53 protein-coding genes (2 of these 53 cut by a window edge) are annotated in these 56,746 nt (G+C 66.3%); 27 read left to right on the forward strand and 26 right to left on the reverse strand.

Annotated features, from left to right (window positions below; translation table 11 throughout):
- From QK287_RS09470 to QK287_RS09480, 3 genes are all read left to right on the forward strand, one after another.
- Positions 1-390: the end of a M50 family metallopeptidase gene (locus tag QK287_RS09470; protein ID WP_282359926.1), read on the forward strand. The gene continues 411 nt to the left of window position 1, outside the view; the window shows 390 of its 801 coding nt (coding positions 412-801); its start codon lies beyond the left edge, outside the window; its stop codon occupies positions 388-390.
- Positions 387-1,451: a glutathione S-transferase C-terminal domain-containing protein gene (locus QK287_RS09475; RefSeq protein WP_226775865.1), complete on the forward strand. Its 1,065-nt coding sequence runs from the start codon at positions 387-389 to the stop codon at positions 1,449-1,451. Before QK287_RS09470 ends, QK287_RS09475 begins: the two co-directional genes overlap by 4 nt.
- Positions 1,452-1,568: 117 nt before the next feature.
- Entirely contained in the window at positions 1,569-2,699 is a 1,131-nt protein-coding gene (locus QK287_RS09480; protein WP_226775866.1) for an aromatic acid exporter family protein, read from the forward strand.
- Between the two features lie 77 nt (positions 2,700-2,776).
- Here the strand turns inward: QK287_RS09480 and QK287_RS09485 are convergent, their stop codons facing one another.
- The 3 genes from QK287_RS09485 to QK287_RS09495 are packed head-to-tail and all read right to left on the reverse strand — an operon-like array spanning position 2,777 to position 6,450.
- Entirely contained in the window at positions 2,777-3,691 is a 915-nt protein-coding gene (locus QK287_RS09485) for a MaoC/PaaZ C-terminal domain-containing protein (RefSeq protein ID WP_226775867.1), read from the reverse strand.
- Positions 3,688-5,028 (reverse strand): 3-oxoacyl-ACP reductase, encoded by a 1,341-nt coding sequence (locus QK287_RS09490; RefSeq protein WP_282359928.1) that lies wholly within the window; start codon positions 5,026-5,028, stop codon positions 3,688-3,690. The genes QK287_RS09485 and QK287_RS09490 overlap by 4 nt, the downstream gene beginning before the upstream one ends.
- 9 nt (positions 5,029-5,037) lie before the next feature.
- Positions 5,038-6,450, reverse strand: coding sequence for an acetyl-CoA C-acetyltransferase (locus QK287_RS09495; RefSeq protein WP_282359929.1), 1,413 nt, complete (start codon positions 6,448-6,450; stop codon positions 5,038-5,040).
- Positions 6,451-6,518: 68 nt separating this feature from the next.
- On the opposite strand from QK287_RS09495, the gene QK287_RS09500 reads away from it, so the two are divergent.
- Both QK287_RS09500 and QK287_RS09505 read left to right on the forward strand, forming a co-directional pair.
- Positions 6,519-7,265: a TetR/AcrR family transcriptional regulator gene (locus QK287_RS09500; protein WP_226775885.1), complete on the forward strand. Its 747-nt coding sequence runs from the start codon at positions 6,519-6,521 to the stop codon at positions 7,263-7,265.
- A gap of 83 nt (positions 7,266-7,348) precedes the next feature.
- Entirely contained in the window at positions 7,349-9,475 is a 2,127-nt protein-coding gene (locus QK287_RS09505) for an acyl-CoA dehydrogenase (RefSeq protein WP_282359930.1), read from the forward strand.
- A gap of 85 nt (positions 9,476-9,560) precedes the next feature.
- On the opposite strand, the gene glgA is transcribed toward QK287_RS09505, so the two are convergent.
- Complete coding sequence (gene glgA, locus QK287_RS09510; RefSeq protein WP_226775871.1) at positions 9,561-10,766, reverse strand: glycogen synthase; 1,206 nt, start codon at positions 10,764-10,766, stop codon at positions 9,561-9,563.
- A 95-nt stretch (positions 10,767-10,861) separates the two neighbouring features.
- On the opposite strand from glgA, the gene glgC reads away from it, so the two are divergent.
- From glgC to QK287_RS09525, 3 genes are all read left to right on the forward strand, one after another.
- On the forward strand, positions 10,862-12,277 hold the full coding sequence (gene glgC / locus QK287_RS09515; RefSeq protein WP_226775886.1) for a glucose-1-phosphate adenylyltransferase: 1,416 nt from the start codon (positions 10,862-10,864) through the stop codon (positions 12,275-12,277).
- A gap of 72 nt (positions 12,278-12,349) precedes the next feature.
- Complete coding sequence (locus QK287_RS09520) at positions 12,350-13,813, forward strand: SDR family oxidoreductase (protein WP_226775872.1); 1,464 nt, start codon at positions 12,350-12,352, stop codon at positions 13,811-13,813.
- 87 nt (positions 13,814-13,900) lie between these two features.
- A complete protein-coding gene (locus QK287_RS09525) occupies positions 13,901-14,371 on the forward strand; it encodes a pyridoxamine 5'-phosphate oxidase family protein (protein ID WP_226775873.1) in 471 nt (156 codons plus the stop codon).
- A gap of 38 nt (positions 14,372-14,409) precedes the next feature.
- Here QK287_RS09525 and QK287_RS09530 read toward each other — a convergent pair whose 3' ends face one another.
- Positions 14,410-14,862 carry a universal stress protein gene (locus QK287_RS09530; RefSeq protein WP_282359931.1) on the reverse strand — a complete coding sequence of 151 codons (453 nt, stop codon included), beginning with the start codon at positions 14,860-14,862 and terminating at the stop codon, positions 14,410-14,412.
- A gap of 290 nt (positions 14,863-15,152) precedes the next feature.
- Between QK287_RS09530 and QK287_RS09535 the strand changes: the two genes are divergently transcribed.
- Positions 15,153-15,881, forward strand: coding sequence for a response regulator transcription factor (locus tag QK287_RS09535; RefSeq protein ID WP_226775875.1), 729 nt, complete (start codon positions 15,153-15,155; stop codon positions 15,879-15,881).
- A 43-nt stretch (positions 15,882-15,924) separates the two neighbouring features.
- Here the strand turns inward: QK287_RS09535 and QK287_RS09540 are convergent, their stop codons facing one another.
- Positions 15,925-17,625, reverse strand: a complete 1,701-nt coding sequence (locus QK287_RS09540; RefSeq protein ID WP_253033580.1) for a GAF domain-containing sensor histidine kinase — start codon at positions 17,623-17,625, stop codon at positions 15,925-15,927.
- Between the two features lie 169 nt (positions 17,626-17,794).
- Between QK287_RS09540 and QK287_RS09545 the strand changes: the two genes are divergently transcribed.
- Positions 17,795-18,283 (forward strand): pyridoxamine 5'-phosphate oxidase family protein, encoded by a 489-nt coding sequence (locus QK287_RS09545; protein WP_226775876.1) that lies wholly within the window; start codon positions 17,795-17,797, stop codon positions 18,281-18,283.
- A 90-nt stretch (positions 18,284-18,373) separates the two neighbouring features.
- Here the strand turns inward: QK287_RS09545 and QK287_RS09550 are convergent, their stop codons facing one another.
- The 3 genes from QK287_RS09550 to QK287_RS09560 form a co-directional block, all read right to left on the reverse strand.
- A complete protein-coding gene (locus tag QK287_RS09550; RefSeq protein ID WP_282359932.1) occupies positions 18,374-19,225 on the reverse strand; it encodes a transglutaminase family protein in 852 nt (283 codons plus the stop codon).
- A complete protein-coding gene (locus tag QK287_RS09555) occupies positions 19,222-20,148 on the reverse strand; it encodes an alpha-E domain-containing protein (protein WP_226762129.1) in 927 nt (308 codons plus the stop codon). Before QK287_RS09555 ends, QK287_RS09550 begins: the two co-directional genes overlap by 4 nt.
- A gap of 75 nt (positions 20,149-20,223) precedes the next feature.
- Positions 20,224-21,780: a circularly permuted type 2 ATP-grasp protein gene (locus tag QK287_RS09560; RefSeq protein ID WP_253032779.1), complete on the reverse strand. Its 1,557-nt coding sequence runs from the start codon at positions 21,778-21,780 to the stop codon at positions 20,224-20,226.
- A 163-nt stretch (positions 21,781-21,943) separates the two neighbouring features.
- Here QK287_RS09560 and QK287_RS09565 point away from each other — a divergent pair, with 163 nt between their 5' ends.
- Positions 21,944-22,975 (forward strand): putative sulfate exporter family transporter, encoded by a 1,032-nt coding sequence (locus QK287_RS09565; RefSeq protein ID WP_282359933.1) that lies wholly within the window; start codon positions 21,944-21,946, stop codon positions 22,973-22,975.
- Positions 22,976-22,979: 4 nt separating this feature from the next.
- Positions 22,980-25,583 (forward strand): aminopeptidase N, encoded by a 2,604-nt coding sequence (gene pepN / locus QK287_RS09570; RefSeq protein WP_282359934.1) that lies wholly within the window; start codon positions 22,980-22,982, stop codon positions 25,581-25,583.
- A 68-nt stretch (positions 25,584-25,651) separates the two neighbouring features.
- Here pepN and QK287_RS09575 read toward each other — a convergent pair whose 3' ends face one another.
- From QK287_RS09575 to QK287_RS09595, 5 genes are all read right to left on the reverse strand, one after another.
- Positions 25,652-26,761, reverse strand: a complete 1,110-nt coding sequence (locus QK287_RS09575; protein ID WP_282359935.1) for a biotin/lipoate A/B protein ligase family protein — start codon at positions 26,759-26,761, stop codon at positions 25,652-25,654.
- A gap of 123 nt (positions 26,762-26,884) precedes the next feature.
- On the reverse strand, positions 26,885-27,142 hold the full coding sequence (locus tag QK287_RS09580; protein ID WP_024365679.1) for a type B 50S ribosomal protein L31: 258 nt from the start codon (positions 27,140-27,142) through the stop codon (positions 26,885-26,887).
- A gap of 136 nt (positions 27,143-27,278) precedes the next feature.
- Complete coding sequence (locus QK287_RS09585) at positions 27,279-28,088, reverse strand: RNA methyltransferase (RefSeq protein ID WP_282359936.1); 810 nt, start codon at positions 28,086-28,088, stop codon at positions 27,279-27,281.
- Between the two features lie 40 nt (positions 28,089-28,128).
- A complete protein-coding gene (locus tag QK287_RS09590; RefSeq protein WP_226774917.1) occupies positions 28,129-28,914 on the reverse strand; it encodes a sulfite exporter TauE/SafE family protein in 786 nt (261 codons plus the stop codon).
- Between the two features lie 18 nt (positions 28,915-28,932).
- The gene (locus QK287_RS09595) at positions 28,933-29,718 is read right to left on the reverse strand and encodes an ABC transporter ATP-binding protein (RefSeq protein ID WP_282359937.1); all 786 of its coding nucleotides are present in this window, start codon (positions 29,716-29,718) and stop codon (positions 28,933-28,935) included.
- A gap of 133 nt (positions 29,719-29,851) precedes the next feature.
- Between QK287_RS09595 and serB the strand changes: the two genes are divergently transcribed.
- On the forward strand, positions 29,852-30,748 hold the full coding sequence (serB, locus tag QK287_RS09600) for a phosphoserine phosphatase SerB (protein ID WP_282359938.1): 897 nt from the start codon (positions 29,852-29,854) through the stop codon (positions 30,746-30,748).
- A 72-nt stretch (positions 30,749-30,820) separates the two neighbouring features.
- On the opposite strand, the gene QK287_RS09605 is transcribed toward serB, so the two are convergent.
- Complete coding sequence (locus QK287_RS09605; protein ID WP_226774914.1) at positions 30,821-31,573, reverse strand: SDR family oxidoreductase; 753 nt, start codon at positions 31,571-31,573, stop codon at positions 30,821-30,823.
- A gap of 281 nt (positions 31,574-31,854) precedes the next feature.
- Positions 31,855-32,580, reverse strand: a complete 726-nt coding sequence (fabG, locus tag QK287_RS09610) for a 3-oxoacyl-ACP reductase FabG (RefSeq protein ID WP_226774913.1) — start codon at positions 32,578-32,580, stop codon at positions 31,855-31,857.
- Between the two features lie 151 nt (positions 32,581-32,731).
- On the opposite strand from fabG, the gene QK287_RS09615 reads away from it, so the two are divergent.
- From QK287_RS09615 to QK287_RS09630, 4 genes are read left to right on the forward strand one after another with little or no spacing between them, the layout of a single operon-like run.
- Positions 32,732-33,256: a DUF3099 domain-containing protein gene (locus tag QK287_RS09615; RefSeq protein WP_226774912.1), complete on the forward strand. Its 525-nt coding sequence runs from the start codon at positions 32,732-32,734 to the stop codon at positions 33,254-33,256.
- Positions 33,253-33,501 carry a hypothetical protein gene (locus QK287_RS09620; RefSeq protein WP_253032785.1) on the forward strand — a complete coding sequence of 83 codons (249 nt, stop codon included), beginning with the start codon at positions 33,253-33,255 and terminating at the stop codon, positions 33,499-33,501. The genes QK287_RS09615 and QK287_RS09620 overlap by 4 nt, the downstream gene beginning before the upstream one ends.
- A complete protein-coding gene (locus QK287_RS09625) occupies positions 33,502-34,371 on the forward strand; it encodes an SURF1 family protein (protein ID WP_226774910.1) in 870 nt (289 codons plus the stop codon).
- 3 nt (positions 34,372-34,374) lie between these two features.
- Positions 34,375-34,851: a YbaK/EbsC family protein gene (locus QK287_RS09630; RefSeq protein ID WP_226774909.1), complete on the forward strand. Its 477-nt coding sequence runs from the start codon at positions 34,375-34,377 to the stop codon at positions 34,849-34,851.
- A gap of 13 nt (positions 34,852-34,864) precedes the next feature.
- On the opposite strand, the gene QK287_RS09635 is transcribed toward QK287_RS09630, so the two are convergent.
- Entirely contained in the window at positions 34,865-36,463 is a 1,599-nt protein-coding gene (locus QK287_RS09635; protein WP_226774908.1) for an ABC-F family ATP-binding cassette domain-containing protein, read from the reverse strand.
- Positions 36,464-36,749: 286 nt separating this feature from the next.
- On the opposite strand from QK287_RS09635, the gene QK287_RS09640 reads away from it, so the two are divergent.
- Genes QK287_RS09640 through QK287_RS09650 form a run of 3 tightly spaced genes read left to right on the forward strand, consistent with a single transcriptional unit; the run spans position 36,750 to position 38,910 of the window.
- Positions 36,750-37,442 carry a biotin transporter BioY gene (locus QK287_RS09640; protein ID WP_226774907.1) on the forward strand — a complete coding sequence of 231 codons (693 nt, stop codon included), beginning with the start codon at positions 36,750-36,752 and terminating at the stop codon, positions 37,440-37,442.
- On the forward strand, positions 37,439-38,230 hold the full coding sequence (locus tag QK287_RS09645) for an ABC transporter ATP-binding protein (protein WP_226774906.1): 792 nt from the start codon (positions 37,439-37,441) through the stop codon (positions 38,228-38,230). Before QK287_RS09640 ends, QK287_RS09645 begins: the two co-directional genes overlap by 4 nt.
- The gene (locus tag QK287_RS09650; RefSeq protein ID WP_226774905.1) at positions 38,227-38,910 is read left to right on the forward strand and encodes an energy-coupling factor transporter transmembrane protein EcfT; all 684 of its coding nucleotides are present in this window, start codon (positions 38,227-38,229) and stop codon (positions 38,908-38,910) included. Before QK287_RS09645 ends, QK287_RS09650 begins: the two co-directional genes overlap by 4 nt.
- A gap of 139 nt (positions 38,911-39,049) precedes the next feature.
- On the opposite strand, the gene QK287_RS09655 is transcribed toward QK287_RS09650, so the two are convergent.
- Both QK287_RS09655 and QK287_RS09660 read right to left on the reverse strand, forming a co-directional pair.
- Positions 39,050-40,255, reverse strand: coding sequence for a thiolase family protein (locus QK287_RS09655; protein WP_282359939.1), 1,206 nt, complete (start codon positions 40,253-40,255; stop codon positions 39,050-39,052).
- Positions 40,248-41,654 carry an AMP-binding protein gene (locus QK287_RS09660; protein ID WP_226774903.1) on the reverse strand — a complete coding sequence of 469 codons (1,407 nt, stop codon included), beginning with the start codon at positions 41,652-41,654 and terminating at the stop codon, positions 40,248-40,250. The genes QK287_RS09655 and QK287_RS09660 overlap by 8 nt, the downstream gene beginning before the upstream one ends.
- Before the next feature lie 58 nt (positions 41,655-41,712).
- On the opposite strand from QK287_RS09660, the gene QK287_RS09665 reads away from it, so the two are divergent.
- Positions 41,713-42,603: a neutral zinc metallopeptidase gene (locus QK287_RS09665; protein WP_226774902.1), complete on the forward strand. Its 891-nt coding sequence runs from the start codon at positions 41,713-41,715 to the stop codon at positions 42,601-42,603.
- Between the two features lie 93 nt (positions 42,604-42,696).
- Here the strand turns inward: QK287_RS09665 and QK287_RS09670 are convergent, their stop codons facing one another.
- From QK287_RS09670 to QK287_RS09695, 6 genes are all read right to left on the reverse strand, one after another.
- Positions 42,697-43,029 (reverse strand): metal-sulfur cluster assembly factor, encoded by a 333-nt coding sequence (locus QK287_RS09670; RefSeq protein WP_226774901.1) that lies wholly within the window; start codon positions 43,027-43,029, stop codon positions 42,697-42,699.
- Positions 43,030-43,042: 13 nt separating this feature from the next.
- Positions 43,043-43,840 carry a Fe-S cluster assembly ATPase SufC gene (gene sufC, locus QK287_RS09675; RefSeq protein WP_226774900.1) on the reverse strand — a complete coding sequence of 266 codons (798 nt, stop codon included), beginning with the start codon at positions 43,838-43,840 and terminating at the stop codon, positions 43,043-43,045.
- Between the two features lie 87 nt (positions 43,841-43,927).
- A complete protein-coding gene (locus tag QK287_RS09680) occupies positions 43,928-44,287 on the reverse strand; it encodes a non-heme iron oxygenase ferredoxin subunit (protein ID WP_226774899.1) in 360 nt (119 codons plus the stop codon).
- A 31-nt stretch (positions 44,288-44,318) separates the two neighbouring features.
- The gene (gene sufD, locus QK287_RS09685) at positions 44,319-45,605 is read right to left on the reverse strand and encodes a Fe-S cluster assembly protein SufD (RefSeq protein WP_226774898.1); all 1,287 of its coding nucleotides are present in this window, start codon (positions 45,603-45,605) and stop codon (positions 44,319-44,321) included.
- Positions 45,605-47,068 (reverse strand): Fe-S cluster assembly protein SufB, encoded by a 1,464-nt coding sequence (sufB, locus tag QK287_RS09690; RefSeq protein ID WP_226774897.1) that lies wholly within the window; start codon positions 47,066-47,068, stop codon positions 45,605-45,607. Before sufB ends, sufD begins: the two co-directional genes overlap by 1 nt.
- Positions 47,068-47,925 (reverse strand): winged helix-turn-helix transcriptional regulator, encoded by an 858-nt coding sequence (locus tag QK287_RS09695; protein ID WP_226774896.1) that lies wholly within the window; start codon positions 47,923-47,925, stop codon positions 47,068-47,070. Before QK287_RS09695 ends, sufB begins: the two co-directional genes overlap by 1 nt.
- Before the next feature lie 156 nt (positions 47,926-48,081).
- Between QK287_RS09695 and QK287_RS09700 the strand changes: the two genes are divergently transcribed.
- The 3 genes from QK287_RS09700 to QK287_RS09710 are packed head-to-tail and all read left to right on the forward strand — an operon-like array spanning position 48,082 to position 50,823.
- Positions 48,082-49,050 (forward strand): ABC transporter ATP-binding protein, encoded by a 969-nt coding sequence (locus tag QK287_RS09700; protein WP_226774895.1) that lies wholly within the window; start codon positions 48,082-48,084, stop codon positions 49,048-49,050.
- Complete coding sequence (locus tag QK287_RS09705) at positions 49,047-49,871, forward strand: ABC transporter permease (RefSeq protein ID WP_282359940.1); 825 nt, start codon at positions 49,047-49,049, stop codon at positions 49,869-49,871. The genes QK287_RS09700 and QK287_RS09705 overlap by 4 nt, the downstream gene beginning before the upstream one ends.
- A gap of 7 nt (positions 49,872-49,878) precedes the next feature.
- The gene (locus QK287_RS09710) at positions 49,879-50,823 is read left to right on the forward strand and encodes a COX15/CtaA family protein (RefSeq protein WP_282359941.1); all 945 of its coding nucleotides are present in this window, start codon (positions 49,879-49,881) and stop codon (positions 50,821-50,823) included.
- 106 nt (positions 50,824-50,929) lie between these two features.
- On the opposite strand, the gene QK287_RS09715 is transcribed toward QK287_RS09710, so the two are convergent.
- Positions 50,930-51,892, reverse strand: a complete 963-nt coding sequence (locus QK287_RS09715) for a heme o synthase (protein WP_226774892.1) — start codon at positions 51,890-51,892, stop codon at positions 50,930-50,932.
- Positions 51,893-52,408: 516 nt separating this feature from the next.
- Between QK287_RS09715 and tkt the strand changes: the two genes are divergently transcribed.
- The 3 genes from tkt to QK287_RS09730 all read left to right on the forward strand — a co-directional run.
- Complete coding sequence (gene tkt, locus QK287_RS09720) at positions 52,409-54,526, forward strand: transketolase (protein WP_282359979.1); 2,118 nt, start codon at positions 52,409-52,411, stop codon at positions 54,524-54,526.
- Between the two features lie 66 nt (positions 54,527-54,592).
- Positions 54,593-55,723 carry a transaldolase gene (tal, locus tag QK287_RS09725; RefSeq protein ID WP_282359942.1) on the forward strand — a complete coding sequence of 377 codons (1,131 nt, stop codon included), beginning with the start codon at positions 54,593-54,595 and terminating at the stop codon, positions 55,721-55,723.
- A 4-nt stretch (positions 55,724-55,727) separates the two neighbouring features.
- Positions 55,728-56,746: the 5' portion of a glucose-6-phosphate isomerase gene (locus tag QK287_RS09730; protein WP_282359943.1), read on the forward strand. The gene runs 616 nt beyond the window's last position; the window shows 1,019 of its 1,635 coding nt (coding positions 1-1,019); it begins with the start codon at positions 55,728-55,730; the stop codon falls past the right edge of the window.

Consider the following 56,746-nt stretch of genomic DNA (forward strand, 5'->3'; position numbering starts at 1 on the left):
CTGTTCATCCGCAACGGGGTCGGACTGCTCATCACCGCGGCCGCTGTCCTTGCCGCCGTGCTGCTGGTGCTCTTCGTCCCGCCCGAATTCAACGGACACGTGGTGATCGTGCTCGGCCTGGCGCTGCTGGTCGCCGCCGTCCGCGACCTTGGGAAGCTGGCCAATGTGCACCTGCGGCACCGGGACCGGCTCGCATCCTCGGACGCGTACCTGCTGGCCCGGGCCACGCGTGTTCCTGCGGGGCTGTGGATCGTGCTCTTCGCCGCCGTCGTCGGGGCCGCCTGGTGGGTGGCCTGGCAGCCGATGTTACAGGTGTTCGACGTGCTGGGCGGGGCCATGCTGCCGGGCTCGGCCGGCTTCCCGGACTTGGGGCATAGGCTTGGACCATGAATATGAAGCATACTGATGACCCGGCATTCAGCACTAAGGGTGCCTACGTCACCGGCGGCGGGGAGTTCACCCGCGACACCAACTACATCGAGGACCGGATTACCCGCGACGGCGCCCCGGGCCTGAAGGGGGAGCCAGGCTGGCCGGTGGAACCCGGACGGTACCGGCTGATAGCGGCCCGAGCGTGCCCCTGGGCCAACCGTACCGTGATCGTGCGCCGGCTCCTGGGCCTTGAGGATGTCATCTCCCTCGGCCAGCCCGGACCAACCCATGACGCGCGCTCGTGGACTTTTGACCTTGACCCCGGCGGCAAGGATCCGGTCCTGGGCATGGAACGGATCCAGGAGGCGTACTTTCGCCGGTTTCCGGAGTACCCCCGGGGCATCACCGTCCCGGCGATTATCGACGTCGGCAGCGGCGAGGTGGTCACAAACGACTTCCCGCAAATCACCCTGGACTTCTCCACCGAGTGGGCCGGTTACCACCGCCCCGGTGCCCCCGAGCTGTACCCGCAGGCCCTCCGCGGCGAAATCGACGCGGTCAACAGGCGGGTCTTCACCGAGGTCAATAACGGCGTCTACCGCTGTGGCTTCGCCGGCTCCCAGCGGGCCTATGATGCTGCATACGACCGGCTCTGGACGGCGCTGGACTGGCTGGAGGAACGCTTGACGGGCCAGCGGTACCTCGTTGGAGACACCATCACCGAGGCCGACGTCCGGCTCTTCACAACACTGGCGCGGTTCGATGCCGTCTACCACGGGCATTTCAAGTGCAACCGGCAAAAACTCAGCGAGATGCCGGCGCTCTGGGGATATGCAAGGGACTTGTTCCAGACCCCCGGCTTTGGCGACACCACCGACTTCGTGCAGATCAAGCAGCACTACTACATCGTCCATGAGGACATCAACCCCACCGGGATCGTGCCGATGGGCCCCGCGCTGGGCAACTGGCTGAGCGCACACGGCCGCGAAGCCCTCGGCGGCCGGCCCTTCGGGGATGGAACACCTCCGGGCCCGGTCCGGGCAGGGGAAGAAGTGGCCCCCGGCCACGGGGCCGGCTGAGGGCGCGGGCTGCTGACGGGAGAGCAACGCTCCCGACAGCACCAGGGGTGAGCTGCTTGGCCGGCTCAGCGTTCTTCCAGTTGTAGCAGCAATACCACCGCCCTAGGGTGGGTTCTGATGACAACTACAGAAGAGGCCACCCAGGCCGGGCGCCCCTCGCTGTTCCGGCGGTCTTGGGGGGTAGTGGCCAGCAACGCTTCCGTTGTGCTGCTGTGGCCCCGATTGCAGCTGGCGGTAAAAGCCGGACTCGCCGCGGGCATTGCGTTCGCCATAGCTCCCCTGATGCCGGGCTCGGCCGCCAATTACCCCTATTACGCGCCGCTGGGAGCCCTGGTGGTGATGTATGAAAACGTTGCGGGCTCCATGCGGCAAGGTGTGCAGACGCTGGTGGGGCTTGCCATCGGCATTGGCTTGGCCTTTGTGCTGTTCCTGCGCGGCAGTCCCACGCCGCTGACAGTCGCTTTGGTGATGGCCCTCGGCGTTGTTTTGGCGGGGCTGCCGAAGCTCGGCGCTGGCCGGGACTGGATTCCGACGGCCGCGCTGCTTGTCCTGCTGGTCGGCGGCCACGACCCGGACCAGTTCTCCTTCGGGTATCTCCTCCAGATGGGAGCCGGGGTCAGCGTGGGCATCCTGGTGAACCTGCTGGTCTTCCCGCCGCTGCACTTCCGCGCCGCTGAGCTTAGTATTGCCGAACTCCGGCTGGCACTCGCCAGTCAGCTCAGCGACATGGCAAAGGCATTAAAGGAGAGTTGGCCGCCGGAGCACAAAGAGTGGTCCCGGCAGTCCGACACCCTTGAAGCGTCCGTCCGCTCCGTTCGGCTGGCCGTGGAGAAGGCCGATGCAAGCCGGCGCGCCAACCCGAGGCGCAGGCTCCATCCGCGGGATATCGAGCGGGACTACCGCAACCTGAGGGACCTGGAGCGGGTGACCTTCCACGTCCAGGACGTGACGCAGGTGCTCTCGGATGTCATTTGGGCCACGGACACGCCCTTTGTGGTGCCGGATGAATACGCAGCACCACTCGCCGACGCCATGTTTGCGGTCGGCGACGTGCTGCGCGCACTCCAGGAGGAGGAACCGGAACGCCAGTCGGAACTAAGTGAAGAAGCCGACGCCGCCGTCAAGTCCCTGACGGCGCGCCTCGGCGCCGAGGACGTGCAAACTGAGGGCCCCAGTGCCGTCGAATCGATCCTTTTGAGCCTGCACCGGATGCTGCGTGTGGCGAGGGCTTTCGCGAACCAGGCATAGCGTCCGGCATTCGCATCCCGCACGGCCGCCTTCGCCCCGGACCGGGGCGAAGGCGGCCGTCGCTGGTTGCCGCGGCGCTACGGCAGGGCAGCAACCGAGCCGCTGAAGTGTTTGCGTCCGGTACGCGGGTTCCAGGCGACGAAGTCGGAGCGCCGCCACGCCCCGTCATCGGTGTGGCCGGTCCCGATCTCAAGGGCCACGCGGGCCGGCAGGAAAACCGGCGCTTCAAACGAAACCTCCCAGCTGAATCCGTCGGCCTTCGCGGCGCCCACGTCCGCAAGCGCCCTCGACGCCAGATACATGCCGTGTGCTATCGACCGGCGCAGCCCCAGGGCCTTGGCCGAGAGGACGCTCAGGTGGATCGGGTTGAAGTCGCCGGACACGGCAGCGTACGCGCGTCCCGTGTCCACGCCCAGCTGCCATAGCGCGGTCGGATTCGGTGCCGCAAAAACGGCCGGAACCGGAGCGGCCGTGGGCTTGTCGATTCCCGGCAGGAACACCCCTTTCGCCAGGTACGTCGAAACACCTCGCCAGCTCACAGCGTCCTCCCCCGCGCTGCGCACCTCGGTGACGAGATCCAGCTGGGTCCCTGAGCGGTGCCCCCTCAGGTTCTCCGCCCAGGAACGGATGTCCAGGGCCTGGGTGAAACGCAACGGCCCGGATTGCACTACCCGGTTCTCCAGGTGGATCATCCCCAGCAGCGGCAGGGGAAAATCATCCCGGTTCATAACGCTCATTGCCAGCGGGAAGGACAGCGCGTGGACAAATCCGGCCGGCAGGATGTCGCTGGCGGTCTCACCGATCAGGTGCTGATAGGCCGTGAGGTTTTCCACCGCCGCCGTGACGCCGCGAACCTCGTGCTGTGTCTCGGGGAGTCCGGCGCCGGCATGGGTGCCCAACACCCGTCGTCGGGCAGCGGTGGCCGCAGCGTTGACGTACAGCTTGGACAGTGACGGCAACTCCCCCAGGATGAGCGGCCGTGATGGGTTCATGCCCCCACCAGGTTCTGCCCGCAGACGCGCAGTACCTCACCGGTTATGCCGCCGGCCGCGTCACTGGCCAGGAACGCGATAGCCTCGGCCACGTCGCCCGGCCGGCCGCCCTGTTGGAGCGAGTTGAGCCTGCGCGCGATCTCGCGGGTGGCAAACGGGATCCTGGCGGTCATCTCCGTTTCGATAAAACCAGGAGCAACGGCGTTGATGGAGCCGCCGTGCGTGCCGATCAGCGGGGCCGTCGCCCGGACCATTCCCATCACGCCACCCTTCGAGGCGGCGTAGTTGGTCTGGCCGCGGTTGCCGGCAATCCCGCTGGTGGACGCGACGGAGACAATCCGCGGTGCGCTCCGAAAGTGTTCGGAGGCGAGCAGTGCCGCATTGATCCGCAGCTGCGCGGCGATGTTGACCCCGATGACGGAGTTCCAGCGGCCCTGGTCCATGTTGGCCAGCAGCTTGTCCCGGGTGATGCCGGCGTTGTGGATAACAATGTCCAGCCGCCCGTGGCGTTCCACGGCGTGGTCAATAATGCGCTGACCGGCGTCCGCGCCGCTTATGTCCAGCTGCAGCGCCGTGCCGTGCACTTCGTTGGCGACTGCTGCGAGGTGATCCCCGGCCGCCGGGATATCAACGGCTACGACTGTGGCACCGTCACGGTGGAGGGTACGCGCAATCGCAGCGCCGATTCCGCGCGCGGCTCCGGTCACGACGGCGACCTTGCCCGCCAGCGGCTTCTCCGCGTCGGCCGGCAGTTGCCCTTCGGTGCTGCTCACGGTCAGAAACTGTCCGTCGATGAACGCCGAACGGCCGGAGAGGAAGAACCGGAGCGCGCCGAGGGCGCTGGGGCTGGTGGTCCGGGCGTCCCCGGACAGCAGGATCCCGTTGGCCGTTGCACCGGCACGGAGCTCCTTCGCAAGCGAGCGCAGGAGACCGTCGACGCCTTGGCGGGCCGCCGCGGCGGCGGGGTCCGCGTTGGCGGTCGCGGTGCGGGAAACGGTGATGACGCGCGAGTGAGCGGCCAGGTCCCGGAGCGAGGCGGCTGCCGTGAGGACCGGCTTCTCGAGGTCCTCCGGCCGGGTCAGCCCATCGAGGACCAGGATGATGGCGCCAAGCTTCTCCTTGGGAACCGCGTGACGGCGAACATCGAGATTCCAGGACAGCAGGATCGACGCGAGATCGTCTGCTCCGCTGCCGGTACCCTGGACCAGAACAGGGCCGCTCACGAACGGCTGCCCCGGTGTGTAGCGCCGCAGAACCACCGGCTGTGGCAGGCCAAGTTTGCGCGCGATGTCCCGGCCGAGCCCCCGGCTCACCAGTGCGGTGTATTTATCAGGCATGGGATCCCCCTAGTGAGATTCAAGAATAGCGACGACGCCCTGGCCGCCGGCGGCGCAGATGGAAATGAGTCCGCGGGCGGGACGGCCATTAACCGGGCCCCTGGCGTGGAGCATCTTCGCGAGCGTGGCGACGATTCGTCCGCCGGTGGCGGCGAACGGGTGGCCGGCGGCGAGGGAGGATCCGTTAACGTTGAGCTTGGACCGGTCAATGCTGCCGAAGGCGCCGTCCAGGCCCAGCCGGGTACGGCAGAATTCCTCGTCTTCCCACGCGGCCAGGGTGCTCAGTACGGTGCCGGCGAAAGCCTCATGGATCTCGAAGAAGTCAATGTCCGCAAGGCTTAGTCCGTTACGGGCCAGCAGGCGGGGAACGGCGAAGGCCGGCGCCATCAGGAGCCCGTCCTTGCCGTGCACAAAGTCGACGGCCGCCGCTTCGCCGTCGACGACGGTAGCCAGCTTGGGCAGGTCGTGGGCGTCGGCCCATTCCTCGGCGGCGAGCAGGACTGTCGAGGCGCCGTCAGTGAGCGGGGTGGAGTTGCCGGCCGTCATGGTTGCCGCTGTGCCAAGGTTTTTGCCGAAAACGGGTTTGAGCGTGGCCAGCTTCGCCAGGCTGGTGTCGGAGCGCAGATTCGAGTCGCGGGTAAGGCCGCGATACGGAGTGAGCAGGTCATCGAAGAAGCCCGCGTCGTAGGCAGCGGCCAGGTTGCGGTGGCTGTTAAAAGCCAGTTCGTCTTGCGCTTCCCGTGTGACCTTCCACTGCGCGGTGGTGAGCGCCTGGTGTTCGCCCATGGACAGGCCGGTGCGCGGTTCGCCGGTGCCGGGGGCGTCCGGGGTGAGATCCTTGGGCCGGAGCCGGCTCAGGACCTGCAGGCGCTGGGGCAGCGTCTTGGCACGATTGAGGTCAAGAAGCACTTCGCGCAGTCCCTCGCTGACGGCAATCGGAGCGTCAGAGGCGGAGTCGACGCCGCCGGCGATGGCCGAATCGATCTGGCCGAGCTTAATCTTGTTGGCCAGGCCGAGGACCGTTTCCAGTCCGGTGGCGCAGGCCTGCTGCACGTCATAGGCGGGGGTCTCTGCGGACAGTGCGGAGCCAAGCACGGCTTCACGGGTCAGATTGAAATCACGGGAGTGCTTGAGTACGGCTCCGGCAGCTACCTCACCGATGCGTTCGTCCTGGAGGCCGAACCGTGCGATCAGCCCGTCCAGCGCCGCCGTCAGCATGTCCTGGTTGGAGGACTTGGTGTACGCGCCACCGGTCCGGGCAAAGGGGATGCGGTTTCCGCCCACGATGACCGCCTTGCGGAGCTGCGGCGCCGCCGTGCGCGCGGCGGGGGCGGTGGCGATTCCCGCTGTGCCTCCTGCCGGCGCCGTGGCTGCGGGAGTCGGTTCCTGCGGTCCGGGTGTGGACTGTCCGTCGACGGTCATGGGCTGTCTCCTTTGATCAAAGCGGGTTACCGATACCCAGCGTACCTGATACGCTGGGTATCGTGAACATTCCCCAGCCTGATCTTCCCGGCGGCAGTACCTCCGGCACCCACGCCGCCGGCAGCGGCAGCGTGGATGGCCGGGCCTCGCGCTGGCAGCCGCATCGCGAGGAGCGGCGCCGGGAGCTGATCAAAGCTGCCCGCAAGGCAGTGCACAGGCTCGGCAGCGACGCTTCCATGGAGGACATTGCCGCCGCGGCCGGTACGTCGAAGTCAGTCTTCTACCGATACTTCGGGGACAAGGCAGGGTTGCAGCAGGCCGTCGGCGAAGTGGTTCTGAGCCAGATGCAGCGCCGCATCCAGGAAGCCGCGCAGGGAGCCCAGACGCCCCGCGAAGGACTGCTTGCGATGGTTTCCGCCTACCTCCAGATGGCGGAGACAAGCCCCGCCGTCTACACCTTCGTTACGCGCTACACCCCCGGCGAGGCGGATGCCGGGGGCGCCAGCATCCCCGCAGCCGGCGCCCTGGGCCACTTTTTTGCGGCCATTAGCGGCATGATCGCCCGGCCCATGCACAGCCACCTCGGCGACTCGACGGGGCGCGAAGCCGTACTCGGGTACTGGCCGACCGCCGCGATCGGCCTGGTCAGAAACGCCGGTGAGCAATGGCTTGCCAGCCCGGCTACGCCTGCCAAGCCCGGCCAGGAAGCGATGGCACGCCAGATCACCGACTGGCTGTGCCTGGGCATAGCCCCGGAGCTCCGCCCGGCCACCGCTGTGTCCGCGCCGGCCGGCGCGGCTCCGGCATCACCGTGAGCCGGCCGGCCCCAGTTCCAGTACCGACTTTTCCAGAATTCAAGTGTTAGAACCCAAGTGTCAGAACCAAAGAAGGAATCGACATGACCGAACTCGCCGACCGCCACGCGGTCCCTGCCACGCCCCGACCTGCTGCGGAGCGCAAGTCCGCCCGGCCGGCGAACTTAACCGGGATGGCGGCTCCCGTCGTCGATGTTGAACTGCTCGGCGAGCTGCTGCTGGGAAAGTGGGCCGACACCCGCCGGACCGCACGGGCGCTCGCAGGGCACCCCGAACTGCACAAGACGGAGGGGCTTACCCATACCGAACACCGCCGGCGTGTCTTCGGCCAGCTGAAGATCCTGGTGGAGAACGGCGCCGTACACCGTGCTTTCCCGGCGGCCGTCGGCGGCGCCGACGAGCACGGCGGCAACGTCGCCGGGTTCCAGGAACTTGTTATCGCGGACCCTTCGCTGCAGATCAAGGCCGGCGTCCAGTGGGGTCTGTTCGGCTCCGCCGTCAACCACCTCGGCACCGAGGAGCACCACAAGAAGTGGCTGCCCGGCATTATGAACCTTGACATCCCGGGCTGCTTCGCCATGACGGAGACCGGCCACGGATCGGACGTCGCCAGCATCGCCACCACAGCCACCTACGACCCGGACACCGCGGAATTTGTGGTCCACACGCCCTTCCGGGCCGCGTGGAAGGACTACATCGGGAATGCCGCCGTCGACGGACTCGCCGCCGTCGTCTTCGCCCAGCTGGTGACGCAGGGCGTCAACCACGGTGTGCACGCCTTCTACATGAACCTCCGGGATCCCGAAACCAGGGAATTCCTGCCCGGCATCGGGGGCGAGGACGACGGGGTCAAGGGTGGACTCAACGGCATTGACAACGGCAGGCTGCACTTCACGAGCGTCCGGATCCCGCGCACCCACCTGCTGAACCGCTACGGCAACGTTGATGACGATGGCAGCTACAGCTCGCCCATCGCCAGCCCGGGCCGCCGCTTCTTCACCATGCTTGGCACCCTGGTCCAGGGCCGGGTCTCCCTTGACGGTGCCGCCGTGACCGCGTCGAAGCTTGCCTTGAAAACGGCGATCCAGTACGCCACAGAACGCCGCCAGTTCAACGCTTCCTCGCCAACCGATGAGGAAGTACTGCTCGATTACCAGCGGCACCAGCGCCGGCTGTTCACCCGTCTGGCCACCACGTATGCCGCCGGTTTCGCCAGTGAGCAGCTGTTGCAGAAGTTCGACGACGTTTTCTCCGGCCGGGCCGACACTGACGAGGATCGCCAGGATCTGGAGACCCTCGCGGCGGCGCTTAAGCCGCTCAGCACCTGGCACGCCCTTGACACCCTGCAGGAATGCCGCGAAGCCTGCGGCGGGGCAGGTTTCCTGATCGAGAACCGCTTTGCCTCGCTGCGTGCGGACCTCGACGTCTACGCCACCTTCGAAGGCGATAACACGGTGTTGCTGCAGCTGGTCGCCAAGCGGCTGCTGGCCGACTATGCCAAGGAGTTCCGCACCGTGAACTTCGGTGTGCTCGCCCGCTATGTGGTGGGCCAGGCCACGGGGGCCGCCATCCACCGGACGGGCCTGCGCGGCGTCGCCCAGTTTATGGCTGATTCCGGGTCGGTTCAGAAGGCGGCCATCGCGATTAAGGACGAAGCCAGCCAGCGCGCACTGCTGACCGACCGGGTGCAAACCATGGTTGCCGAGGTGGGCGCGGCGCTCAAGGGCGCCAACAAGCTGCCCCAGCAGCAGGGCGCCGCCCTGTTCAACAGCCACCAGGACGAACTCATCGAAGCCGCCCAGGCGCACGCCGAGCTGCTGCAGTGGGAAGCCTTTACCGAGGCGCTTGGCACGGTCACGGACCCGGGAACCCGAAAGGTCCTGACCTGGCTGCGCGATCTCTTCGGCCTGGCCCTGATTGAAGACAACCTGTCCTGGTACCTGATGAACGGCAGGCTCTCCATGCAGCGCGCCCGGACCGTGGGCGGCTACATCAACCGCCTGCTGGTGAAGATCCGTCCGCATGCCCTGGACCTGGTCGATGCCTTCGGGTTCGGGCCGGAACACCTCCGCGCTGAGATCGCAACGGGCGCTGAGAAGGTCCGCCAGGATGAGGCCCGCGAGTACTTCCGCAGGCTGCGCGCCAACGGGGATGCCCCCGTGGACGAGAAGATCCTCTTGGCACGCAAGGGCCACGGGAAAAAGTCCTAAGGTCCCTGCCCGGTCCGGAACACCACAACGGCGCCGCCCCCGCAAGGGGGCGGCGCCGTTGTGGTGTGTGGCCGGATGCCTGCGGTCAGGAGTTCGTGGGGAGCACCGAGCGGTAGACCGCAAGAGTGGTTTCGGTGATGGATTCCCAAGAGAAGTGTTCTTCGGCGCGGCGCCGGCCGGCCTGGCCCATGGCGCGGGCCCGGGCGGGATCGGTGACAACTTCGGTCAGCGCGGCAGCGAATTCGGTGACAAATTTCTCCGGATCCAGCGGAGTGCCGGTCCCGTCCGTGACTTGCTCGATGTCCACCAGCAGTCCGGTCTCGCCGTGCTGTACCACCTCCGGGATTCCGCCGGTGGCACTGGCCACCACGGCGGCACCGCAAGCCATGGCCTCAAGGTTTACGATGCCAAGGGGCTCATAGATGGACGGGCAGGCAAAAGCAGTGGCGTGGCTGAGCACCTGGATCAGCTCGTTGCGCGGCAACATCCGCTCCACCAGGATCACACCGCTGCGCTGGGTCTGCAGCTGCGCGATCAGGCGGGAGGTCTCGGCGGCAAGCTCGGGGGTGTCTGCGGCACCAAGGCACAACACCAGCTGCACGTCGGCCGGCAGTTTGGCGGCCGCGCGAAGCAGGTAGGGCACGCCCTTCTGGCGGGTATTGCGGCCGACGAAGACTACGCTCGGCCGTGCCGGGTCAATCCCCAGGGCGCGGACGACGTCCTCTCCTTCGTCCCGGTTCCAGAGGCTCACATCGATGCCGTTGTGCACTACCTTGACCTTGGCGGGGTCCACCTCCGGGTAGCTGCGCAGAATGTCCTGGCGCATGCCCTCGGAGACTGCGATGATGGCGGCTGCGGCCTCGTAGGCAGTCTTTTCCACCCAGGAGGACACGGCGTAGCCGCCGCCAAGCTGCTCGGCCTTCCACGGGCGCAGCGGCTCCAAACTGTGGGCACTGAGCACGTGTGGAATGCCGTGCAGCAACGAGGCGATGTGCCCGGCCATGTTGGCATACCAGGTGTGTGAATGCACGATGTCGGCGCCGGCAATATCCGGCACAATCCGCAAATCCACTCCGAGGGTCTGCAGCGCAGCGTTCGCCGTGCCCAGATCCCCGGGCACGGCGTACGACGTGACGCTCGCGCCGTGATAGTCGGGTTCACGGGCCGCGCCGAAGGCGCGAACCTGCAGATCCACGTGCCGGGCCAGCACACGGCTGAGCTCGGCCACGTGGACCCCGGCGCCGCCATAGATTTCGGGCGGGAATTCTTTGGTCACAATGTCTATACGCACAAACTCCAAGGTAGTCGTTACGGTGGAACTGATCTAGTGTGAAGACGTTCGGGCGAGCCGGACTGTTTGTGGAAGTACAAAGGCGTTCAGGAGCGATCACTATGCCGAATAAGAAAGTTTTGGCCATTGTCCTTGCCGGTGGCGAGGGTAACCGGCTTATGCCATTGACGGCGGACCGGGCCAAACCCGGCGTGCCCTTTGCCGGGAGTTATCGCCTGATTGACTTTGCGTTATCCAACCTGGTCAATTCCCGCTATCTGCAGATCGTTGTGCTGACGCAGTACAAGTCGCACAGCCTGGACCGTCACATTTCCGAAACCTGGCGGATGTCCACCCAGCTGGGCAACTACATCGCCTCCGTCCCGGCGCAGCAGCGAGTGGGCAAAAGCTGGTTCCTCGGCAGCGCGAACGCCATCTACCAGTCGTTGAACCTCATTCAGGATGCCAATCCCGACATCGTCGTCGTCGTCGGTGCAGACCACGTATACCGGATGGACTTCGGGCAAATGGTCGACCAGCACGTCGCCAGCGGCGCCAAGGCCACAGTGGCCGCCGTACGACAGCCGCTGCACATGGCCGACCAGTTCGGTGTGATCGAAGTGGACCCGGATAATCCGGGGAAGATTGCCGCGTTCGTCGAGAAGCCCGCCACCACCCCGGGGCTCGCCGCCGACCCCACCCAGTTCCTCGCCTCCATGGGCAACTACGTGTTCAGCACCGACGCCCTGGTCGAGGCCCTGCACCTCGATGCCGAGCGACTTGATACCAAACACGACATGGGCGGGGACATCATTCCCTACTTCGTTGACCAGGGCGAAGCCGGCGTCTACGACTTCACCCTGAATGAGATCCCGGGCTCCACGGAACGCGACCGCACCTACTGGCGCGACGTGGGCACCATCGACTCGTTTTACGATGCGCACATGGACCTTATCTCTCCCGTTCCAGTATTCAACCTGTACAACTCCGAATGGCCGATCTACACGCGGCAAAGCATTTCCCCGCCGGCCAAGTTCGTCCGCGGCCAGAAAAACACTGTCGGCACAGCGATGGATTCCATCGTTGCCAGCGGCACCGTGATTTCCGGCGGCATCGTGGAGGGCTCAGTTCTCTCCAACGACGTCTACGTCGGCACCTCCAGCCGGGTCCTCGACTCGGTGCTGATGGATAAGGTCACCATTGGCTCCGGCGCAGTCGTCAAGCGCGCCATCATCGACAAAAACGTCAAGGTCCCGGCGGGTGCCGCGATCGGCCTCGACCACGATCTGGACCGGGCCCGCGGATTCAAAGTCACAGACTCCGGCATCACTGTCCTGTCGAAGGGCCAGCATGTTCCCGAACCCGGCGAAGCTGAACGCGCCCTGGCCGCCGCCAACCTGATCCTGGTGCCGAACGCAGTCAAGGCTGCCACGGAAAACTGGCCCGCGCTTCGTGAATCCGTGCACAAGGTAGCCGAAGTGCAGGCTGCCGCGGTGGGCGTGGCTGCTCCACAGCCGACCGAAGCCCACTGATCCGGCGCTGCTGCGCCGGGAGCCCGGTACCGGCGTCGGTCCGGGCTCCCGTCAGGCTGTAAAATTGGGGCAATGAGCTCTCCCGATGTGCCGTCCGATCTGACTCCCGAGGAAATCCGGGCCTGCCTAAAGGTCCTGAACAGCATCCACGTCTACGACGAGGAGCACCCGGACTACGTCTCGGTGCGCCGCGCCACCGGGAAGATGTTCAAGGCCGTGAAGCGGCACCGCCGGGTCAGTAAGCGGGACATGATCGCCGAAGCGGACCGTGCCGTGATCGCACAGACCGCTACGGCGGCCCCGGACCGGATCGACGACGAAACCCGCGGTAACAAACTCGCGCCCTCGGCCACCGGCGAGATTGCCGGGCACTTGATCAAATCCAGGCCCTGCTATATCTGCAAGCAGCATTACACCCAGGTGGATGCTTTCTACCACCAGCTGTGCCCTGATTGCGCCGCCTTCAGCCACAGTAAGCGGGACGCACGGACCGACCTGACCGGACGCGCAGCCCTGCTGACCGGCGGCCGGGCGAAGATTGGTATGTACATTGCGCTGCGGTTGCTCCGCGACGGCGCCCACACCACCATCACCACCCGTTTCCCCAAGGACGCTGCCCGCCGCTTTGCCGCGATGGAAGACAGCAGCGAATGGCTGCACCGGCTCAGGATCGTTGGGATTGACCTCCGCGACCCCTCCCAGGTGATGGCACTGACCGATTCGCTCGAGGCGGCGGGTCCGCTGGACATCATTATCAACAACGCAGCCCAAACCGTCCGGCGCTCCGGCAATGCCTATCAGCCGCTCGTCGACGCCGAGGATGAACCCCTCCCCGCGGCGCTCCAGGCGGCCAATGGCGGCCCGGAACTAGTCACCTTCGGCCACGCCCACGACAAGCACCCGCTGGCCCTCGCCAGCACCGTCCTGGAGCACCCGGTGCTGGCTGGAGACGCCATCACCTCGCTGGCGTTGTCCGCGGGTTCCGCATCCTTGGAGCGCATCGCTTCCGGCACCGCCATCGACGCCGGCGGCCTGGTCCCGGACCTGGCCAGTATCAACAGCTGGACCCAGGTGCTGGACGAGGTGGATCCCCTGGAAATGCTGGAGGTCCAGTTGTGCAACGTCACCGCGCCGTTCCTGCTGGTTAGCCGGCTTCGAGGGGCGATGAAACGCTCAACCGCCCGGCGGAAGTACATCGTCAATGTCAGTGCCATGGAGGGCCAGTTCGCCCGAGCCTACAAGGGCCCCGGCCACCCGCACACCAATATGGCCAAAGCGGCGCTGAACATGATGACACGGACCAGCGCCCAGGAGATGCTGGACGCGGACGGTATCCTGATGACCGCCGTCGATACCGGCTGGATCACCGATGAGCGCCCGCACTACACCAAGGTCCGCCTGATGGAGGAGGGTTTCCACGCTCCCCTGGATCTGGTCGACGGGGCCGCCCGGGTCTACGACCCGATTGTGGTGGGCGAGTCCGGCGAGGACCAGTTCGGCGTCTTCCTGAAGGACTACAAGCCTAGTCCGTGGTGAGCGCGGGCTGGTTTCACGCCGGTGCCGGGAGGGTCCGGGCCCTATGGCCCTAATGGGTTCCCGGCAGTGCCAGTAACGTTGGTGCACATGAATACAGAGACGACGCCCGCGCCCGAATTCGGGCTGTCCATTGACCAGTGCTGGGTCCTGCTGGACACGGAAGTGGTGGGGCGGATCGCCCTGATTGTGGATGGGCACCCGGAGATATTTCCGGTGAACTTTGCGCTGGACCGCCGCTCGATCGTCTTTCGCACCGCCGGTGGCACCAAACTCTGGGCGGCGATGACGGCGAAGCCGATCGCCTTTGAGATCGATGGCTACGACGCCCACGAACAGCAGGCGTGGAGTGTTGTTGCCCGCGGCGAGGCGCAGCTGATTGAGAGCCAAGAGGACAAGGACGCCGTCGACGCCCGCCTCCTTGAGCCGTGGCAGCCGGGCGACAAGGGCTACTATGTGCGGCTCTCCCCCAAGGCCTTGACGGGTCGCCGGTTCACCGTGAGGAACCCGGATCTGTGGAACACCCGCCTCTCTGATCCCCGCCGGGCCTCTTTCGAGTAGCTTTCGAGTAGCTGCCACCGGGCTGGAGCCTGCGGGCGCTACCTCGCAGCTTTGGGTTCCGGGGAATGGACCACCAGCACCGGGCAGTGGGCGTGTGCCACCAGGGCGGAGCTGACCGAACCGATGAGCAGTCCGCCGAAGCCGCCATGGCCCCGGCGCCCTACCACCAGCAGTTCGGCGCTCCGGCTGGCCTCAAGCAGGGTATGGCGGGGGTGGCCCTGGACGAGTCGGGTTTCGAGGTTGGCGGGGATGTCCGCCCCGAACGCCTTCTCCACGGCTTCCTGCAGGATTTCATCGGCGCGGACATCGAAGTCGTCGATGCCCATGGCGACATATCCGTCGTAGACCGGGGGGACGTCCCAGCAGGCCAGCGCCACAACCGTCGCGGAGAGCGCTGCGGCGAGGCTCTGGGCCTGGCGCAGGGCTTCAACCGATGCATCGGAACCGTCGACTCCCACCACAATGGTCCGGACTTTGGTGGCTTCGGTCATGGCAGATCCCTTCGGTATACAACTGGCACGTCCTGCCTACCATGACCTGCTGGCCGCAGCAGCGCCTAGGGCCAAAAGGCATGGGCAACACACGCCGGAACTGTCCCTGCGGGACCTAGGACCCTTGTCCGGTCCCGGGACACGGAGAAGAATGGCAGTCGTTGGGAACGGAACCGGCGGCCGGAGCGGACAATGGGGAGTCTGGGAATCCCGCGCCGGCATAATCGTCGGAGCGGGCCTCGGAGTATCCGCACCATACACGGCAGCATAAGCCGCCGGACAGGAGAATCATGATTGCCTGGGCAGACGCAGGTCTCACTGCAGCCGACGGGGCACCGGCCGTTATCCGGGTCTTTATCCTTGATGACCACGAACTCGTCCGGCGCGGGCTCCAGGAGCTCCTCGAGGGTGAGGGCTTCCTGGTGGTGGGCAGCTCGGGTTCCGCCGTCGAGGCGACCCGGCGCATTCCGGCCCTCCATCCTGACGTCTGCGTCCTGGACGCCCGTCTGCCGGACGGGACCGGAATTGAGGTCTGCCGCGACGTACGTTCGGTGGACCCGTCGCTGAACTGCATTATTCTGACGAGCTACGACGACGAGCAAGCACTGCGCGGAGCGGTTCTGGCGGGCGCGAGCGGCTATGTCCTAAAGGAGATCGGTGGCACTGACCTGATCGGGGCGCTGCGCCGGGCTGCTGCCGGCGAGTCCCTCTTCGCGGAGGGCGTCGCCGCCGGAATCGTGGACAGCTTGGTGGCGGCCGAAGATGTGGACCCCAGGACTGCCTCCCTGACGCCGCAGGAGCGGCGGGTACTGGAGCTGGTGGGCGGTGGGCTCACCAACCGCCAGATTGCAGCGGAGATGTTCCTCGCCGAGAAGACCGTCAAAAACTACGTTTCGTCACTGCTGGCCAAGCTGGGCTTTGAACGGCGGACGCAGGCTGCGGTGTTTATCGCGAGCCCCGCGTCGCCGGCACCGCAAGGAAGCCACGCGGAAGCACACCGACCCCACAGCGTCCGTTAGCCGGCGGGCCTCGAACCGCGATCACTGCCCGCGACGGCTACTGCTATAGCGGCACGGACCATTCAAGGCTGGTGCCGGCGTCCGGAGCGCTCGTGATGGTGCAGCTGCCGTCCAGCATCCGGGCACGGTCCTCAAGGTTGGCCAAACCCCGGCGTTTTCCGGGTTCGGTGAAGCCTGCTCCGTTGTCCGTGATGACCACTGTCACCCTGCCTTTGACGACACCTACCGACACGGAGATGGCGTCGGCGCCGGAATGCCGAAGTGCGTTGCTGAGGCCCTCCGACACCACAGCCACAACATTGTCCGCTTTATCAGGGGTGACGGCGTCCACCGGTCCGGTGATGGTCAGGCTGGGTGCGAACGGCATGGACTTCGCCGAGCTGCGTGCCACCCGGCGGATCCGTCCGCTCAGCAACTCGGTTTCGCTGCTGCTGCTCTTGAGCGAATAGATCGTGTCCCGCAGGCTGCGGATCGCTTCGTCAAGTTCGCCGGTGATGGTGCGGATCCGATCGGTCGCGAGTTCGTCCTTGGTAAAGCGGGTCAGGCTCTGGACGCTCAGTCCGGCCGCGAACAAGCGCTGGATCACCAGGTCGTGCAGGTCCCGGGCGATGCGTTCCCGGTCCGTGAATACCAGCAGTTCTTCCCGGAGCCGGTGCACGCGGGCCAGTTCGAGGGCGAGGGCAACGTGGGAGCCGAAGACGGCGCCCATCTCGATGTCGGTCCGGGCGTACTGCAAAGAATCCGTGTCCCGGACCAGGATCAGGAGTCCGTGATGGGCGCCCTGGGTGCTCAGCGCCACCGCCAGCAGCGGGCCGGTGATTCCGCCGTCGATCCCGCCGAACAGGGCGGAGGCGTCATCGAGTACAACAGGCTCGCCGCCGTCGAGGACACTTTCCAGCAAGGGCAAATCCAGTGTGAGCGACCGGCCGGAGAACTGCGCACTTTTCGCTCCTGCCACCCCGGCGACAAGATAGCCTCGGCCGCCGGCAGCGGGTGCCACCAGCATTGCGAGCTGCGAGCCGGACTCCTGGAGGGCCCGGCTTGCGATGGGGTCCAATCCGCCGAAGGTGTAGTCGCGGTCATTGCTGAGCATCAGCCCCGAGACGTCCATGCAGGCTTCCAGCCAGCGGGCCCGGCGCCGGGCGTCGTCGTAGAGCCGGGCATTCTCAATGGCAACCCCCGCGGCGGCCGCCAAAGCGACGGCGAGACCCTCGTCTTCTGCAGTGAAGTCGCTGCCGTCCTCCTTTTCGGTCAGATAGAGGTTGCCGAAAACGACGTCCCGGACCCGCACCGGGACGCCGAGGAAGGAGTTCATGGGCGGATGGTCCGCCGGGAATCCATAGGATTCAGGATGGCTGCGCAGGTCATGAAGGCGGAGCGGGCGGGGATCGGAAATCAGCAGGCCCAGGACCCCGTGCCCGGTAGGAAGGGGTCCGATCCGGTGGGCCAGTTCTTCGTCGATGCCGACAGTGATGAAGTGGCTGAGGGCCCGGTCATCGCCGATGACTCCCAGGGCCCCAAAGCGGGCCCGGAGCAAGCGGCAGGCGGACTGGACGACCCTTTCCAGGACGGCGTCCAGGCTGAGGTCCTCGGCAATAGCGACCACGGCCTCCAACAGGCCGGCCATCCGTTCCTGGGACTGGAGCAGTTCCTCTGCCCGGGAAACGAACCCCTTGAACGTGTCGTCAATCATGGGCTCTGGCTCGGCGGTGGTCTGGTCCGGACGGTTCCCTGCTGAATGCATGCTCATGGCCCCAATTCGATACAACGAACACAACTGTCGTCCGCGCTGGCGACGGTGATGCCAGACTACCCTGATGCTGGCGCATCGGCCCTCGGAGCCCAACGATGGAGCTTCGGATTGTGACCTTTTGCCCTATCGGCTGCCCAGTACCTGACGTAGGGTCGCTGACATGAGTACTGACCCGAAGCCGGAAAAAACCCAGCAGGCACATGAAGTTGAGAACCTGGACCACCACGAATGCTGGCGGCTGCTACGCGGCGTGACCGTTGGCAGGCTGGCCGTCTGGGTGGATGGCCATCCCGACATATTCCCGATTAATTACAAGGTGGACCACGGTACCCTGGTCTTCCGCACGGCTGACGGCACCAAGCTGCAGGCTGCCACCGGCGACACACCGGTGGCGGTGGAGGCAGATGGGGTGGACGCCGACAGCGGCATCGCGTGGAGCGTGGTGATCAAGGGCCAGGCGGCCCCGGTGCAGAACGTGGAGGAGGTTCTGGACACCGTGGGGCTGCTCCTGTTCCCCTGGCAAGCGGGCAAAAAGGAACACTTTGTCCGGATCACCCCTGACTCGGTGACCGGACGCCGGTTTAAAGTGGTTCCGCCCCTGACCTGGTGGACACCACTGGATGACGCCACCCGCTCCGGACTCGAATAGCCCCTCCCCAGGGATGCCCGTCGGCTGTGCTGACCCCGGGGCTACCGGAGCAGCCGCAACTGAGAGGGCAACCGGGTGGGGTGCCGGGAATCAGGCCAGCCGGGTGATTTCGACGCTGACATTGAGTGCTGAGCCTCCGCCGCCGGACAGGATGCCCTTAAGCGGTGCCACATCGCGGTAGTCACGGCCCCTCGCCACTGTGACATGGAGGTCGCCCGCCGGTTTGTGGTTGGTGGGGTCCCAACTGCGCCATTCACCGTCCCACCACTCCAGCCAAGCGTGCGACTGCCCGGCCACCGGCTCGCCGAGTTCCGCCGTCGAGCGCGGGTGGAGGTAACCGGACACGTAGCGGGCAGGGATCCCCCGGCTGCGCAGCGCGCCGATGGCAAGGTGCGCCAGGTCCTGGCAGACGCCCTGGCGCTGGCCCCAGGCTTCCTCGGCGTTTGTGGTGACTCCGGTGGTGCCCTTCATGTAGGTCATTTCCCCGCGCATCCAGCCAAAGACAGCCATCGCCGCCTCGTGCGGATTGCGGTCCCCCACCACGCCGGGGATGATCCCGAGCACTTCGGCGCCCGGGCCGGTGAGCTGGGACTGCGGAATCCAGTCGCTGAACTTGTTGAGCGTTTCCGCGGCGCCAAGAACCTTCCAGCCCACAATGTCCGCCTCCGCCGGGACCCGCTCCGCCCGGTGTACCTCCACGGTTGTGGTGGACAGGACCTCCAGGTGCTCGTGCGGCATCTGCATGTCAAAGGCGGTCACCCGGGTGCCCCAGTAGTCGCGGTAACTGCTCAGGGCCGCCTGTGACGGTGAAACCTTCAGCGAGGACTCCAGCACCACCTGTTGGGGGTCCGTCAGCGGGGTCATGCGGGCTTCGTTGTACGAGAGCGTAACGCGCTTGTTGTACTTGTACGCGGTCTTGTGGATGATGCTCAGCCGGGTCATGAAACTTCTCCCACCCAGGCCAGTTCGTCTGCCTGATTGAAGTACTTACGGGAAATGGCGTCCGAGGCCTGCGAGACGGCCTTCTGGACGCGCTCCATGTGCTCCGGAAGTTCGGACATCAGGTCGTCGGTCCGGTGGAACTCCAGGAACGTCCGGGCCTGCCCCACGATCCGGCGGGCGTCGTTGATAAAGCCAACGCGCTGGGCCGAAGGGTCCAGCATGGCGAGGCACTCATCCGCGTCCCGCAGCGCATAGACGATGGACCGGGGGAACAGCCGGTCCAAGAGCAGGAACTCGGCGGCATGCTGATCGCCGAAAGCCGCCCGGCGGGTCCGCAGGAAGGATTCGTAGGCACCGGCGCAGCGGAGCATGTTCACCCAGGACATGCCGGCCGAAAGGACGTCCCGGGTGGAGAGCATCCGCGCTGTCATGTCCGCGCGTTCCAGCGAGCGGCCCAGGACCAGGAACTGCCAGCTCTCGTCGTGGCTGACCGTGGTGTCCGCGAGTCCGCTGACCATGGCGGTCCGCTCCAGCACCCAGTTGCAAAAGCGGTAGGTGCCCACAACGTCCTTGCGGTGCTGGTTGAGCCCGTAGTAGGTCGTGTTGAGGCTTTCCCAGAGGCCTGAGGACACCGTTTCCCGGGCCCGGCGGGCGTTTTCCCGCGCCGCACCGAGTGAACCGGCAATCGACGTGGCACTTTGTTTGTCGTACGCGAGGGCGTTGAGCAGTTCGGGGAGGCCGAAGTCCTCACTCTGTGCCCGGGCGCCCATCACGGCAAGGAGCTCCTGCGCGACGCTGCGCTGTTCCTCCATCGGAAGGTGATTCAGGCGCTCCAGGTGGACGTCCAGGATCCGCGCGGTTCCGTCGGCCCGTTCCACATAGCGGCCGATCCAAAACAGTGACTCGGCGATACGGCTAAGCATGGGCGGTTACCTCCGGCGCATCGGAAACATAAAAAGGACGGGTCAGCGGAAAAGCGATCGACATGGTGCCTCTGGTCATTGCTGCTGCTCCTTCTGGCTGTCGCGCCAGTTGCTCTCTACAGGCCAGACCGAGACCCGCTCGCGGACCTCGATGGCCGGACGCGGGAGGGTCTCCACCGGCACTTCGGGGGAATCCGCCAGCACCCAGGTGTCCTTGGAACCGCCGCCCTGGCTGGAGTTCACAATCAGGGAGCCCTCCTTCAGTGCCACCCGGGTCAGGCCGCCGGGCAGCACCCAGACGTCGTCGCCGTCGTTGACGGCGAAGGGACGCAGGTCCACGTGCCGCGGGCCGAACTTGTCGCCGCTGAGCGTGGGAACGGTGGACAACTGCAGGACCGGCTGCGCGATCCATCCCCTGGGGTCCGCGATAACGCGTTTGCGCAGGGCCTCAAGTTCCTCCCGGGAAGCATCCGGACCGATCACCAGTCCCTTGCCGCCGGAGCCGTCCACGGGCTTGACTACGAGTTCGGCCAGCCGGTCAAGGACCTCTTCGCGGGCCGCTTTCTCCTCCAGCCGGAAGGTGTCCACATTGGCGATCACGGGTTCTTCGCTGAGGTAATAGCGGATCAGGTCCGGGACGTAGCTGTAGACCAGCTTGTCGTCGGCGACGCCGTTACCCACGGCGTTGGCAATTGTCACGCCGCCGGCCCGTGCGGCGTTGACCAGGCCCGGACAGCCGAGCATCGAGTCGGCGCGGAACTGCAGCGGGTCCAGGAACTCGTCATCGATGCGCTTGTAGATCACGTCCACGCGCTGCTCGCCGGCGGTAGTGCGCATGTAGACGCGGTTGCCGCGGCAGATCAGGTCCCGGCCCTCGACGAGTTCGACGCCCATCAGGCCGGCGAGCAGGGTGTGTTCGAAGTAGGCACTGTTAAAGACGCCGGGGGTCAAGACGACGACTGTCGGGTCATCGACGCCGGACGGTGCCGTCTTGCGCAGGGCGGAGAGCAGCCGCCGCGGGTACTCCTCGACCGGCCGGATGAGCTGCTGGCCAAAGGCCTCCGGCAGGCCTTTGGCCATGGCGCGGCGGTTCTCCAGGACGTAGCTGACCCCCGAGGGGACGCGGACGTTGTCCTCCAGGACCCGGAAAGTTCCTGCGGCGTCGCGGACCACGTCGATGCCGGAGACATGGACACGGACACCGCCGGCCGGTTCAAAGCCGTGCACCTGGCGGTGGAAGTGTGCGCTGGTTGTGACGAGCTGGCGCGGGATGACGCCGTCGGCCACTACCGTCATCTTGTCGTAGACGTCGTTGAGGAACGCTTCGAGGGCCCGGACGCGCTGCGCCACACCCTTCTCCAGCACGGTCCACTCATCGGCCGGGATCACCCGCGGCACGATGTCCAGCGGAAAGGGCCGTTCCTCCCCCGCAAAGTCGAACGTAACGCCGCGGTCCAGGAAGGTCCGCGCCATGGAATCTGCCCGGGCAGTGACATCGGCCAGCGAAAGTTCCCGCAGGGCGCCGGCAACCTGCCCGTACGACTGCCGGGGCTGTTGCCCGGGGGTAAACATCTCGTCGTAGGCGCCGGTGCGTTCGGCGGCCACCGAGTAATCCAGGAATAGGTCAGACATGGACACTAGACAACCACCTTTTTGTTGCGAAATCATTTCCGCGCCCGCTGAGCGCGGCGCGTCCGGGCGCGGGGAGCAGTTCGGGCTCGGGCTGCGGGCTGCCCTCGGTGCTGCCGACGTGGCGGTGACGGCTTTTTTCGGGCACTTGCGGGACAGTGGATAGGTGCCTCACTTCCCTCATCCATCGCTCCCGGCTGCCGGTCGCCTGAGCAGGCTGCTGCCGGGGCTGCTGGCCGCCGCGGCCGCCGTCGCCCTGGCCCTCGCGGTCCACACCCAAGTGCCGGCGCTCCCGGCCATGACGCTGGCAGTTGTGTTCGGGCTCCTGGCCGCAAATATCCCCGGCCTGGGCGCCTGGTCCGCCGGGCCCGGGCGGCCGGGGCTGGACTTCGCCGGCAAACACCTGATGCGCGCCGGAATCGTGATCCTGGGCCTGAAAGTCAGCCTGGTGGATGTACTCGGTCTTGGTTGGGCCGCACTGCTGCTCATCACCGGCGTTGTGCTGGCCGCCTTCGCCGGGACGTATGTCATCAGCAGGCTCTTTCGCCTGCCACCCCAGGTCTCCCTGCTGATTGCGACCGGTTTTGCCATCTGCGGCGCCTCGGCCATCGGGGCGATGGCCGCGGTGCGCCGGATCCGGCAGCCGGACACCGTGTTGCCGGTGGCCCTCGTAACCCTGTGCGGCACCCTGGCCATCGGTGTGCTGCCGCTGCTGATTCGGCCGTTGGGACTGAGCCCTGAGGTCTTTGGGGCCTGGACCGGAGCCTCCGTGCATGACGTGGGACAGGTGGTGGCCACGGCGCAGACCGCCGGAGCGGGCGCACTGGCCATCGCCGTCGTCGTAAAACTCACCAGGGTGATCCTGCTGGCACCCATCGTCGCCGCCGCGGGGCTGCACCACCGCAGCCGCGCCGACGCCGGGGACGGACTCAAGCGGCCGCCGATCGTACCGCTGTTTGTGCTCGGTTTTGTGGCCCTCGCAGCCCTGCGCAGCACGGGCTGGCTGGCCCCCGGCATCCTCGAGGGCGCCGCGGTGCTCCAGGACGTGGTCCTGGGGATGGCGCTGTTCGGCCTCGGCTCTGCGGTGCGGGTGGGTCAGCTGCTGCACACCGGTGCACGGGCGCTGCTGGCCGCCCTCGCGTCCTGGCTGCTGATCGCGGCGCTGGGACTTGGCGCCGCGTTCCTCATGATTAGATAGCGGGGTGTCGAACCAGAACCTGCGCCGCGATGAAGCCGCCGACCGATCCGCCCTGATTGCCACCCACAGCTACGATGTCACCCTGGATGTCCGGGCGGCCGCTGATGCGGACGTCGACGGTTACACAAGCCGCAGCGTCATCACCTTCTCCGCCCGTGAACCGGGCCGCTCAACGTTCCTTGACTTCATCGGCGAGGTGCAGAGCATTTCCCTGAACGGCAACCGGCTCGCCGTTGCCGACGTTGTGGACGGGTCCCGGATCCGGCTGGAGAACCTGCAGTCGGAGAACCAGGTCGCCGTCACCGGGACCGCGCTGTACAGCACCTCCGGGGAGGGTATGCACCGTTTCTTCGATCCGGCCGATGACGAATGTTACCTGTACACCCAGTACGAGCCGGCCGACGCCCGCCGCGTGTTCGCCAACTTCGAACAGCCCGACCTCAAGGCCGAATTCACCTTTCACGTTCTGGCGCCGTCGCGTTGGCAGGTGTCCTCCAACGGCATCGAGACCCGGCGGACGCCCGTGGCGGGCGAGCCGGACGTGAGCCGCTGGGACTTCGCCCCGACCAAAGCGATGTCCACGTACATCACGACGGTGCTGGCCGGCCCATATTTCAAAGCCGAGGATTCCTGGAAGGGTACCCTGGCCGACGGGAGCAGCCTGGTTGTCCCGCTCGCCCTCTACTGCCGGGCGTCGATGGCACCGTCCTTCGACCCGGAGGTGCTGTTCGCGCTCACGAGGAACGGCCTGGATTTCTTCAACCGGCTCTTCGACTTCCCGTACCCGTGGGGGAAATACGACCAGGCGTTTGTGCCCGAATACAACCTTGGCGCCATGGAGAACCCGGGGCTGGTGACCTTTACGGAAGGCTACGTCTTCACCTCCCGGGCCGCCGATTCGCAGTACCAGGCCCGCGCCAACACGCTGCTGCACGAAATGGCCCACATGTGGTTCGGGGACCTCGTCACTATGCAGTGGTGGAACGATTTGTGGCTCAAAGAGTCCTTTGCCGACTACATGGGAACCCTTGGCGTGGACCGGACCACGGACTGGGCCACGGCCTGGGTGAACTTCGCCAACAACCGCAAGGCCTGGGCCTACATGCAGGACCAGCTGCCGACCACGCACCCGATCGTCGCGGACATCCCCGACCTCGAGGCCGCCAAGCAGAACTTTGACGGGATCACCTACGCCAAGGGCGCCTCGGTACTCAAACAGCTCGTCGCCTACGTGGGCTTCGAGGCCTTTGTGGCCGGCTCGCGCCAGTATTTCAAGGATCACGCCTACGGGAATACGACCCTGGCCGAGCTGCTCGCCGCGCTGGGCGCCGCCTCCGGCCGGGACCTGGCGGGCTGGGCCCGTCAGTGGCTGCAAACCTCCGGCATTTCCACCCTCCGCAGTGAGATCGAGGAGCGCGACGGCGTCATCGGTACTGTGACGCTTCGCCAGGATGCCGAAGACCCGGCCACGGGCCGGCAGGAGCCGCGCCCACACCGGCTGAAGATCGGCCTTTACAACGCGGACGAAGACGGTGCCCTGGTCAGGACCGACAGCGTCGAGATTGACGTCGACGGGGCACACACCGAGGTGACGTCCCTCACCGGCAAGCTACGGCCGGCCCTGCTGCTGGTCAACGACGAGGACCTTAGCTACGCCAAGGTCCGCCTGGACCCCCGCTCGGAAGCCACCGTGCGGTCCTCCCTCGGCGCGCTCAGCGACCCGATGGCCCGTGCCCTGTGCTGGACGGCACTGTGGGACTCGGCCCGAGACGCGGTCACTCCGGCGTCCCTCTACGTGGACGCCGTCAAGCGCTTCGGGCCCGCGGAGTCCGGGATCGGCGTGCTCCTGACCGTCCTGGGCAACGCCGCCACCGCGATCGAACGTTACGTCCCCGCGGCCGGGCGGGACGCCGTCCGCCACGGCTTCCTGACGCTCGCTGCGGACGAACTGCTGCGGGCCGCGCCGGGATCCGACCAGCAGCTGGCGTGGGCCCGCACGGTCGCCACAACCAGCCGCCACAGCAGCGGCCTGCTTGACCTGCTGCGCGGCATCCTGGACGGCAGCACCGTCGTTGAAGGCCTGTCCGTGGATGCGGAGCTCCGCTGGAACTTCTGGCACGCACTGGCCGCCAACGGCGAGGCCACACCCGCCCGGCTCGACGCGGAGCTGGCCCGGGACAACACCGCCGCCGGGAGGGCCGGGCACGCCACCGCCCTCGCAGCCCGCCCCGAGGCGGCTGTGAAAGAGGCAGCCTGGCGCGAGGCGGTGCATGGCAACTCGCTGTCCAACCAGTTGCTGAGCGCAACGATCACCGGTTTCACCACGGCACCGGCGCCGCTGCTGGAGCCGTTCGCGGACCGGTATTTCGACGCACTGGAGGACGTCTGGGCCGGGCGCAGCATCGAAATAGCCAGCCGGATTGTCCGCGGGCTCTACCCGGCAGGTCAGGATCTGGACGCCGGCACTGCAGATACGAACGCCGTTATTGTCCGGACGGACCAGTGGCTTGCCGGCCACCCGGATGCACCGCGGGCGCTGCGGCGGATCATCATCGAACAGCGCAGCCACCTGCACCGGTCGTTGACCGCACAGGCCCGCACCGTATAGGCCAGTACCGCGGAGGCCCGTACGGGCCGGGACCGCGGCTGACCCGGGACCGCCGGGCGCAGCTGGGCTCAGGGCACCCGGTGCAGCCACTCCGCGGTGCCGAACTTGTCCTCAACCCGCTGGTGCGCGGCCGCGAGCTCGGCGTGGGTGATTTCCGAGGGAGTCGCGGCGTAGCGTTCGGCGAAGACATCGATCATGGCCGCGACGATTTCGGCGCGGCTCAGCCCGGTCTGCCGCCGGAGCGGGTCGACCCGCTTTTTTGCGCTCCGGCTGCCCTTGTCGGAAAGCTTCTCCTTGCCGATCCGCAGGACGTCGACCATCTTGTCCGCATCGATGTCGTAGCTCATGGTCACGTGGTGCAGCATGCCGCCGTTCGCGAGCCGCTTCTGCGCCGCACCGCCAATCTTGCCTTGCTCGGTGGCGATGTCGTTGAGCGGCACGTAGAAGGCGCTGATCCCGACCTTCTCAAGGGCTGACATCACCCAGGCGTCGAGGAAACCGTAGGAATCGGCAAAGCTGATGCCGTCCACCAGGCTCTGCGGCAGGTACAGGGAGTACGTGATGCAGTTGCCTGCCTCCATAAACATCGCTCCCCCTCCACTGATCCGGCGGACCACACTGATGCCGTGGCGTTCGACGCCGGCGGGATCCAGTTCGTTGCGGAACGACTGGAAACTACCGATCACGACTGACGGTTCTTCCCAGTCCCAGAAGCGCAGGGTGGGGTTGCGGCGCCCCGCGCCAACTTCTTCCGTCAACACCTCGTCCAAGGCAACGTTGATCCGGGTGGGCAGCACGGACGGGGCGATGATGTTCCAATGGTGGTCCCCCCAGCCGGTGGCCTTAGCGAGGGCGCGCCGGACCGTGACCGCTATCGCGTTGGCGGAAAAACCGAACAGGACGGCGTCCGGCGGCAGGGCCGCCGCCACCGCGGCCGCGAGGTCCGCAGCACTGGTGTCCGCGGCGAGGCCGGTGAGTGCCCGGTTGATCTCCAGCAGCGCCTCATCGGGTTCCAGGAAGAAGTCCCCGCTGAGTGAGACGTTCGCGAGCATGCCGTCAACGACGTCGAAATCGGCCACCACCAGTTTGCCGCCGGGGACCTTGTACTCCCCGTGCCGGCGGCCGTCGTCGTCAGGGGAGGTGGAACGGGGGGCCGGGGATGGGGAGGGGGACGTCATGTCCTTAATCCTGCCACGCGGTGACCGCACCGCAACCACGCTGCAGCGCCGCACTGCCCGGGACGCAAAAAGCCCGCACCGTCACCGGTGCGGGCTTTTCCAAAAGACCTTGGGGAGAAGAAGTTACTTCTTGCCGCCGAAGCCCTTGAAGCGAGCGTTGAAGCGCTCGACGCGGCCTGCAGAGTCCATAATGCGCTGCTTGCCCGTGTAGAACGGGTGGGACTCGGAGGAGATTTCGACGTCGATAACCGGGTAGGTGTTTCCGTCTTCCCACTCGATGGTCTTTTTGGAAGACACGGTGGACTTGGTCAGGAACTTGACGCCGGAAGCCAGGTCGTTGAAAACAACAGCTTCGTACTTCGGGTGAGTATCAGACTTCATAATTGGACCTTTGTTCGCACAACTGGATTTTGCCAGTTGCCAGGTATGAATGGGATGGCCAGCGGAATGCACCGGACGGCCAGCTATCAATCATAGCGGAAAGCCGGCGCCTTCGCCGCCTGGCAGGTGATGCTGTTCAACCGCGCGGACGAAGCTCCCAGAAGGCTACGGCGGAGGCAGCAGCGACGTTGAGCGAGTCAACGCCGGCGCGCATCGGGATTTTGACGGCGAGATCGACGGCGGCGAGAGTGGACGCGCTCATCCCGGCGCCCTCGGTACCGAGGACCAGGGCGAGTTTCTGCGGCTGCCGCGCAGCCAGATCGTCCAGGTCCACGGCGTCGTCCGTGAGCTCCATGGCTGCCACGGTAAAGCCATGGCTGCGGAGTACCCGCAGGTCCCCCGGCCAGTCCTCCAGCCGGGCCCACGGCACCTGGAACACCGCCCCCATGCTGACCCTGACGCTGCGGCGGTACAGCGGGTCCCCGCAGCGCGGCGAGATCAGGACGGCGTCGACCCCCAGGGCCGCCGCTGAACGGAAAATCGCGCCCACGTTTGTGTGGTCCACAATGTCCTCCAGCACGGCGACCCGGTGTGCCCCGGCGAGGAGCTCGGGCAGCGGCACAGGTTCGGGGCGCTGCATGGCAGCCATCGCGCCGCGGTGCAGGTGGAAACCGGTGATGTCCTCCAGCAGGGCCGCGGAACCGATGTAGGCGGGAACGTCCGGGTACTGCTCAAAAATGTCCGCGAGGTCTGCACGCCATTTGTCGGCCAGGAAGAAGGAACGGGGCCGGTGCCCCGCGGCGAGGGCCCGGCGCAGTACCCGGGAAGACTCCGCGATATACATACCCTCTGCGGGTTCGCGGAGCTTGCGCAGGTGCACGTCCGTGAGCTGGGTGTAGTCCGAGACCCGGGGGTCATCGGCGGAGTCGAGGCGGTGGAAAGTCACTGGCGGGTCATTTCAGCGGAAGCTATCAACGGTCATCGGGCTACTTGAAGAGGTTGGCGATCATAAAACCGAGGGCCACCAGGCCCAAAACGAAGATGACGCCGCGCAGCACCACCGGGGACAGCCGTCGACCGACTTTGGACCCGACGAAACCGCCGATCAGTGAACTGACCGCAATCAAACCGACGACGGCCCATTCGATCCGGCCGAAGGCAAATAGCAAATAGGAGGCCGCTGCCACGACGTTCACGCCCAGGACCAGGATATTTTTCATCGCATTGGCGTTCTGGATGGTGCCGGTCATAAAGATGCCCAGAATCCCGACCAGCAGGATGCCCTGGGCGGCAACAAAGTAGCCTCCGTAGACACCGGCGAGGTAGACCAGGCCCACGAGGATTACACCGTGGCTGCGGTCCCGGATGGCGTGTTCGGGGTTCTGCTCCCGGACCCTGACCCACTGCTGCAGCCGCGGCTGGAACACCACCATCAGCAGAGCCAGCACAATCAGGGCCGGCGCGGCGTAATGGAAGACCTTTTCCGGCAGATGCAGCAGCAGGTACGCCCCCGTGATGCCGCCCAGCAGCGAGGCGGGCAACAGCCGAAGCAGCTGTTTGCCTCGCCCCGACAATTCCTTGCGGTAGCCCCAGGCTCCGGCGGCGTTCCCGGCGACCAGGCCCATCGCATTGCTGATGGACGCCGTCACGGGCGCGTAGCCGAGCGCGATCAGCACCGGGAACGTCACCAGGGTGCCGGAACCGACCACACTGTTGATGGTGCCGGCCCAGAGTCCGGCGAAAAAAATGAAGACGCTATTGAAGAAATCCACGCGCGCTCAGCCGCCGGTTCAGCGGCGTGCGGTGGCCGTGTACCGGCCTGCCACGACGCTGAGGTCCAGCTGCAGCCCGAACGTTTTACTCAGGTTCGCGGCCGTGAGGACGCCTTCAATCGGGCCCTTGGCCACCACGGCGCCGTCGCGGAGCAGCATGGCGTGGGTGAAGCCCGGCGGGACTTCCTCCAGGTGATGCGTGACCAGCACCATGGCCGGCGCAGCCTCGTCGCGGGCAAGGCTGCTTAGCCGGTAGACCAGGTCCTCCCGGCCGGCCAGGTCGAGCCCGGCGGCGGGTTCATCGAGGAGCAGCAGCTCGGGATCGGTCATCAGGGCCCGGGCGATCTGGACCCGCTTGCGCTCCCCCTCGGAGAGGGAAGCGAAGCTCCGGTTGAGCAGCGGGCCCATGCCCCACTCGTTCAGGAGGGCGAAAGCGCGGCGTTCGTCGTCTTTCTCATAGCCCTCCCGCCACCTTCCGGTGACGCCGTAGGCTGCCGTGACAACGACGTTGAGGACCTTCTCGTGTCCTGGGATCTGGTTGGCCAGTGCCGCTGAGGACAGCCCGATCCGGGGCCTGAGCTCAAAAACGTCGACGGCGCCAAGAATTTCCTCCAGGATGCCGGCCATCCCGGACGTGGGGTGTATCCGCGCGGCGGCCAGTTGGAGCAGAGTGGTCTTGCCGGCACCGTTGGGACCCAGGATCACCCAACGTTCGCCTTCCTTGACCTGCCAGTCGACCTTGTCCAGGAGGGTCTTTGCCCCACGTACAACGCTGACGGCGGCCATTTCAAGAACATCACTCATAGGAGTAGACACTAGGACAAAAAACCGGGCGACTGATAACCGGTACCCCGGGGCCGTGTTGTCCGCCAGCCGAGGCGTCACCGGGACGCAACGAATTCGGAGCCGTATCCGCCGGATCGCTAGGATTACTGCCATGAACCTGTTAGTGACAGCCGTGAGCTATGCCCCGAAACTGAGTCTTCCCGAGGTGCAGCGGATCCGTTCGCTGCTCGCGGCAGCGGGACTGACGCTGGACGCGGAGACCCGCACCGGCGACGGCCGTTTTGATGTTCACATGGCGGACCTGAGCTTTGCCGGGAGCCAGTCCGGGGCGGCGCTCGCTGACCTCCGCCGGGCAGTTGCAGCAAACGGCGCGGCCGGAATCGACACGGCGATCGTGCCGGCCACGCTCCGCAATGCGCAGCGGAAATTCCTCATCCTGGACGTGGACTCCACCCTCATTCAGCAGGAAGTGATTGAACTGCTCGCGGCGCACGCCGGCAAGCGCGAAGAAGTGGCAGCGGTGACCGAGGCCGCCATGCGAGGAGAACTGGATTTTGCCCAGAGCCTGCACGCACGGGTGGCGGTGCTTGCCGGGCTGCCAGCCGACGTCGTCGACGATGTCCGCGCCGAGGTCGCGCTGAGTCCCGGCGCGGCCGAGCTCGTGGCAGCTTTCCGGGCCGCCGGCCATGTGGTGGCGGTGGTCTCCGGCGGCTTTAACCAGATCCTGGAACCGATCGCGGAGGGCCTTGGCCTTGATTACTGGATCGCCAACGAACTGGAAATCGCCGATGGTGCGCTGACCGGGAAAGTCCTCGGTGCGGTCATCGACCGGGCGGCGAAGGAGAAATACCTGCGTGAATGGGCCGCCATAGAAGGCATCCCGATGGAGCACACAATTGCTGTGGGCGACGGCGCCAACGACCTGGACATGCTCGAAGCGGCCGGGATCGGGGTGGCGTTCAACGCCAAACCTGCAGTCCGGGCGGTGGCGGACGCCGCAGTGAACCTGCCCTATCTCGACGCTGTTCGGTTTATCGCCGGCGTTTGAACCGCGGCAGCGGCGGCAAAGGCCGGGGCAGGTGCCCCGGCCTTTGCCGTTAACCGCATAAGCAGCCAGTCATCAGTTGCTGCTCTTGTCGAAGTAGTCGGCCCCGCCGACGTATTCGGTGTGCCCGCTTTCGACGTCGGCAGTGGCCATCTTGGCGACCTCTGCCGCGAACTCCTTCACGGAGTACAACCGTCCGGCCTCGGCGCGGCGGGCTTCGATGGCGCCCGGGTTGGAGCGGTCCAGCAAAGTCGCCGTGACGGTTCCCTCGATCATGTCGCCGGAAACGACGACAAGGGAGATGCCCTTTTCGGCAAGGTTTGGAATGAGTTCGCGGAGTGCGTCTTCACCGGCGCGCTTGCTGCGTGCCACCGGCTCATAGTTCTCCATGGTGGGCACCGTGTTGATGAAATGCGCCTGGTGGCTCGTGACAAAGACCACGCGGGCACCCTCGGGCAGCAACGGCACTGCGGCATTAAGCATATTCACCTGGGCGTCCCGGTTGAGCTTGAGCGCGTAGTCCTCCTCCATGCCGGATTCCATCCCGCCTGAGGCGTTGAGGACCAGGATGTCGAGGGAACCGAAGTTCTCCATCGCGGCACTGGCGAGAGCCTGGACGCCTTCCTGGGTGGTGAGGTCCGCTCCGACGGCGGCAGCGCGGCCGCCGGCCGCCTCGATTTCCGCAACCACCTTGTTGGCGCGGGGCGCCTTCTGGCGGTAGTTCACCACGACGGCGGCGCCTTCGGCGGCGAGGAACTTGGCTACCTCAGCGCCAATGCCCCGCGACGAACCGGTCACGATTGCGGTCTTGTTATCCAGCAGTCCCATTCGAGCTCCTTTGTTCCAAACGTCCAAAAACGGTGGGTCTGCAGACCATCATGCCAGCGCTGCGGGTGATTTCAGTTGTTTGGGGTCAACAAAGAAGCTGCGGCAGGCTAGTGCCGACCAGGGCCGAGGACGCCGGCACGGGTTCCGCTCCTGCGCGGATCACTCCCCGGAACTTCGGTCTGCACCGCCGCAATGGTGCCGTCCGGGAACCACCCGGCCGGTGCCACCACCGCCGGGGGCGCCGCGGCTCCCGCCGGGTCCACGGCGCGTCCGGATCCGGCTTAGTGGCCCATGCCGAGGCCGCCGTCGACCGGGATGACGGCACCTGAGATGTAGGCGGCCTCGTCACTGGCGATCCAGCGGACCACGTTGGCCACCTCGGAGGCCTCGGCAAAGCGCGCAGCGGGAACCTTGGACAGGTAGTCCTTCCGCGTTGCCTCGGGCAGTTCCGCCGTCATGTCGGTGTTGATGAAGCCAGGTGCCACAACGTTGGCAGTGATACCGCGGGCGCCCAGCTCGCGCGTCAGTGAGCGGGCGATGCCGACGAGGCCGGCCTTGGAGGCCGAATAGTTGATCTGGCCCGGTGCGCCGAAGAGGCCCGAGACGGACGAGATCAGGACCACGCGGCCCTTGCGGGCCCGGATCATACCCTTGGAGGCCCGCTTGATCACGCGGAAAGCGCCCGTAAGGTTGGTGTCGATGACAGAGGTGAAGTCGTCCTCGCTCATGCGCATCAGGAGGGTGTCTTTGGTGATACCGGCGTTGGCGACCAGCACCTCGACCGCACCGTGGGCCGCCTCCACGTCCGCGAACGCGGCGTCCACGGATGCTTCGTCCGTAACGTCGGCCTTAACGCCAAGAATGCCGGCCGGGAGATCCGCTTCGCTGCGGTAGGTGACTGCCACTTTATCCCCGTTGGCGAGGAACGCTTCGGCGATGGCGAGGCCAATTCCGCGGTTTCCGCCGGTGATCAGGACACTGCGGCCGGTGCTGGCTGTTTCAGGCATGGTGGGCTCCGGAATTCTGCGGCGGCCGGCGCCGCGCTGGTGGGCGGGATTTTTCCTGCCTTCGATCTTAGCGCCCGGCGGGCCCGCGTTTGGGCGGCCCCGTCGTTGGTGAGAGAATTGAACTGAGCCCTGGGAGCGTGATCTGACAGCCTTGACACTCAAAAACCGACCCCGTGGACCTGCGGACGGGAATCCGGAACTACCGTCCGGTGACTCCGAGGTTCACAGCATTACTGACGCCGCCGCCGCACACTCTGAAGAGATGCGCCAGCGGATGATCAAGTACGCCGTCGCCATGGGTATCCGCATGGTGTGCCTGGTCCTGATTTTTGTGGTGGACGGCTGGCTCAAGATCCTCCCGATCGTCGGCGCCGTGTTCCTGCCCTGGTTTGCCGTTATAGTGGCCAACGGCAGCGATGCGGCCGAGATCCACTCCGATTCGCTGCTGGACTATGCGCCACTGGCTCAGCTTGAAGCGCCCGCCGGTCCGGGCGAGGCGGCCGGCCCGGCTGCCCCTACCGGTCCCGGCGGCCCGGTTGCCCCGGCGCCGGAGGACCCGTCGATGACGCTGCTGCAAGGCGAAATCGTTGATGATGATGACCTCACGCAGGCGTCCGCGGAGGTTCCAGAGCGAAACGCCGGCGGCGACGGGAAACACGGAAGGGCCGCATCATGAACCTCTTTGACCTGACCGGAAACAGCGGTGAGGCCGGTCCGGCCGAAGCTGTCTGCTCCCGGAAGGGCTGCCGGCGCGGCGCTGAATGGCAGCTCCGCTGGAACAACCCCAAAATCCACACCCCGGACCGGCGCAAGATCTGGCTGGCCTGCGGAGAACACCGGCCCTGGTTCGAGGAGTACCTGCAGGCCCGCGGGCTCTGGAAGGACACAGTGGCACTGAACCCGGCAGGCAGGGCAAGCTGAATGTACCGTTTTCTGTTCTCCAGCAAATGGCTGGGGTACCTGTTGCTGGCCGCCATATTTGCCGCGGCCTGCGTCGGCTTGGGCCGCTGGCAGATGGATCGCCGGGCGGAGACCCTGGCCGGCATCAACCGCGTCACGTCGAACTATTCCGCCGCGCCCGTTCCTTTCGCTGAGGTCAAGGGCCAGTTCAGCGCGCTGGCGCCCGAACGCGAGTGGACACAGGTGGAACTGAAGGGCAGCTACGACGTCGGTGGCCAGCGCGTGGTCCGCAACCGCCCGCTCAACGGCCAGCCGGGCTACGAAGTTGTTGTCCCGTTCCGGGTGGACACCGGTGAGACGGTGGTGATCGACCGGGGCTGGTTGCCGATCGGCAACAACACCCCGGGACGCCCCGACGCGGTTCCTGCCCCCCCGCAAGGCACAGTGACAGTCGTCGCCCGCCTGAAGCCGGCCGAGCCCGCTCTCCAGCGCGGCGCCCCGGACGGCCAGCTGGCCTCGATTGACCTCGCCGCCTATTCCGCCCAGCTGGGGTATCCCCTGCTCAGCGGCGCTTACGGGCAGCTTGCGTCAGAGAGCCCGGCCGCGGCGGATATGCCCTTCCCCTTCCCCAAGCCCTCCACGGACGAGGGAACCCACCTCTCCTACTCGCTGCAGTGGTTCGCGTTTGGCGTGCTGATGTTCATCGGCTTCGGGTACGCGGCCAGGCAGCAGGCACGAAACGCGGCCATTGACGCCGAGGACGCCCAAACCGACGGCGGGCCGACCCATTCCAGCGGCACTGCCGTGCGCCGTCGTCCGGTCCCCCGCAAACGGAAGCAAGCCACCGCGGAGGAAGAGGAAGACGCCCTCCTGGACGCCCAGGGGTTCTGAGGCGTGGACGGCCCGCTGCCGGGGCCCGTGGCCAGGGTGCAGCACGCATTGCACGCGCTCGGTGCCGCGGACACCGTTACGGTTTTCGACTCGATTGTCCCGACGGCGGCCGCCGCGGCCGCCGCCCTGGGCTGCGACGTCGCCGCCATCGCCAACAGCCTGGTCTTCGACCTCGAAGGGGTGCCGCTGCTGATCCTGGCCAGCGGGGCGGCGAAAGTTGATCTCCCAAAGGTCAGCGCGGAACTTGGCGCCGGCAGGATCCGCCGGGCCTCGCCCGGCTTTGTGCTCGAACATACGGGCCAGGAAGTAGGCGGCGTCGCACCGGTCGGGCATCCGAAAAAAATCAGGACGCTGCTCGATCAGTCGCTGGCGGCCCACCCCGTTCTTTGGGCCGGTGCCGGAGACCACAACTCGATGTTCTCCATCAGCTACGTTGAGCTGCAGCGGATCACCGAAGCCACAGTGCTGGCCGTACGGTAACGTGCGGCCCGCCCTACGCCAGGGTAATCAGGTCCAGGTAGTCTTCGTTCCAGTGGTCCTCGATGCCGTCGGGCAGCAGCACAACCCGCTCCGGGTTCAGCGCCGCCACGGCGCCTTCATCGTGGCTGACAAGCACAACAGCGCCGGTGTAGTTGCTCAAGGCCCCGAGGATTTCTGCGCGGCTTGCCGGGTCGAGGTTGTTCGTGGGCTCATCGAGGAGCAGTACGTTCGCGCTGGAGGCCACGATGGTGGCGAGGGCCAGCCGGGTCTTCTCACCGCCGGAGAGCACACCGGCGGGTTTGTCGACGTCGTCACCGGAGAACAGGAACGAACCCAGGATGTTGCGCACTTCGGCGTCGTTCATGTCCGGGGCTGAGGAACGCATGTTCTGCAGGACCGTGCGGTCGACGTCGAGCGTCTCGTGCTCCTGCGCGTAGTAACCAACTTTCAGACCGTGGCCTGCCACGACTTCGCCGGTATCCGGCTTGTCGACGCCCGCGAGCATCCGCAGCAGGGTCGTCTTCCCGGCGCCGTTGAGGCCCAGAATGACCACCTTGGAACCGCGGTCGATGGCCAGGTCGACGTCGGTGAAGATTTCCAGCGAGCCAAAGGACTTGCTGAGGCCGTCGGCGGTGAGCGGGGTTTTGCCGCAAGGCGACGGATCCGGGAAGCGCAGCGCCGCAACGCGGTCGGTGGCACGCACGGCTTCCAGGCCGCCGAGCAGACGCTCGGCACGCTTGGCCATGTTCTGCGCGGCCACAGCTTTGGTGGCCTTGGCGCGCATCTTGTTGGCCTGGTCGAAGAGGACCTGGGCCTTCTTCTCGGCATTGGCGCGCTCCCGCTTGCGCGCACGCTCGTCCGTCTCGCGCTGGGTGAGGTAACGCTTCCAGTCCATGTTGTAGAAGTCGATTTGGGCGCGGTTGGGATCGAGCAGGAACACCTTGTTGACGGTGGCCTCAAGCAGCTCGGTGTCGTGACTGATAACTATCAGACCACCCTGGTGGTTCTTGAGGAACTCGCGGAGCCAGGCGATCGAGTCCGCATCCAGGTGGTTGGTGGGTTCATCGAGGAGCATCGTCTCGGCGTCGGAGTAGAGGATGCGGGCGAGTTCGACGCGGCGGCGCTGACCGCCGGAGAGGGTTTTGAGCGGCTGGTTCAGCAGCCGGTCCGGCAGTGCGAGGTTGGAGCAGATCGCCGCGGCCTCAGCTTCGGCCGCGTAACCGCCGGCGGCCAGGAACTCCGATTCAAGCCGGTCGTAGCGGTTCATGGCCTTGCGCTGGACCTCAGCGTCTTCGCTGGCCATGTCCTCGTGGGTCTGCCGGAGTTTGCCGACTGCGATGTCCAGTCCGCGGGCGGACAGGATCCGGTCGCGGGCCAGCTGCTCCATGTCCGGGGTCCGGGGGTCCTGCGGCAGGTAGCCGATCTCGCCGCTGCGGGTGACCTTGCCGCCGGCCGGCTGGCCCTCGCCTGCAAGTACCCGGGTCAGAGTGGTCTTGCCTGCACCGTTACGACCAACAAGGCCGATCTTGTCTCCTTTGTCGATCCGGAAACTCACCTGGTCCATAAGGAGGCGGGCGCCGGCGCGCAGTTCGAGATCCTGGACGGTAATCAATGCAGCTAAGGCCTTTCACAACGGGGAACGCCGCGGCACAACGGTGGAATCTGGTGGGGGCCGGGGCAGTGTGGCCGAGAGAACGGCCGCTTCAAGTCTACCGGCCCAGCCTACGGCTGTTGACAAGGACGCCGCCGGCGGCCCGAATCTCCGGTGGCCAGCTGTTGGCGGGGGCCTCCAGCCGGCGGTCCGCTGGTTAGTAGGGCATCTACAAAAAACCCTTGCCGCTGCGGCCGTAGAGTCAAATCCAGGAGCAGTCCCCGTGTCACTTGCGATAGGAAATCCCATGACAGAGACCACTGGCAGCGACGCCGCCACCCGCGCCCGGCAACGGAACCGCTGGAACGCCACCGACCTGGCACTGATCGCGGTTTTCGCTGCGCTGGTGGCCGGCTCAGCCTTGATTGCCGCCGTTCCGGTGGCCGGGCTGGGTGTTCCCATCACGGTGCAGACGCTCGCCGTGATGCTGACCGGTCTCGCGCTCGGCCCCGGCAGGGCGTTTGCCGCCGTCGGGCTCTATGTGCTCCTTGGTCTCGCCGGGCTGCCGATCTTCAGCGGCGGACGCAGCGGGCTCGGGGTCCTGGCCGGTCCTTCGGCGGGTTACATCATCGGCTTCGTGTTTGCCGCGACGGCGGTGGGCTGGCTCAGCGCAATGGTGCTCCGGCGGACCGCGGGCCGTACCGGCAGGGGCCGCCCGGCGCTTCTCTTTGCTGCTGCGATGGTGAGCAGCATCATCTTCGTCCACGGCCTCGGCATCCTGGGTGTGATGGTTAATGCAAAGCTTGACTTCGAAAAAGCGTTCCTCGGTGACCTGGTCTTCTACCCGGGAGATGTGATCAAAAACGTGCTGGCCGTGACAATTGCGCTGACCCTGCACAAGGCCTTCCCGGACCTGCTGCTCCGCCGGGTCCAAACCGTTCTGCCGGCCGGCCCCGCGGCCGGCAGCAGTTCCAACGCCAAGGCGGCCCAGCGGCCATGAGCACCATCGTGCTGGACCGGGCCGCGGTGCGGGTGGACATCGACGGCCGGGCCGAGCCGAAGACCCTGCTGAAGGGGCTCACCCTGCGATTCACGGAGCAGCGGATCGGAGTGATTGGTGCCAACGGCTCCGGCAAGTCCACCCTGTTGCGGCTGTTGAACGGGCTCGTGCAACCAAGCAGCGGGACTGTCACTGTAGACGGGCAGGACACCGTCCGCGCAGTCCGGGAAGTACGCCGGCGCGTTGGTTTTGTCTTTACGGATCCGCTGTCCCAACTCGTCATGCCGACCGGCCGAGAGGATGTGGAACTTTCCCTCCGGCGTTCGGTCCGCAATGCCCGGGACCGGCGAAGCAAGGCCGAAGCGGTGCTGGAGCGCTTTGGGCTGTTGCCCCTGGCGGACCAGAGCATCTACGAGCTGTCCGGCGGGGAACGCCAATTGTTGGCTCTTGCGGCGGTCCTGGCCGTGGATCCGGCCGTGCTGGTCCTGGACGAGCCGTCGACCCTGCTGGACCTGCGCAACCGGGAACTGCTGCGGCGCACCCTGGCCGGGCTCAGCCAGCAGGTCATCCTCTCCACCCACGATCTGGAGCTGGCGCTGGACCTTGACCGGGTCCTTGTGGTCGACGCCGGCACGGTGGTGTTCGACGGCGGCCCTGCCGCCGCCGTCGAGCACTACCGCGGGCTCTGCGCCGGCGGGCCCTTCGGCTCCTGGCCACGACCCACTCAAGCTCCGGCCCCCGGTCCGGTCCGGCCGAGGCGGGGGCATCCGCAGGCGGAACAGCTATGAGCAACCACGCGTTCCTGCTCGCCAACTATGTGCCCGGAGATACCCTGCTGCACCGCGCACCGCTGTGGCTGAAGTTCCTGCTGGTTGTCGGCTGCGGCCTTGCGTCGTTCCTGATTGTGGACTGGGCCGCTTCGGCAGCAGCTCTGGCAGTGCTGTCCGTGGTGTTCCTGCTGGGCGGCGCAGGCCTGTCGCGGCTGATGCAGGCGGTCCGGCCGGTGCTTCCGGTGCTGCTGGTGATCGGGGTGTTCCAGTGGTGGCAGCTGGGCGGTCCTACCGCGGCACGGATTGTCTTGAACGTGCTGGTCTGTATTGTGGCGGCGTCGATCCTCACCGCCACCACCCCGGTGCAGCGGCTGCTCGACGGGGTTGCTTCGCTGGCGCGGCCCTTCCGGCGCCTCGGTGCGGATCCCGAGCGCTTCGCATTGACCATCGCCATTATGCTCCGCAGCATCCCGTTCATCGCCGGCGCCTATGGCGACGTCCGCGATGCCGCCCGAGCCCGCGGGCTCGAACGCAACCCCCGTGCCCTGATCCTCCCGGTCTTTATCACCACAGTCGCCTTTGCCCGGCAAACCGGAGAGGCGCTCGCTGCTCGCGGCCTGGGCGAAGCCGAGACCGGGACCGGGACCGAGGGGCATGGCGAGCCAGCCCCACCCGCCGCTGGACATGTCCTCCCCTAGCCGCACCCGCCGCTGGACATGTCCTCCCCTGGCCCGTGCCACTGGACCCAGACCTGTTATGTCCACCGGGTGAGCCCGGGGTTGGGCATGTCCATGCGCCGACGGCGGTTGGGCATGTCCACCGGAGGCAGGGACGCAACTACCGAAGACTCCGGTATTCCAGCAGCGCCGCGGTTCCCATTCCGCCGGCGATGCTGATCAGGGCAAGCGCCAGCTGTCCCTGCACCGGGGTGCGGCGGGCCTGGGCCAGCAGCCGGGTGACCAGCACCGCGCCGGACGCCCCGTAGGCGTGCCCGAGGGCCAGGGCCCCGCCATCGAGGTTTGCGCGCTCCGGGTCGATGCCGAGCCGGTCCAGGCACGCAATCGTCTGGGCTGCGAATGCCTCGTTGAACTCGACCAGGCCCAGCTCCGCGGCCGTAACGCGGCTGCGGCCCAGCACCCGCGCGGCCGCCACCGCCGCGCCGATGCCCAAGAGTTCCGGATCCACGCCCGCCGTCTGCGTGTCCCGGACCAAAAGCCCGTCGCGGGCGCCGAGCGAACGTGCCCGTTCGACCGAGGTGATCACGACGGCGGCGGCCGCGTCGGCGTCGAAGCATGAGTTCCCTGCGGTGACGGTACCGGCGGCGGCAAACGCCGGCGGGAACCGGGCCAGCACAGCCGCTGTCAACCCGCGGCGCGGCCCGTCGTCGCTCCGGATGGTGCGCGGACCGTCCGGTCCGGACACCCCGGGGAGTTCAACTATCTCGGCGTCGAAGAGTCCTGCCGCTGCCGAAGCCAGGGCGCGGTGGTGGCTGCGCAGCGCACCGGCGTCCTGGCGCTCCCGGCTGATCCCGAAGCGGGAGGCCACGTTTTCCGCGGCCTGCCCCATATCAGGGTCACCGTATCCGGGGGGGACAAACTGCGCCCGGGAGAAGAACTCCGGGACGCCGGCGCTATTTGTGCGGGCGCGAAGCGGGGCCGTGCTGATGCTTTCCACGCCGCCGGCCAGATACAGTCCGCCGCCGCCTGCGGCCACAAAGCGGGAAGCGAGCACAATTGCGTCGAGACCGGAGCCGCACTGGCGGTCCACTGTGAGACCGGGGACGCTGACGGGCAGCCCGGCTTCGAGGGCCGCTAGCCGGGCCACGTTTCCGCCGCCGCCCACGGCGTTGCCGATCAGAACGTCCTCAACCGCTTCCGGGGCCACGGCCGTGTCGCGCAGCAGGCTTTGGAGGACGGGGGCGAGGAGTTCATGGGCGGGCACGGTCTTTAGGACTCCGTTGGCCCGGCAAATCGGGGTGCGCCTGGCGGCGATGATGACCGGCTGCCGGTCCTCGGGAAGAATCAGTGGGCTGGGGTTAGTCAAGGCGCCGGACCCGGGGGTCGTTGCGGGCGATCCAGTCGAGCATCAGTTCCCGGCTGAGTTTGCCGCGGTCCGTCAGGGGAAGCTCCGCCAGGAGGAAGTACTGCAACGGCCGTTTGCTGCGGGCCAGCACGCCCTCAACGCCCGCCTTCAGCTGGGTCGCTGTCACGCCGCCGTGGGAGGGGACAATGCCGGCGACGACCTTCTGGCCGCGGAGATCATCCGCAGGGCCCGCGGCAACAGCGGCGGCCACGCCCGGAATGGAAGCCAAAGCCAGCTCCACCTCATGCGGGTAGACGTTGGTGCCGGCGGTGATGATCATCTCTGCGCGTCGGCCCAGCATGTGCAGCGTGGCGCCCTCAAGGTAGCCCTGGTCTCCCACGGTGTGCCATCCGTTGACGTTCTGCAGGGCGCGGCCGTCGTCGCCCCAGAGGTAGCCGTCACTGACCATCCCGCTGCGCACGCAGATGTTGCCAACGCTTCGGTCGGGCAACGGGTCTCCGGCGTCGTCGAGGATGCGGATTGCGACGCCGGGAAACGCCGTGCCGATCCCGGTTCCGAGCTGTTCCGGGGGCTGCCCGGGCAGGAGGCCCGCGCCGGAGACGAAGCTGAGCTCCGAGGCGCCGTAGTACTCGAAGATGGTGGCATTGGGTGCCCAGCGGCGTGCCGCCTCGAGGGTCCGCGCGTCCAGCTTCGAACCGGCGCAGATGATGCTCCGGATGCCGGCTGCGTCGACACCACCGCTTAGGCCCCGTTCGCTAAGGAGCCGGAGCATCGTAGGGACCAGGACCAGCCGGGTGATTCCGTCGTGGCTGACGGCAGCGTGTGCCTCTCCGACGTCGAACTTGGCCAGGGTGTGGAACTCCGAGCCAGCATACAGGCATTCGGACAGGGCATAGAGGTTCAGGCTGGCGGCCAGCGGGCCGGGCGCCAGGGTCCTGTCCCCCGGTTCCAGGCCGAAGAACTCCACCGAGGCGTCAAAGGACAGCCGCCAGGACCGGCGGGAACGGCTGAATGCCTTGGGAACCGACGTGGTGCCCGAGGTCAGGCCGATCAGGAACGGGGACCCGGCCGGCCCGTCCACCAGAGCGGACCCGGCGACCAGCGCATCCGCGGCCGGAACTGCATCGCCAATCCGTTTCCTGATTTCGTCCTGCAGGTGCGGCGGCCAGGCCGGGTCCAGCACCGCGCATTGCCGCTCCCCCGCCACCGCGGCCGTAAACGCCGCGGCGAAGTGCAGGGAGTTCTCCTCACAGAGCACCGTCACCGCGGGCGAGCCGTCCACCAGGCCGGCGGCCGCCTCGCGCAGTTCCTCCCAGCTCAGGCGCTGCCCGGCCACCACGACGGCGGTACCGTCGGGGCGGTCATCGGCCCACTGCAGGAGTCTGTTAATAAATGGCATCGAATCAACTTTACCGGCCGGGGAGTACCGGGCAGCCGGTCCACGATAATGTGACTCCATGAGTTTTAATGACAACGTCCAACTGGACCCATCCCAGGTACAAGACCGCCGCGGCGCGGGCCGCGGAGTCAAGGTCGGCGGCGGGATTGGCGGGGGCATCGTCCTGCTGATCGCAGTCCTGCTCGGCGTAAATCCCGCCCTGCTGGATGGCCTTGGCGGAAGCAGCACGCAGGACCCCGGGCCGCAGGGGCAGGGCGCCGCCGCGGCCTGCCTGACAGGTGCCGATGCGGACGCCCGCCTCGACTGCCGGATCACGGGAACGGTCAACAGCCTGAACGCGTTCTGGCCCGCCTACCTGGCGGAAACCGGCACCCGGTACCCGCAACCGCAAACTGTTATCTTCGCTGCGGCCACCGGCACAGGCTGTGGCAATGCCACCTCGGAGGTGGGGCCGTTCTACTGCCCCGCCGACAGTACCGCGTACTTTGACCCGGGCTTTTTCCAGGAACTGGTGGATCGGTTTGGCTCTTCCGGCGGACCGCTGGCGCAGGAGTATGTGGTGGCCCACGAGTTCGGCCACCATGTCCAGAACATCCTGGGGAACCTGGACCGGGCCCAGCAGGATCCCCAAGGACCCGAATCCGGGGCCGTCCGGGTGGAACTGCAGGCTGACTGCTACGCGGGCTTGTGGGTGCACTACGCCACCACCGCGAAGGATCCCGCGACCGGGGTGCCGTTCCTGGAACCGCTCAAGGAGCAAGACCTCAAGGACGCGCTGTCCGCTGCCTCGGCGGTCGGTGATGACCGGATCCAGAAGGCCGCGACCGGCAAGGTGACTCCGGAGGCCTGGACCCACGGTTCCAGTGCCCAGCGCCAGACCTGGTTCTACCGGGGCTACACGTCCGGGGATATCAAGCAGTGCGACACCTTCACCGGCGCCACCCCGTAGCCGCAGACCCTGCAGGCCGTGAAACGCCGACGGCGGGCCCGCCCCCAGGGGGTGGGCCCGCCGTCGTCTGTACGTCCGGGACGCGGTGCAGACTTAGATGTTGAAGCCGAGGGCCCGCATCTGGTCGCGGCCGTCTTCGGTGATCCGTTCCGGACCCCACGGCGGCATCCACACCCAGTTCAGCCGCCATTCGTCGACGACCCCGTCGAGGGCCTTGCCGACCTGCTCCTCGATCACATCGGTGAGCGGGCAGGCAGCCGTCGTCAGCGTCATGTCGATCAGCAGGGCGCCATCGTCGTCCGAGTACTTCAGTCCGTACAGGAGGCCCAGATCAACGATGTTCACGCCCAGTTCAGGGTCGATCACATCCATAAGCGCCTCTTCGACATCCTCGAGGGCCGTGCGGGCCACATTGAGTTCGGTCATCGTATAGTCCTCACTAGGCCTGTGCTGCAGCGGAAGCGGCAGCGATGGTGGCCGCTCCTGCGCCGGTGGCGTAGCGGTCGTAGCCTTCATCTTCGAGGCGGTCGGCGAGCTCCGGGCCGCCCTCTTCGACAACCTGGCCGTCAACAAACACGTGCACGAAGTCCGGCTTGATGTAGCGCAGGATCCGGGTGTAGTGCGTGATCAGCAAGGTGCCCATTTTGCCCTCTGAGTGGGCGCGGTTGACGCCTTCGGAGACAACCTTCAGTGCGTCGACGTCGAGGCCGGAGTCGGTCTCGTCCAGGATGGCGAACTTCGGCTTGAACAGCTCCAGCTGAAGGATCTCGACGCGCTTCTTCTCGCCGCCGGAGAAACCCTCATTGACGTTGCGCTGGGTGAAGTCGGCGTCAATGCGCAGCTGCGCCATGGCAGCCTTGACGTCCTTGGTCCAGGTCCGCAGCTTGGGTGCTTCGCCGTCGATCGCGGTCTTGGCGGTGCGCAGGAAGTTCGTCATGCTGACGCCGGGAACTTCGACGGGGTACTGCATGGCCAGGAATACGCCGGCGCGGGCGCGCTCATCGACGCTCATGGTGAGGACATCCTCGCCGTCCAGCGTGATGGTGCCGGAGGTGACGTTGTAGCGCGGGTGACCGGCGATGGTGGACGCCAGGGTCGACTTGCCGGAACCGTTCGGGCCCATGATGGCGTGGGTCTCGCCCGTGCGGATTGTCAGGCTGACGCCCTTCAGGATTTCCTTTGTGCCCTGCTCGGTGTCAATGCTGACGTGCAGGTCCTTGATCTCAAGAGTAGACATGTGCCTTGTTCTCCTCTGCACGGTGCCCTGTGGCACTGTGCGGTTCTTTGTCGATAAGTTTCTTGTGCGGGGGCCGGCTGCAGGCAGCTAGCTGAAGTTCGGGGCCTCGGCACCGTTCAGGACGTTGGTGAAGTCCACATAGACCTCGTCGTCCAGGACGGTGACGGCAAAGACAGGAACAGGGTCGTACGCCGGCAGCTGCAGCGGCTCGCCGCTGCGCAGGTCGAACTGTGAGCCGTGGCCCCAGCACTCGATCCTGCAGCCCTCCACCTCACCCTCGGAGAGTGAAATGTCCGCGTGCGAGCAGGTATCACCGATGGCGTGGATCTCCCCCATCGAGTCCTTGACGATCGCGACGGGGAAGTCGTCGACCAGGATCCGCAGCGCCTGCTTGAGTTGGATCTCACTGGCTTTGCAGACGAGCTCGCCTTGTGGCTGTTCAGTCATTGCTGGTTTCCGTGTTCTCTCGTGCTGCGCTTTAGTTTTCCGTCGCCGCGAGTTCGCGCTCGACGGCTTCCGTGAGGCGCTCCTCGATGGCCGGGACCTGGATCTGCTGGATGATCTCGTTCAGGAAGCCGCGGACCACCAGACGGCGGGCCACCTCTTCCGGAATTCCGCGGGCCATCAGGTAGAACAGGTGCTGGTCATCGAACCTTCCGGTTGCGCTGGCGTGTCCGGCCCCGGCAATCAGGCCGGTCTCGATTTCCAGGTTCGGCACGGAATCGGCGCGGGCACCGTCGGTGAGGACCAGGTTGCGGTTGGCCTCGTACGTGTCGGTGCCCTCTGCTTCCTTGCGGATCAGGACGTCACCCACCCAGACGGCGTGCGCATTGCGGCCCTGCAGGGCGCCCTTGTAAAGCACGTTGGACTTGCAGTTGGCGACTGCATGGTCCACAAAGAGGCGCTGCTCCAGGTGCTGGCCGGCATCGGCGAAATACAGGCCGAACAGTTCCACTTCAGCGCCGGGAGCCGTGAAGCGGGCCGACGGCGTCACCCGCACCAGATCCCCGCCCAGGCTGACGACGATGTGCTTGAACTTGGCGTCACGGCCGAGCTTCACCTGCTGGGACGAGGCGTGTACGGCGTCGTCGTTCCATTCCTGGAGCGAGATGACCGTCAGCTGCGCGCCGTCCCCGACGAGGATCTCGATGTTTTCCGAGACGACAGCCGTGCCCTGGTGGTCCAGGACAATCACGGACTTGGAGAACTGTTCCGCAACAATCACCAGGTGCTGCGCGGAAGCTTCGGTACCTTGGCCGGTCAGCAGGACGCTGACTTCGCCCTCCACCTGGACCTCGGCCGGAACCGTAATGACGGTGGCTTCGGTGAAATTCTCCCAGGCGTTCGCGGAGACACGGTCCTCGGGGATCGCGGCAGAGCCGATCCGGCGGTCCTCACGGCCGACGGTCTCGACCACAACGCTTTCGGGGGCGGTGACGCTCACGGTCGGCGCAGCGCCGTCGAGGACGTCGGTGTGCAGGCCGCGGAGCCGCTTGAGCGGGGTGAACCGCCAGTCTTCTTCCATCCCGGTCAGCGGCTTAAAGTCCGCCAGTTTGTAGGAGGTCAGGCGCCCGGCGCGCGAGCTGTCCGGAATACCAACGCCGCCGCCGTGCGAGTGGGCCTTGACGGCTTCGCCGGCCAGGGGCGACTTGGACTCCGCAGAGTTCAGCGGGGAGAGGCTTTCGCCTTCCTCGGTGAAACCGTTGATGAACGGCTGGGCGGAGGGCGCGCCGATGCGGGCTTTTTCAGTAGTGATGTCAGTCATTAACCGACCGATCCTTCCATCTGCAGTTCAATCAGGCGGTTCAGCTCGAGGGCGTATTCCATCGGCAGCTCACGGGCAATCGGCTCGATGAAGCCGCGGACGATCATCGCCATGGCCTCGTCTTCGCGCATACCGCGTGACATCAGGTAGAACAGCTGCTCCTCGCTGACCCGCGAGACGGTGGCCTCGTGCCCCATCGTCACATCATCTTCACGGATGTCGATGTAGGGGTACGTGTCCGAACGGCTGATGGTGTCCACCAGGAGAGCGTCGCAGCGGACGGTGTTGGCCGAGTGCTTCGCGCCCTCGCGGACCTGGACCAGACCGCGGTAGGCGGCACGTCCGCCGCCGCGGGCCACGGACTTGGAAACTATCGAGCTTTTTGTGTTCGGAGCGATGTGGACCATCTTGGAGCCGGTGTCCTGGTGCTGGCCTTCGCCGGCAAACGCAATCGAGAGGGTCTCGCCCTTGGCGCCTTCCCCGACAAGGTAGACCGCCGGGTACTTCATGGTGACCTTGGAGCCGATGTTGCCGTCAATCCACTCCATCGTGGCGCCCTCTTCGCAGATGGCGCGCTTGGTGACCAGGTTGTACACGTTGGTGGACCAGTTTTGGATGGTCGTGTAGCGGACGCGGGCGCCCTTCTTGACGATGATTTCCACTACTGCGGAGTGCAGCGAGTCCGAGGTGTAGATCGGCGCCGTGCAGCCTTCGATGTAGTGGACGTAGGAGTCCTCATCCGCGATGATCAGCGTGCGCTCAAACTGGCCCATGTTTTCCGTGTTGATGCGGAAGTAGGCCTGCAGGGGGATGTCCACGTGGACGCCCTTGGGAACGTACACAAACGAGCCGCCGGACCACACCGAGGTGTTCAGCGACGCGAACTTGTTATCGCCCACCGGGATGATGGTGCCGAAGTATTCCTGGAAGATCTCCGGGTGCTCGCGCAGCGCGGTGTCAGTGTCCAGGAAGATCACGCCCTGCGCTTCGAGGTCCTCGCGGATCTGGTGGTAGACAACCTCGGACTCGTACTGTGCAGCCACGCCGGAGACCAGGCGGCTGCGCTCGGCTTCCGGAATACCCAGCTTCTCGTAGGTGTTCCGGATGTCCTCAGGCAGGTCTTCCCAGGTGTTGGCCTGCTTTTCCGTGGACCGCACGAAGTATTTGATGTTGTCGAAGTCAATGCCGGAGAGGTCAGCGCCCCAGGTTGGCATGGGCTTGCGGTCGAAGTACTTCAGACCCTTGAGGCGCAGGTCCAGCATCCATTCCGGCTCGTTCTTCTTGGCTGAAATGTCGCGGACGACGTCCTCGTTGATGCCCCGGCGGGCGTTGGCGCCGACGTCGTTCTTGTCGGACCAGCCGTACTCATAGGTACCGATTCCGTGGAGCTCGGGATTCTTTTCCAGAATCTCCGAAATCACAGTGGATTCAGCAACCTTCTTCTCTGATAGTTGGTCCGTCATCACGGCCTTTCTTGCAGATGGTTGGATACTTCGTCCAGGCTGCCCGGGTTGGTTGCGGTGCTGTGAGGCACCGTGGCCGCCGGACGGCCTGTAGGTATGTGGGTGGTGCAGACGTGGCCGCCGCGGGCCAGTGTGGACAAGCGGCGGACATCAACGCCCACCAGCCGGGAAAACACGTCGGTCTCGACGTCGCAGAACACCGGGAACTGCGCGGCGAGCTGTTGGATGGGGCAATGTCCCTGGCAGAGCTGCACGCTGGAGAGAGCCGCCGGCAGCGGCGCCCGCGCCTCGATCGACGCAGTGGAGGCCACGAACCCGTCGCGGCTCAGCGCCTCCGAAAGCGCCTGGGCACGGGCAGTGATGTCCTGCCCGGCCGCCTCAATCTCGGGCGCGTAGCGGCGCTCCATTTCGCCGAAACGCTCGACGGCGAACTGCCGCACGGCCTCAGGGCCCGCCATTTCGCCCAGGCGCCGCAGCGCCAGGGAAGCGATGTCGAGGTAGTCGTTTCCGAGTGTTTGCTGGCCCTGTGAACTGAGGACGTAACGGCGCGCCGGACGCCCTGCCCCCGCTCCGGAGCGGGCCGCCCGCTTAACTTCGATCACGCCACCGCTGGAGAGGTGGTCCAGGTGCCGTCGTACCGCCGCGGACGTGAACCCCAGCAGGTCCCCGAGTTCAGTTGCGCTGATGGGGCCGTGTTCGAGCACGGCATTCAGCACCCGGTCCCGGGTGCGCTCTTCGGCATCGGCCGCCGGAAAAGCAACTGACGCATCGGCCGCCACGGACCCGGACGATGCCCTTGGCACCGTGCGCGGGAGGCTTGTTCGCCCGGTAGGGCTAACAGACTGGGGTGGGCTCATGGAATACACAACACAATAATGTCGTAATTTAGTCCCCCGATCCAGTAAGGCAGGACTATCCCCGCTGATGCTGTGCGCCGGCCGGCGCCAGCAGCCCGCCTTCGCACCCCGGCTGACGGCCGGAATGCGGGCTACTACATCCCGTAGAATGTTCTGGTGCGATCCCCCCAATCCCCCGTCCTGACCATCAGTGGCCTCGTCAAGGATGTTGGCCCACTCCCCACCCTCGACGGTAAAATGCTGCGGGTGGTCAGCGGGATCTCCCTTGTCGCCGAACGCGGACAGGTCACGGCACTGCTGGGGGCCAACGGGGCCGGTAAGACCACTACTATCGAATGCGCCCAGGGGCTGCAGAAGCGCACCCAGGGAAACATCAGCCTGCTCGGCGAGGACCCGGACACGGCGGGGGCCCGCCTGCGCGCCCGCGTAGGAGTGATGCTGCAGGACGGCGGCCTGCCGCCCTCGGCCCGGCCCATCCCGCTGCTCAGGCATATCGCCGGCATGTACCAGAACCCGCGCCCGGTCGGGGAACTTATTGAACGCCTCGGCATTGACGCTTTCAGCCGGACGTCGGTGCGGCGGCTCTCGGGCGGGCAGAAACAGCGGCTTGCTCTTGCCGCCGCCCTTGTGGGCAATCCCGAAGTCCTGTTCCTGGACGAGCCAAGTGCCGGCCTGGACCCGCAGTCGCGCCAGCTGGTGTTCGAGCTCATCTCCGAACTCCGGAACCTCGGGATGGGAATCGTCCTGACCACCCACCTCATGGACGACGCCCAGCGGCTCGCCGACTACGTCTACATCATCGACGCCGGCCGCAACGTTGCCGAGGGGACGGTTGCAGAACTCCTGCAGCACCCCCTCCCGGCAGGCGCCGGCGAGCAGCATATCCGAACGCTGCTGTTCGAGACCGAGCCCGGACTGGATTTCACCGGTGTGCTGCGGGGTGGCGTCAGCGTCACCGAAACGCGGGCCGGCAGCTATGCCGCGACGGGTGCGCTGACCGCCGAGGACCTCGCGGCGATCACCGCATGGTGGGCCGGCCGGGGAATCATGCCACGCTCGCTGCGCCTGGAAGCGCGCAGCCTCGAGGACGTTTTCCTCGACATTTCCGGAAGGGAAGTCCGATGACCCGCGAAAGTTCCGCCGCCGGCAGTACGTCACTGGGGAGCGTTCCGCCGGGCACCGTCTCGCCGGCCGGTCAGCTGGGGAGCGCCCCCGCACCACTGCTTCGCCGCATCCTCCTGCAGGGACGGTACGAGACCGTCACCATGCTCCGGAACGGCGAACAGCTGATCCTGGCGATAGTGCTGCCGCTGCTGGCCATGGTGGGCCTGACCGTAACACCGTTGCTGGACGGATTCGGCGCGAGCCGGATCAATGTCGCAGTGCCGGGCATCCTCGCGCTGTGCGCCATGTCCACAGCCTTCACCGGCCAGGGCATCTCGACCGGGTTTGACCGCCGCTACGGTGTACTCCGATTTCTCTCCACCACTCCGCTGGGCCGAACCGGTCTGATAGCCGGTAAGGTCCTCGCGGTCCTGGTGGTCCTGACCCTGCAGGTCCTGGTCGTCACCGCAGTGGCCTTGATGCTTGGCTGGCAACCGAATCTGCTGGGCTGGGCCCCGGGTCTGGCTGTGCTGGTGCTCGGGGCCGCGTCCTTTAGCGCCCTGGGCCTGCTGGTCGCCGGGACGGTCCGGCCGGAGGCGACCCTCGCGATCACCAATCTGCTCTGGATCCTGCTCGGTGCCCTCGGGGGGATTGTGATCCCGGCCGAACGGCTGCCCGTCTTGGCGCAGGCGATCGTGCACTACCTGCCCTCCGGCGCCCTCGGACAGGCTCTAAGGGATGCGTTTCTTTCCGGCAGTGTCAACCCCGCGCCCGTAATTGTCCTGCTGCTCTGGACGGCGATCGCCGGCGGCGCAGCAACCCGTTGGTTCAAATGGAATTGAGAAAACTGTGAGCACGGACTCCCGCCTGCCCCGAACCGCCGCCCGGGTTATCGCCTGGCTGCCCGACACCGTTAACGCGACGGTAAAGCGGCTGGCGGTGCTGTCCCTCATCGGCCAGACCCTCCTGATCGTGACCGGCGGCGCGGTCCGCCTCACGGCGTCGGGACTGGGTTGCCCCACGTGGCCGCGCTGCACGGATTCTTCGCTTGTGAACACCCCGGAAATGGGCATCCACGGCATCATTGAATTCGGGAACCGGCTCCTGACCTTCGCACTGGCTGCGGTCGCGGTAGCCATGCTGGTGTATTTGTGGAAGCTCCGCAAGGAACGCCGCGACCTCTTCCTGCTGGCCCTCGGGCTGCTCGCCAGCATCCCGGCACAGGCAATCATCGGCGGCATCACAGTCCTGACCCAGCTGAACCCCTGGGTGGTTGGCCTGCACTTCCTGGTCTCCATGGCACTCGTGGTCCTCGCAACCCTATTGGTTAACCGCGCCTACGGGCGGACGGGAAAATTCCGGGTGGCAGTGGTGGTGGCGCTTCCCGGGGCCACCCGCCCGCTGATGATTGCCGTCGCAATGCTATCCGCCGTTGCAGTCTGTCTGGGCGTGGTGGTTACCGGCGCGGGCCCGCACGCGGGCGACGCGGACGCCCCGCGCAACGACCTGGACTGGGACCTGTTCGCACACATTCATGCTGTTCCGGCCTACCTGGTGACCGCCGGTGCCCTGATCGCGCTGTACCTCATCGTTAGGGACCGGATCACCGGACCCTTCCGCACCGCCGTCGTGATGCTCCTCGGCGTCACCGTGCTGCAGGCCGCCATCGGCTTCACCCAGTATTACAACGGCATCCCGGCGCTGCTGGTCGCCGCACACATGCTCGGGTCTGCCCTGCTGATGAGCGCGGCAACCAACGCCGCCGACCTCGCCCGCAGCAGCCCGCTGAAGTAACAATTCACCACACAAACAACGCGGGGTCACCTGCCGCCCGGGATGGGCGGCAGGTGACCCCGCGTTGTTGTTACGGAGGTCAAGCGGAGTTCAGGATGTGCGGCGGCTAGCGGCCCATGATCGCCGGTCCGATGAACGGATCGACCGCGACGGCGATAAAAAGCAGGGTCAGGTAGCTGATTGAACCGTGGAAGACCTTCATGGCACTCTTGTTGGACACGTCCCCGGCCTGCGCCCGGTTGTGCAGTGAGTGCGATTCGTAAAGGAACCACGCCCCCGCGAGGACCGCCGTCACCGTGTAGACCCAGCCGGCGCCGCCGGCCGGGACCAGCAGCAGCGAGCATGCCACCATGGCCCAGGCGTACAGGACCACCTGCACCGAGACCACCTTCGCACCGGCGATCGCGCCGAGCATCGGAACGTTGGCGTTGCGGTAGTCCTCGCCGTAGCGCATGGACAGCGGCCAATAATGCGGCGGCGTCCACAGGAAGATGACCATAAAGAGCACAACGGCAGGCCACTGCACCGTGTTCGTCACCGCAGCCCAGGCAATGAGCACGGGGAAGCAGCCGGCAGCGCCGCCCCAGACGATGTTCTGGGCCGTGCGGCGTTTGAGGATCATGGTGTAGATAACGACATAAAAGACAATTGCACCAAGCCCGAGCCAGGCCGCGAGCGGATTGGCGCCGAACCAGAGGATGACGATCGCTGCGGCGCCCAACAGCCAGGAGAAGACCAAGGCCTCCCGCGGGGTGACCTCCCCCGTGACGAGCGGCCGGTTCTCGGTGCGGTGCATCAGTTTATCGATGTCGCGGTCGATGTAGCAGTTGAAGGAACCTGCGCTGCCCGCGGCGAATGCGCCGCCTACGAGCGTTGCCAGGATCAGGCCGATCGACGGGAAGCCGCGTTCGGCGTAGATCATGGTCGGCAGGGTGCTGACCAGCAGCAACTCGACGACGCGGGGTTTTGTGAGCGACAAATAGGCCTTGGCTTTGCGGGCAAAGCCGATCCTCCCACGGACGGGAGAAGCGTTCAGCGGCGTATCTGTTGTGCTCACGGTGGCAGTCACTCTGTTCTGTCTGGCTGATCAGTCCGGCTTTTCCGCAACACAGGTTGCATGTCGGCGGGGGCCCACGCGCATTCTACCGGCGCGTCCGCACCCCCACGGGTAGCCACGATCCATCATACCGTGACGGCACGGCGCGCGGGTCCCGACGGTGCCGCCGGCAGCCCCGGGTGTTTCGAACAGGTTAACGCGGGCTCACGGGCGGCCGCGGCGGCCCGTGATTCATATAACCGGAAATCCCGTCCATTTAGTGAGATTCGCGGCCGTCCGAGGGTGGAATGGGGCTAAGCTGTCTGCAGATCAGCGCGCACGGAACGCCCTGCACGGTCCGTTCCAGTGACTGAAGTGCCTGTCCGGAGTTTCCGCGGATGTCCGATTGCACGCGCGACTGAATGATAGATCAACGTTTCGATGGTGAACGGCTGGTACGTACCGCAGCGGGCACCGAACTGTGCCCGGACGGGACTGACCAAACCACCCGCCGTCAGCACAGAGAGGGGCCCGGTTTTCGTGCCACATTTGGAAGAGCAAGAACTGTCTTGGACCAGCTTGGACCAGCGCGCCGTGGACACTGTCCGCGTTCTCGCTGCCGACGCCGTGGAGAAGGTCGGCAACGGCCACCCGGGGACGGCGATGAGTTTGGCGCCTGCCGCCTACCTTCTCTTCCAGAAGTTGATGCGGCACGATCCGAAGAGACCTGACTGGTTGGGGCGGGACCGTTTTGTGCTCTCCCCCGGGCATACCTCACTGACCTTGTATATCCAGTTGTTCCTTTCCGGGTATGGCCTTGAGCTGGAGGATTTGAAGGCGTTGCGCACCTGGGGTTCGTTGACGCCGGGCCACCCGGAATATCAGCACACGGCCGGGGTGGAGATCACCACTGGGCCGTTGGGTCAGGGTCTGGCGTCCGCGGTGGGTTTTGCCTATTCCCAGCGGCGGATGCGCGGGTTGTTCGATGCTGATGCTCCCGCTGGTGCCAGCCCGTTTGATCACACCATCTGGGTTATTGCCTCCGACGGCGACCTGCAGGAGGGTGTGACCAGTGAGGCGTCCTCCCTCGCCGGCCACCAGGAGCTCGGCAACCTCGTTGTCATTTATGACGAGAACCACATCTCTATCGAGGACGATACCGACGTCGCCTTCACCGAAGATGTCCTGGCCCGCTACGAGGCCTACGGCTGGCACACCCAGCGTGTGGACTGGACCCGGACCGGCGAATACAAGGAGGACGTGCAGGAACTCCACGCCGCACTCCTCGCCGCGAAGGCCCAGACGGACAAGCCCTCGATCATCTCGCTGCGCACCATCATCGGGTACCCGGCACCGAAAAAGCAGAACACCGGTAAAATCCACGGCTCCGCGCTGGGCGCGGAGGAAGTCGCGGGCCTGAAGAAAGTCCTGGGATTCGACCCGGAGCGCTCGTTCCAGGTCGACGACGAGGTCCTGGCGCACACCCGGGAAGCGCAAGACCGCGGCGCCGCGGCCCGTTCCGAGTGGCAGGCGTCCTTCGAGGCGTGGCAGGCCGGGAACCCCGAGGGCGCGGCACTGCTCGAACGCGTCGAGGCGCGTAAACTCCCGGCCGGTTTCGACGCCTCCCTGCCGGTCTTTGAAGCCGGCAAGGACGTTTCAACCCGGGCCGCATCCGGGAAGGTCCTGAACGCGATCGGCCCGGTTATGCCCGAGCTGTGGGGCGGTTCGGCGGACCTGGCGGAGTCGAACAACACCACTATTGAAGGCTCCGCGTCGTTCATCCCGGTGTCCCGGTCCACAAACGCGTGGAAGGGCAACCCGTACGGGCGCGTCCTGCACTTCGGGATCCGTGAGCACGCCGCCGCGTCGATCGTGAACGGCATCACCCTGCACGGGGCGACCCGGGCGTTCTCCGGCACGTTCCTGATCTTCTCCGACTACCAGCGTCCGGCCATCCGGCTCGGTGCGCTGATGGGAGTCCCGTCCTTGTATGTCTGGACGCACGACTCAATCGGTCTCGGCGAAGACGGTCCGACCCACCAGCCGGTCGAGCAGCTTGCGTCACTGCGTGCCGTTCCGGGCCTGGACGTCGTCCGCCCGGGCGACGCGAACGAGGTCGCCGCGGCCTGGAAGGTTATGCTCGAAAACCACCAGAACCCGGCCGGGATCGTGCTGACCCGTCAGAACATTCCCACCTGGGCCCGCGGTGGAGGGGACGCCGACGCCGACACGTTCGCGTCAACCGCCGGTGTCGCAAAGGGCGGATACGTTCTCGCCGAAGCCTCCGCCAACGGCCAAACCGCCCAGGCCCGGGTCATCCTGATCGGCACCGGTTCCGAGGTCCAACTCGCCGTCCGGGCCCGCGAAGCACTGCAGGCCGAAGGCATCCCGACCCGGGTCGTGTCCATGCCGTGCGTGGAATGGTTCAACCAGCAGGACCCCGCGTACCGTGAAGCCGTGCTGCCAAGTGCCGTAAAAGCACGTGTCTCGGTCGAGGCCGGGCTTGCCCTGGGCTGGCGGGAGTTCGTCGGCGACGCCGGCCGTTCCATCAGCCTTGAACACTTCGGCGCTTCCGCGGACTACAAGCGCCTGTTCCAGGAATTCGGCATCACCGCCGAAGCCGTCACCGCCGCAGCCAAGGAATCCCTCGCCGGCCTCACGGCCTGACCCGAACTTCATACCTTCCGGGCCGCCGCCCCAACAGGCGGCGGCCCCAGACTCCAGGAGTGAAATATGACCACCACCCCCGCTTCTTCCCCCACGCAGCAGCTGTCCGACGCCGGCGTCTCCATCTGGCTCGATGACCTCTCCCGCGGGCGCCTCGATACCGGTACCCTGCGCAAACTGATCGAAGAGAAAAACGTCGTGGGGGTCACGACCAACCCGTCGATCTTCCACGCGGCTATCACCACCGGCCACGACTACGACGCCGTCATCGCTGCCCAGGCCGCGGCCGGGGCCAGCGTTGAGGACACCGTCTTCGCCATCACCACAACCGACGTCGCCGACGCGTGCGAGCTCTTCGCCCCGGTGGCGGCTGCCAGCAACGGCATCGACGGGCGTGTGTCCATCGAGGTGGACCCGCGTCTGGCCTGGGACACCGCCGGTACGATCACCGAAGCCAAGGAACTCTACGCCCGGGTCAACAAGGACAACGTCCTGATCAAGATCCCCGCGACCCTCGAAGGCCTCGAAGCAATCACGGCCACCCTGGCGGCCGGCATCAGCGTCAACGTCACGCTGATCTTCTCGCTGGAGCGCTACCGTGCCGTCATCAACGCCTTCCAGACCGGCCTTGAACAAGCCAAAGGCAACGGCCACGACATCGCCACGATCCACTCCGTCGCGTCGTTCTTCGTTTCCCGCGTCGACTCCGAGATTGACAAGCGCCTCGACGCGATCGGCACCGACGAATCCCGGGCCCTCAAGGGCAAAGCCGGGCTGGCCAACGCCCGCCTTGCCTACCAGGTTTACGAAGAGCTCTTTTCCACCGAACGCTGGGGCCTCCTTGCCGACGCCGGGGCCCGCCCGCAGCGCCCGCTGTGGGCCTCCACCGGAGTCAAGGATCCTGCCTACCCCGACACCCTTTACGTCACCGGGCTTGTGGCCCCCGGCGTTGTGAACACCATGCCGGAGAAGACCCTCGACGCGACCTTCGACCACGGCGCCGTCACGGGGGACACGATCAGCCGCGGCTACGACGACGCCAACGCCACGCTGAATGCACTCGATGCCCTCGGCATTTCCTATAACGAAGTCGTCGCGACCCTCGAAACCGAAGGCCTCGACAAGTTCGTGGCAAGCTGGAAGGAACTGCTGGCCGACGTCGGGGTCGCCCTCGCCGCTGCACGGAAGGACGCTTAGTCCCATGACCACACTCAGCTACGACGCCACGGGCGCCGCCCGCCTCGCCCACGAACAGCACCTGCCTGCCCTGCTGGCGGACAAGGTCGCCACCCGGATCTTCGCCAAGGACCCCACGCTGTGGGGTTCCGAGGCCGAAGCCGAGGCTTCCGTGCGGCTCGGCTGGGTCGAGGCGGCCACGGTCTCCCAGTCCCTGGTGGCGGACATCCTGGCCCTGCGTGACGCACTGCGCGCCGAAGGTGTCCGCCGGATCGTGCTCTGCGGCATGGGCGGTTCCTCGCTGGCCCCGGAGGTCATCGCCGGAACCGCCGGCGTCGAGCTGACCGTCCTGGACAGCACCGATCCGGAACAGGTCTCCGCCGCGCTGGCGGACCGGCTGGCCGAAACCGCTGTTGTGGTGTCCTCGAAGTCCGGATCCACCTTGGAGACGGATTCCCAGCGCCGGATCTTCGAGCATGCCTTCACCGCGGCCGGACTCGACGCGAAGAGCCGGATCATCATCGTCACCGATCCGGGATCCCCGCTGGATAAGGCCTCCCGCGAGGCCGGGTACCGCGCGGTATTCAACGCTGACCCAAACGTCGGCGGCCGCTACTCGGCGCTTACTGCGTTCGGGATGGTTCCGTCCGGCCTTGCCGGGGTGGATATCCAGGCTTTCCTGGACGAAGCGGAGGAAGCCGCCGAGGTCCTCAACGAGGACGGCGGGGAAAACATCGGTCTGGCCCTCGGCGCCGCGCTGGGCGGCACCAAGCCGCTGCGCAACAAGATCGTTATTGCCGAGGACGGCTCGGGGATCAAGGGCTTCGCGGACTGGGCCGAACAGCTCATCGCCGAGTCCACCGGCAAACTCGGCACCGGCGTGTTGCCGGTTGTCGCCGGACCGTCTTCCCCGGAAGCGACCCTCGGCGCCGCGGACGTCCTCGTCATCCGCCTTGTGGCGGCCGATGCCGACGTCGACCTCGGTGAGAACGAGGTTGCGATTGCCGGCGGCCTGCCCACCCAAATGATCACGTGGGAGTTCGC

Source organism: Arthrobacter sp. AL05, assembly GCF_029960715.1.
In the GTDB taxonomy this organism is placed as follows: Bacteria; Actinomycetota; Actinomycetes; order Actinomycetales; family Micrococcaceae; genus Arthrobacter.

What these genes read in the sequence shown, in the direction of transcription:
- QK287_RS09475 (WP_226775865.1), top strand. Translation starts at nt 387, where the DNA reads ATGAATATGAAGCATACTGATGACCCGGCATTCAGCACTAAGGGTGCC.
- QK287_RS09480 (WP_226775866.1), top strand. Translation starts at nt 1,569, where the DNA reads ATGACAACTACAGAAGAGGCCACCCAGGCCGGGCGCCCCTCGCTGTTC.
- QK287_RS09485 (WP_226775867.1), bottom strand. Translation starts at nt 3,691, where the DNA reads ATGAACCCATCACGGCCGCTCATCCTGGGGGAGTTGCCGTCACTGTCC.
- QK287_RS09490 (WP_282359928.1), bottom strand. Translation starts at nt 5,028, where the DNA reads ATGCCTGATAAATACACCGCACTGGTGAGCCGGGGGCTCGGCCGGGAC.
- QK287_RS09495 (WP_282359929.1), bottom strand. Translation starts at nt 6,450, where the DNA reads ATGACCGTCGACGGACAGTCCACACCCGGACCGCAGGAACCGACTCCC.
- QK287_RS09505 (WP_282359930.1), top strand. Translation starts at nt 7,349, where the DNA reads ATGACCGAACTCGCCGACCGCCACGCGGTCCCTGCCACGCCCCGACCT.
- QK287_RS09520 (WP_226775872.1), top strand. Translation starts at nt 12,350, where the DNA reads ATGAGCTCTCCCGATGTGCCGTCCGATCTGACTCCCGAGGAAATCCGG.
- QK287_RS09525 (WP_226775873.1), top strand. Translation starts at nt 13,901, where the DNA reads ATGAATACAGAGACGACGCCCGCGCCCGAATTCGGGCTGTCCATTGAC.
- QK287_RS09530 (WP_282359931.1), bottom strand. Translation starts at nt 14,862, where the DNA reads ATGACCGAAGCCACCAAAGTCCGGACCATTGTGGTGGGAGTCGACGGT.
- QK287_RS09535 (WP_226775875.1), top strand. Translation starts at nt 15,153, where the DNA reads ATGATTGCCTGGGCAGACGCAGGTCTCACTGCAGCCGACGGGGCACCG.
- QK287_RS09540 (WP_253033580.1), bottom strand. Translation starts at nt 17,625, where the DNA reads ATGCATTCAGCAGGGAACCGTCCGGACCAGACCACCGCCGAGCCAGAG.
- QK287_RS09545 (WP_226775876.1), top strand. Translation starts at nt 17,795, where the DNA reads ATGAGTACTGACCCGAAGCCGGAAAAAACCCAGCAGGCACATGAAGTT.
- QK287_RS09550 (WP_282359932.1), bottom strand. Translation starts at nt 19,225, where the DNA reads ATGACCCGGCTGAGCATCATCCACAAGACCGCGTACAAGTACAACAAG.
- QK287_RS09555 (WP_226762129.1), bottom strand. Translation starts at nt 20,148, where the DNA reads ATGCTTAGCCGTATCGCCGAGTCACTGTTTTGGATCGGCCGCTATGTG.
- QK287_RS09560 (WP_253032779.1), bottom strand. Translation starts at nt 21,780, where the DNA reads ATGTCTGACCTATTCCTGGATTACTCGGTGGCCGCCGAACGCACCGGC.
- QK287_RS09575 (WP_282359935.1), bottom strand. Translation starts at nt 26,761, where the DNA reads ATGACGTCCCCCTCCCCATCCCCGGCCCCCCGTTCCACCTCCCCTGAC.
- QK287_RS09580 (WP_024365679.1), bottom strand. Translation starts at nt 27,142, where the DNA reads ATGAAGTCTGATACTCACCCGAAGTACGAAGCTGTTGTTTTCAACGAC.
- QK287_RS09595 (WP_282359937.1), bottom strand. Translation starts at nt 29,718, where the DNA reads ATGAGTGATGTTCTTGAAATGGCCGCCGTCAGCGTTGTACGTGGGGCA.
- serB (WP_282359938.1), top strand. Translation starts at nt 29,852, where the DNA reads ATGAACCTGTTAGTGACAGCCGTGAGCTATGCCCCGAAACTGAGTCTT.
- QK287_RS09605 (WP_226774914.1), bottom strand. Translation starts at nt 31,573, where the DNA reads ATGGGACTGCTGGATAACAAGACCGCAATCGTGACCGGTTCGTCGCGG.
- fabG (WP_226774913.1), bottom strand. Translation starts at nt 32,580, where the DNA reads ATGCCTGAAACAGCCAGCACCGGCCGCAGTGTCCTGATCACCGGCGGA.
- QK287_RS09620 (WP_253032785.1), top strand. Translation starts at nt 33,253, where the DNA reads ATGAACCTCTTTGACCTGACCGGAAACAGCGGTGAGGCCGGTCCGGCC.
- QK287_RS09625 (WP_226774910.1), top strand. Translation starts at nt 33,502, where the DNA reads ATGTACCGTTTTCTGTTCTCCAGCAAATGGCTGGGGTACCTGTTGCTG.
- QK287_RS09640 (WP_226774907.1), top strand. Translation starts at nt 36,750, where the DNA reads ATGACAGAGACCACTGGCAGCGACGCCGCCACCCGCGCCCGGCAACGG.
- QK287_RS09645 (WP_226774906.1), top strand. Translation starts at nt 37,439, where the DNA reads ATGAGCACCATCGTGCTGGACCGGGCCGCGGTGCGGGTGGACATCGAC.
- QK287_RS09650 (WP_226774905.1), top strand. Translation starts at nt 38,227, where the DNA reads ATGAGCAACCACGCGTTCCTGCTCGCCAACTATGTGCCCGGAGATACC.
- QK287_RS09660 (WP_226774903.1), bottom strand. Translation starts at nt 41,654, where the DNA reads ATGCCATTTATTAACAGACTCCTGCAGTGGGCCGATGACCGCCCCGAC.
- QK287_RS09665 (WP_226774902.1), top strand. Translation starts at nt 41,713, where the DNA reads ATGAGTTTTAATGACAACGTCCAACTGGACCCATCCCAGGTACAAGAC.
- QK287_RS09670 (WP_226774901.1), bottom strand. Translation starts at nt 43,029, where the DNA reads ATGACCGAACTCAATGTGGCCCGCACGGCCCTCGAGGATGTCGAAGAG.
- sufC (WP_226774900.1), bottom strand. Translation starts at nt 43,840, where the DNA reads ATGTCTACTCTTGAGATCAAGGACCTGCACGTCAGCATTGACACCGAG.
- QK287_RS09680 (WP_226774899.1), bottom strand. Translation starts at nt 44,287, where the DNA reads ATGACTGAACAGCCACAAGGCGAGCTCGTCTGCAAAGCCAGTGAGATC.
- sufD (WP_226774898.1), bottom strand. Translation starts at nt 45,605, where the DNA reads ATGACTGACATCACTACTGAAAAAGCCCGCATCGGCGCGCCCTCCGCC.
- sufB (WP_226774897.1), bottom strand. Translation starts at nt 47,068, where the DNA reads ATGACGGACCAACTATCAGAGAAGAAGGTTGCTGAATCCACTGTGATT.
- QK287_RS09695 (WP_226774896.1), bottom strand. Translation starts at nt 47,925, where the DNA reads ATGAGCCCACCCCAGTCTGTTAGCCCTACCGGGCGAACAAGCCTCCCG.
- QK287_RS09705 (WP_282359940.1), top strand. Translation starts at nt 49,047, where the DNA reads ATGACCCGCGAAAGTTCCGCCGCCGGCAGTACGTCACTGGGGAGCGTT.
- tal (WP_282359942.1), top strand. Translation starts at nt 54,593, where the DNA reads ATGACCACCACCCCCGCTTCTTCCCCCACGCAGCAGCTGTCCGACGCC.